This is a genomic window from Pseudomonas sp. MIL19 (assembly GCF_028680365.1).
Lineage (GTDB): Bacteria > Pseudomonadota > Gammaproteobacteria > Pseudomonadales > Pseudomonadaceae > Aquipseudomonas > Aquipseudomonas spirodelae.
In genome coordinates this window covers 1-57671 of record NZ_JAPPVG010000005.1, presented here as the reverse complement: position 1 = coordinate 57671, position 57671 = coordinate 1, and the positions used below count along the sequence as shown (strand labels likewise).

Genomic DNA, 57671 nt, shown 5'->3' with positions numbered 1-57671 from the left:
AAGCGCGACCTGCACAAAGTCATGATTCGTGACAACCAAGCCTTGCACACCCAAGGCCTGAGTACCGAGCAAAGCTATCTGGTTGCCCTGTTGCTCGGCTGTGCACGCTGCAACCAAATGCGCCAAAGTGCCATTGCACGTCTGGCTGAAGTGCTCGAACCCTGGAGTACGCTGGTCACCCTGCAGGCCGGTGACGAACACTCCAGCTTGTTTGCGGTCGCTCCACAACTGGACGGCCCGCCCCGCTACATCTCGCTGTTCCAGAAGAGCGAACTGCACAACGCCCTAGGGATCGACCCTAGCCACTTGGTGGACGCCATTAAGGAGCATTTGCTGCTGCCGGCGGAAAATCTGAACCATTCGCGCTTGACCGTTCCCGAGGGATTCAGCCACGACATGCTTCAGCACCTGGCAGCCGCCTGGGGCGACATCGCCGAGCGCACCTTTCAGCGCAGCCAGGGCCAGGGCGCATTGACCCTGTGCATCGGCATGAGTGCGTTGCACTTCTACCTCGCCGGTAAGCGCCCATTCAATGAAGTTCTGCAGCTACCCGTTCAAGCCAATACCGCCGTCTTCAAGGCCGAGACTGGGCCGCAAGACATCTGGTCAAATGCCTTCGATGCCCAGAAACACAACCACTGGGAAAACGGCCTACCCTTCGAAGAGATCCAATACAGCAAGCCTGGGAAAAGTATCGACATCCCGGAAAGCAACGCTGTTGAAAGCTACCCGACCTTCGACGTGTCCATTGTCAACATCAGCCCCGGCGGTTATTGCCTGTCATGGCCGAAGGATGTGCCCAACCAACTCCAGGCCGGCGAACTGCTCGGCGTGCAAAGCCTGCCGCAACAAGGCTGGAGCATTGCCGTGGTGCGCTGGATTCGCCAGGTGCGCGGCGGCGGCACACAAATGGGTATCGAGCTGATCGCTCCGCATGCCCAAGCCTGTGGCCTGCAGCTGGTACGCAAGGCCGAACAGAACAGCCAGTACTTGCGTGCACTTTTACTGCCAGAAATCAGTGCAATTTCACGCCCGGCAAGCTTGATTACCGCCCGCCTCCCCTTCCAGGAAGGCAACAAGGTCAGCATCAACCTGAACGGGAGCGAACACCGCGCGGTACTCAGCCGTCGACAAACCAGCACCGGCAGTTTCAATCAGTTTGAATACCGCGGCGTCGAGCAGGTCGGCAGCGAGCAAGGGAAGCCTGTCACAGCGCCGAAAGGTCGCACGCCAGGCGGGGAGGAAGACTTTGACTCACTCTGGAAGTCGCTGTAGATTGCCGACGCTCTCCCTTTTGTCGCCTTTTCGCGCCCGTTCGGCGCAGATTTGATACCCAACCATGGCCATTGAAAAAAAAACCATTCGGCTACTGATACTCGAAGACTCACAAAATGAGGCCGAGCGCCTCGTCAGCCTGTTCCGCAACGCAGGCCGGGCAACCCGGGTGCATCGCCTGAGTTCCAGCGATGACCTAAACGAGGTCCTGCAGCAAAGCTGGGACCTGCTGATTTGCGCACCGAGCAGCGAACAGCTGGCCCCTAGCGAGGCGATTGGCGCGATCCGCCGCCTGGCAAAAGACATTCCAGTCATCCAACTGCTCGCCGACAACGACTCCGACAGCATCACCGAGGCGCTGATGCTCGGCGCTCAAGACGCCCTGCCGCAAGGTGAAGACGAACGCCTGGTCTTGGTGGCTAAACGCGAACTGGCCAACCTGGAAGAGCGCCGCGCTCGCCGCGCCTCGGAAGTGGCCCTGCGCGAAGCGGAAAAACGCTGCCAGTTATTGCTCGAAAGCTCTGTCGACGCCATCACCTACGTGCACGAAGGCATGCACATCTATGCCAACCGCGCCTACCTTGACCTGTTCGCCTACGTAGATGCTGACGAACTGGAAGGCATGCCGATGATCGATCTGATCAGCAGCAGCGACCAGGCCAGTTTCAAGGACTTCTTGAAGAGCTATCACAGCGCCGAAGGCCATGCCGAACTGAAGTGCAGCGGCATGAAGGCCAACGGCCAGCGCTTTGCGGCGCAAATGAGCTTCTCCCCTGCCACCTATGATGGCGAGCCGTGCATTCAGGTGGTGATTCGCGCCGAAACCAGCAATGCCGAACTGGAAGAGAAACTGCGCGAAATCAGCAGCCAGGACCTGGTCACCGGCTTATTCAACCGCACCCACTTCCTTGAGCTAATGGACAACGCCGCCGAGCGTGCCGTGAATGCAGGTCAGCCATCGACCCTGGCGTATATCCGCGTTGATCATTACGCCAGCCTACTCGCCGACATCGGTTTGGCAGGTATCGACATCCTGCTTACCGACATGGCCAACCTGCTGCGTGCGCACTTCAATGCGGATGCGCAGCTGGCTCGCTTTGGCGATGATGTGTTTACCGTGCTGCAGCCTGGCGTCAGCCCGGAAAGCAACCGCGAGCACCTGAGCAGCTTGCTGAAAAAGGTCGAAGGCCACCTGTTCGAGGTGAGCGGTCGCACCGTACAAAGCACCCTGTCGGTGGGTATCGCCGGGCTCAACGAGACCACCACCAAGGCTCAAGAAGTGGTCAACCGCGCCCACCGTTGCGCCGATGAGCTAAGTGACGGCAACGCCATCAAACTGTTCAACCCTGCCGACGAGCTGGCGGCAGCCGCCAACCGCGGCAACATTGCAGCGATGATCCAACAGGCGCTGGAGAAAAACAGCTTCCGCCTACTGTTCCAGCCGATCATCAGCCTACGCGGCGATAGCTTTGAACACTATGAAGCGCTGTTACGCCTGATCAACCCTCAAGGCGAAGAGATCCCGCCGAAAGAGCTGTTTGACTCGGCGACAGATGCCGGGCTTGCGGAGAAGATTGATCGCTGGGTGATTCTTAACTCAATCAAACTGCTCGCTGACCATCGCAGCAAGGGCCACAACACGCGCCTGTTTGTCCATCTATCGAGCGCCAGCCTGCAGGATCAAACCCTGCTGCCGTGGCTCAGCGTTGCGCTGAAAGCCGCCCGCCTGCCGTCGGACTCACTGGTATTCCAGTTCAGCGAACCCGAAGCGATTGCCTACCTGAAACAGGCCAAGGCGATCACACAAGGCCTCAACGAGCTGCACTGCAAAACCGCGCTGACCCAGTTTGGCTGCTCGCTTAACCCCTTCAACACCCTCAAGCACCTGCATATCGACTTCGTCAAAGTCGACAGCTCGTTCTCTCAGGACCTGAGCAACGCGGAGAACCAGGAAGCACTGAAAACCTTGCTGGCCAGCCTACACGCCCAGGCAAAGCTGACCATTGTGCCTTTCGTCGAGACGGCCAGCGTGCTGGCCACGCTCTGGCAAGCCGGGGTCAACTACATCCAGGGCCACTACCTGCAGGGCCCGAGCCAGTCGATGGATTACGATTTCGCCGCCGACGACGAGTAGCCTCCGCAAAAACCAAAAAGCCGCCCTTGGGCGGCTTTTTCGTGAGCGGTTATTTACTCCAGGCCGTCGCGGTCGCGGAAGCCAAGCAAGTACAGAATGCCGTCCAAGCCCAAGGTCGAGATCGCTTGCTTGGCCGATTGCTTAACCAGCGGCTTGGCACGGAATGCCACGCCCAGCCCGGCGATCGCCAGCATGGGCAGGTCATTGGCACCGTCGCCCACGGCAATCGTCTGCTCCAGGCGCAACCCTTCCTTGGCTGCCAGCTGGCGCAGCAAATCGGCCTTGCGCTGCGCATCGACGATTGGCTCCACCGCCACGCCAGTGACCAGACCATCAACGATCTGCAGCTCATTGGCGAAGACGTAGTCGATACCAAGCTTGGCCTGTAGCTGCTTAGCGAAGTAGGTGAAACCACCGGACAGGATCGCGGTTTTGTAACCCAGACGGCGCAACTCGCTGAACAGGGTTTCCGCGCCCTCGGTTAGGCGCAGCGACGCGCCGATGTCGGCCAGCACGGTTTCCGGCAGGCCTTTTAGCAGCGCCAGGCGCTCGCGGAAGCTCGCGGCAAAGTCCAGCTCACCGCGCATTGCACGCTCGGTAATCTCGGACACCTGCTCACCGACGCCCGCCGCCTTGGCCAGCTCGTCGATCACCTCAGCTTCGATCAGCGTCGAGTCCATGTCGAACACCGCCAGACGGCGATTGCGGCGATACAACGAATCACGCTGGAAGGCGATATCAACATTTAACTCCTGCGCCACGCTCAGGAACTCGGCACGCAGGGTCGCTGGATCGGCCGGTTCGCCGCGCACCGAGAACTCGATGCAGCCTTTACCCTGCTCGGCAGGCATATTCAACGGCATCCGCCCGGAAAGGCGATCGATATGGTCGATATTCAGGTCATAGCGCGCGGTAATCGCGCTGACACGCTGCAGCTGTTCAGCCGTGACCTTACGCGTGAGCAAGGTGACAATGTGTCGGGCCTTGCCCTGGCCGCTGACCCACTGCTGGTAATCCGCCTCAGATACCGGGGTAAAACGCACCTGCTGGTCGAGTTTGTAAGCGGTGAACAGAATGTCCTTGAGTACCGACGAGGCGCGCTCGTTATCCGGTATCTCGACCAGGATGCCAAACGACAGCGTGTCATGGATCACCGCCTGGCCAATATCGAGGATATTCACCCCACCCTGGGCCAGTACGCCGGTGATGGCGGCGGTTAAACCGGGTCGGTCTTCACCGGTGATATTGATCAGGACGATTTCGCGCAAGGCTCGGTCTCCAGTAATGCGGAAGGGGCAGCGGCTTGCAGAACAGACCACAAGCAGCGCAAAGGCGCACATTCTACCCATTTACACCGATAAACAGCCACGCACGGTGCTTTGCCCACTGCCGAGGCGCCGCTATACTGCGCGCCACCTACAGTCGACATGAGCCGAGCTCTGTGAACCGGCCCGCCCCCGTAAAATCCGATAATTTCTTCCTGCTGCTGTTCCAGGCCCTGCGCCAAAAGCGCATCCCTCTGGCGCTGCGTATTGTCTGCCATAGCCTATTGCTGGTGGCCCTGGCCCTGGTGATTTATGGCTGGGTCATCGGCATGCAATTTAAATATGCCATGCAGCAGCAAGCTGAAGCCCTGGGCACCAGCCTGATTACCCAGACGGCCACGTCAGCCACCGAACTGCTGGTGTCCAACGACATCCTCAGCCTCAATGTGCTGCTGAATAATTTGGTGAAAAATCCGCTGGTGGCCCATGCCGCGATCTACAGCGTGGACAACCGAATCCTGGCCGAGGCCGGCTCACGTCCGACCCAGAGCATGCTCGGTGAAACCGAAGGGCTGTATTCCACGCCCATCACCTTTCAGGAAGTGATCGCCGGGCAATTGCGCATCAGCCTGGACATGCAGCAGTTCCAGCAACCAATGACCATCAGCCTGCAAAGCATGGGCATTCTTAGCCTGATTTTGCTGGCCCTGGCGCTGTCACTGAGCATGCGTTTGGGGCGGCACATCTCCACGCCGCTGCTACAACTGCGCGTCTGGCTGCGCGACCCGGATGACCCTGCCCCCGGCAGCGGCCGACAGGATGAAATCGGCGACCTGGCGCGTCAGCTGCAAGCTCGCCTGGTGCCGGAAAAACCTGCACAGCCAGAAGAGCAGCCACTCTACGACGACCAGCCGATAAGCGAAGACGCCGACGACTACCTCGATGAGTCGTTTGATGACGAACCCGATTTTGAAGTGCGCAACCTGCACGATGAACGCTTTGATGAGTTCGACGAAGCCATCGAATCAGCCCATGCCAGCACCGACGATGCTGTGGACGACCCGTTTTCCGAGCTGCGCGATAACGACGAGCACACACCTGCCGTACCACCAACGCCACAGCAACCGCTCCCCAGCGCGGTATTAGCGATCCAACTGGGTGCCCAGGAACAGCTGCGCCGCCTGCCCCGCGCGCGCCTGATGGAATTACTGCAACGCTACCGCGACTGCCTGGATCAGGCCGCCAAGCTCTATCAGGGCGAGCTGCACACCCTCAGCGATGGCAGCAGCCTGATGCTGTTCCACCAACTGGACTGCGGTGAAGATTATCTGACCCACGCCATCTGCTGCGGCGAGCTGATGCGCGCCCTCGGCCATGCCCTGCAAATTGAAGTGGCAGACAGCGGTATTACCCTGCAACTGCAACTTGGCCTGACCCTCGGCGAGCACCTTGGCAACCTTAGCCAGGGCGATCTGCTGCTGAGTGAAACAGCCCAAAGTGCGCTGGCGCTGTCACAGCACAGCCGCAACCTGTTGCTGGTTGAACGCAAGATTGCCGACGATGCGCTGATCAGTCAGCGGGCGCGTATTCGTGCCATCGCCAGCCCGCAAGGGGCGTGCTGCGTGGAGCGCCTGCTAGAACCTTACCCATCATTACTGGAGCGCCAACTGGCGCACATGCACGAAAGCAACTAGGCGCCGGACTGGCGCCTAGGTTGTATCGCTAGAAGCGGAACACTTCACTTTCCCCACGCATCGGCTCAACCACCGGAATACGCGGCGGCGCTGGTGGCTCAGGCTTTACCGGCACGGGCTTGCGCACCGGTGCCCGCGCCTTGGGTGCGGGTATGACCTGGGTTTCGACGGCCACGGCCAGTTGCTCGACTAACTGCTGCACCACCAGACTCTGCGCCCGCACCTGATCAACGATGCTGCCATTGTGGCCTTCTTCCAGGTGCACCAGACGCCCATCCAGCAACTTGCCGTCCGCCCCCGCCAGCCGCCATTGTGCTTCCAGCACGGCCGGCCGCTGCGGACCGGAGTCCAGGCGGGTGATCGACAAGCCCAGGCGTACCTGCGGCACGAACCCTGCCGTCGTCGGTGCCAACACCAAGCGCTGGCTGTCCAGGCGCGAAGCCAGCTGGCGCACCAACTGCTGATCAATATCAGACGCCAGGCTACCGGCCCAGCTCGCATTATCTGCGGCGGTTAGGCTGCCATCGGCCTGGCGCTGTAACAGCGCCTCACGCTGCAGATAATCGGCAATCTCTACCGGCCCAAGTAACACGGCAATGCCCTGCTCGGCAGCAGGTACGCGGATATCGCCACTGTCGAGCTGGTACAGCGGCGCTTGCTGGTAGCGCACACAACCGGCCAGGCTGAGCACGCCAGCCAGCAGCAAAACCCCAGGAAAACGCAGTGCAGTCATCTCATTCATCCAGCCGGTAAATCTGCCGGCGCGCATACAAAATTAGGTGCAGGCGGGTTGCTGAAGCCAACCCGCGTTGCGGCTGAGTATCATCCTTGAAAGCCACTCGCGACTCCAGCGCCGCACGGTGGAACGCTGGGTGTGCCGCCAACACTTAGCCCTGAACTTCAACCAACAAACTATCGACACGCTGGAAACCCCGCGGCAGCTTATTACCGCGCCGTCCGCGCTCGCCCTTGTAGTGCTCGAGGTCATCAGGCTTGAGCGACAACGTGCGCTTGCCTGCCTGAAGCACAAGAGTGCTGCCTGGTGGTAACACGGCCAGGTCACTGAGGTATTCCTCACGCGAAGCTACCCGTTCACCCGGAATGCCGATGATTTTGTTGCCCTTGCCCTTACCCAACTGAGGCAGATCAGCGACCTTGAACAACAGCAGGCGCCCTTCAGTGGTCACCGCCGCCAACCAGTCCTCTTCACGATTGCCCAGCGGTTTGGGCGGCACCACTCGCGCACCGGCAGGCAGGCTCAGCAGCGCCTTGCCGGCCTTGTTCTTGGCTTGCAGGTCTTCGCCCTTAACCACAAAACCGTAACCGGCATCGGAGGCAATCACAAACAGCGCATTGTCCTCAGGCAACAGCACACACTCAAAGGTCGCACCCGGCGGAGGGGTTAGCCGCCCGGTCAGCGGCTCGCCCTGCCCGCGGGCGGACGGCAGTGAATGTGCAGCCAGCGAGTAGCTGCGCCCGGTGGAGTCGATAAACACCGCAAACTGATTGGAGCGGCCCGGCGCGGCGGTCTTGAAGCCATCGCCGGCTTTATAGGAGAGGCCAGTCGCATCGATATCGTGGCCCTTGCCGCAGCGCACCCAGCCTTTCTCCGAGATCACCACGGTGACCGGCTCGGTCGGCATCAGCTCGGTTTCGCTCAGCGCTTTGGCTTCAGCGCGGGCAACGATCGGCGAACGACGGTCATCGCCGTACTTTTCGGCATCTTCAAGAATTTCCTTGCGCACCAGTTTCTTCAGCTTGGCTTCGCTGCCGAGCAAGGCTTGCAGCTTGTCGCGTTCCTTGGCCAGTTCGTCCTGCTCACCACGGATCTTCATTTCCTCAAGCCGCGCGAGCTGACGCAGACGGGTATCGAGGATGTAGTCGGCCTGAATATCGTCGAGGCCGAAGCGTGCCATCAGCACCGGCTTGGGCTGATCTTCGGTACGGATGATATGGATCACTTCATCCAGATTGAGGAAAGCCGTCAGCAAGCCTTCCAACAGGTGCAAGCGTCGCTCAACCTTATCCAAGCGGAACTGCAGGCGGCGGCGTACGGTATTCACCCGGAACACCAACCACTCCGTCAGCAGCGTGCGCAGGTTTTTCACCGACGGTTTGCCGTCCAGGCCAATCACGTTGGTGTTGACCCGGTAGCTGGACTCCAGCTCGGTGGTGGCGAACAAATGCTGCATCAGCTCGTCGGCATCCACCCGGTTGGAGCGCGGAATGATCACGATGCGGCACGGGTGTTCATGGTCCGACTCATCGCGCAGGTCGGCAACCATCGGTAGTTTCTTCGCCTGCATCTGCGCGGCAATCTGCTCCAGCACCTTGGCCCCGGAGACTTGATGCGGCAACGAGGTGACGACGATATCGCCATCCTCGACGCGGTACACGGCGCGCATGCGCACCGAGCCCTTACCTGTTTCGTAGATTTTCAGCAGATCCGCACGCGGCGTGATGATCTCAGCTTCGGTCGGGTAATCCGGGCCAAGCACATGCTCGCAGAGTTGCTCAACCGTGGCATTCGGCTCGTCCAGCAAGCGAATGCAGGCCGTCGCGACTTCGCGCAAGTTATGCGGCGGCACGTCGGTGGCCATGCCCACGGCGATGCCGGTGGTGCCGTTGAGCAGCAGGTTGGGTAAGCGCGCCGGCAGCGTCGCCGGCTCGTTCATGGTGCCGTCGAAGTTTGGCACCCAGTCGACAGTGCCCTGGCCCAGCTCGGTGAGCAGCACTTCGGCGTAACGCGACAAACGCGCCTCGGTGTAACGCATGGCGGCGAAGGATTTGGGGTCATCCGGCGCACCCCAGTTACCCTGCCCGTCGACCAGGGTGTAGCGGTAGCTGAACGGCTGCGCCATCAGCACCATGGCTTCGTAGCAGGCACTGTCGCCGTGCGGGTGGAACTTACCGAGCACGTCACCGACGGTACGCGCCGACTTCTTGTGCTTGGAGTCGGCGTCCAGGCCCAGCTCGCTCATGGCGTAGATAATGCGGCGCTGCACCGGTTTCAAACCGTCACCAATATGCGGCAGCGCACGGTCCATGATCACGTACATGGAGTAATTGAGGTAAGCCTGCTCGGTAAAATCGGCAAGGGAACGGCGTTCAACACCGTCCAGGCTCAAATCGAGGGAGTCGCTCATGCGTGCCTCATTGCAAAGTAGGTTGCTGCAAAATGGGTTGTTGCGAAGTTGGCTGGCGCAGCAGCAAGGTGCCGCCGCGCTGGGTAAATTCGAGTTGTTTCAGGGCACTCATGCCCAGTAATACGTCATCGCCGCCCATCCCGGGGGCAATCAAGGCGTCGACATCGGTCAATACGATATCGCCCAGCTGCAAGCGCTGCAGCCGCGTACGGTGCGCCGTGGCGCGACCGTTGGCGGTGCTGATAATAATCGCCGCACCGGCCTGCAAACCCAGACGCTGCGCCACCTCGATCGGCACCGCGACCTGCGTCGCACCGGTGTCGAGAAGAAAGGTCACCTCTTCGCCATTGATCGTGCCGCCGGCCATGTAGTGGCCTTGGCGACTGCTGGCCAGGCGTACTTCCACATAGCCACTGCCGTGCAGCGACTCTGGTGTGCGATTGGGGTTGCGCTGCGCCTCTTCCCAATCGCCGAAGAACTTGGTCGCCAGCAGCAACGCCGCGCCCCAAGCCAGCACCAGCATCACCCGCCCGGCGCGTTTACCGGCAGGTTGGCTGCTCAAGGCTTACCACTCCAACCGCCTTGCGGCGCGGCAAACCTCCAGATAATCGGCCGCGACTCACCATCGGCGCGACTGAAACGGCCATTGTCGACGCCGATCCAGGCCCCGTCCTGATCCACCCACAAGGCTTCGGCCATGCCATAGGCCGGCGGATAGCGCCGCTCGGGCATCAGCGCCTCAGCGGCAAACGACCAGCAGCGCTCGACCTCAGCATTGCTCAGGTTACGCCGGCAAATACGGTGCGCCTGACGCTCAAGGGTGAAGAGTTTTTCGTTGTGGAAGGCCAGGCCAGAGAAGTCCCGGGGCTGCTCTTCAGCCCCCAGTTGTGCGGGCGAGGGCTCAGTACCCGCCTCGCTGAACAACACGCAGCCGCCGGTGCAACGCCAGATGGAGCGCTGCTTGTGCACCACCAGCAAACCTCGCCGACGTTGCTCGGCCGCCAGGTACAGGCGCTCACCGGCAGGATCAACGGCAATACCTTCCAGCAGCGCGTTGGAATGCAGCAACATGCCGCTCGCCCGCGCCTGACGCACCAACCCTTGAGGCAGGTTCAGCCAGTTGGGCTCGCCGATGACGGGCAGCTGCAGCACCGCGGCATGGGCCTCACTGACCAGGTAACGGTTACCGGCGGCATCGCAGCTTATGCCCTCGAAATCCAGCTCGCCACCACGCACCAGGCCAGCGACCCAGCTGCGCATGCGCAAGCCCCAGGGCAGACGCACATCCGGCGCCGGCGGCGCGACAAAGGTCTCAGCGGTGGCTTGCCACTGCGTCTGGTCAGACTGCAGGCGATACAGCTGCTGATCATCACGATCAGACACCGCCCACAGCGCACCTTCGCACCAGGCCAGCCCGGACAGGTTGCCGCCGCTGACGCCACTGACCGGTTGTTCGTTGAGCAGTTTCAGCTCTTCCAGCGCCGCCGCATTCACCAGCAAAGGTGCGCCAAGCAATAGGCAGACAGCCAACAACCGCTGCATCAGAGCAACACCTCGGCCAGGTTGCCCTTGGACTCCAACCAGGATTTGCGGTCGCCAGCGCGTTTCTTCGCCAGCAGCATGTCCATCACTTCCTGGGTGCCGGGGTAATCCTCCAGCGTCAACTGCACCAGGCGCCGGGTGTTGGGGTCCATGGTGGTTTCGCGCAGCTGCGGCGGGTTCATCTCACCCAGGCCTTTAAAGCGCGTGACCTGCGGCTTGCCACGGCGCTTCTCGGCTACCAGGCGGTCGAGAATGCCGTCGCGCTCGGCTTCATCCAGGGCGTAGAAAATCTCTTTACCCAAATCGATGCGGTACAGCGGCGGCATGGCCACATAAACGTGACCCGCATCTACCAACGGGCGGAAATGCTGAACGAACAAGGCGCAGAGCAAGGTGGCGATGTGCAGGCCGTCGGAGTCGGCGTCGGCGAGGATGCAGATCTTGCCGTAGCGCAGCTGCGAGAGGTCGCTGGAGCCTGGATCGAGGCCAACCGCCACGGCAATGTTATGCACCTCCTGGCTGGCCAGCACTTCACTGCCGTCGACTTCCCAGGTGTTCAGAATTTTCCCGCGCAGCGGCAGAATCGCCTGGAATTCTTTATCACGCGCCTGCTTGGCCGAGCCGCCGGCGGAATCACCTTCGACCAGAAACAGTTCGGAGCGCATCGGGTCTTGCCCTGCGCAATCGGCCAGCTTGCCGGGCAACGCCGGCCCTTGGGTGATGCGCTTGCGCTCAACCTTCTTGCCGGCCTTGAGGCGGCGGTTGGCGTTGCTGATCGCCAGCTCGGCGAGCTGCTGCCCGAGTTCAGGGTGGGCGTTAAGCCACAGGCTAAAGGCATCCTTCACCACGCCAGAGACAAAAGCTGCTGCCTCACGGGACGACAGGCGCTCTTTGGTCTGCCCAGAGAATTGCGCATCCTGCATCTTCATCGACAGCACAAAGGCGATGCGCTCCCAGATATCTTCCGGCGCCAGCTTGACCCCGCGCGGCAGCAGGCTACGGAACTCGCAGAACTCGCGCATGGCATCCAGCAACCCCTGACGCAGCCCATTCACATGGGTGCCGCCCTGGGCGGTGGGGATCAGGTTGACGTAGCTTTCCTGCACCGCGTCGCCGCCTTCCGGCAGCCACAGCAGCGCCCAGTCCACCGCTTCCTTGTTACCGGCCAGGCTGCCGCAGAAAGGTTCATTGGGCAGCCGTTCAAACTCGCTGACCGCATCGACCAGGTAAGAACGCAGGCCGTCTTCATACAACCACTCGACTTTCTCGCCGCTGGCTTTGTCTTCAAAGCTGACGGCCAGCCCCGGACAAAGCACGGCCTTGGCCTTAAGTACATGCTTGAGGCGGCTGACCGAGAACTTGAACGCATCGAAATACTTGGGGTCGGGCCAGAAGTGCACGCTGGTACCGGTGTTGCGCTTGCCCACCGTGCCGACTACGGCCAGGTCGCTGGCCTTGTAGCCGTCGGCGAAGCTCATTTGGTACTCATTGCCGTCGCGTTTGACCGTAACCAGCACGCGGGTCGACAGCGCGTTGACCACGGAGATGCCCACGCCATGCAGGCCACCGGAGAACTGGTAGTTCTTGTTGCTGAACTTGCCGCCGGCATGCAGCTTGGTCAGGATCAGTTCGACCCCAGGTACGCCCTCTTCCGGGTGAATATCCACCGGCATGCCGCGACCGTCGTCGAGCACTTCCAGGGAGTTGTCCTCATGCAGGATCACCTGGATCGATTTAGCGTGCCCGGCCAGCGCTTCGTCGACGCTGTTATCGATGACTTCCTGGGCCAGGTGGTTGGGCCGGCTGGTGTCGGTGTACATGCCCGGGCGTTTGCGCACCGGGTCGAGGCCGGAAAGGACTTCGATGGCATCGGCGTTGTAAGAGCTAGAACCTTGCTGGGCCATGGGGTCTCGTGTTCGTCAATTGAGAGCGGAAAAGTCGATATCCTGCCACAAATGGCGAGGAATACCGGCGAAAGCGAAAAGCATCGGCAGGCGTTCGGCAAAACCCTGAAAGCCATGATTGCCACCGGCCTGGATACGCAGCGCGCTGCCCCGGTAATACGCCTGGGCATCACGGTAATCGAGGGTTTCATCGGCGGTTTGCAACCACACCTGATAACGCGCGGGATCTTCCAGCGTGGCGACGTCCAACTCAGCCAGCGCCGCCACATGGTCGGTGGTTAGCTCCCAGGTTTCATCGTTGTAATAGTTCTTCTGCGGGCCCAGATAGCCCTCGAAACGCAGGTGCGGGCGCACGGCGGGGTTGATCAACAGCGCCGGCAGCCCATGTCGCTCAGCCAGATGGGTCGCATAGTAGCCGCCCAGCGAGCTGCCAACCAGCACGGGCCGACCAAGCTCGCTAATCAACGCCTCAAGTTGAGCAATCGCCTGGCGCGGATGATGGTGCAACGCAGGCACACGCAGCTGCGCGGCCAAACCCAGCTGCTGCATGGCGCGCTGCAACAGACTGGCCTTGAGCGACGCTGGCGAGCTGTTAAGCCCGTGAAGATAAAGTAAGGATGGGGTCATGGGCGGGAGGCTAACCGTTAGCGGCGGCCGGCTGCAACCGCTGCACCACCGCGCCAGGTAACGCCTCAATAGCCTTTGATGGCGTAATCGATTTCGAAGGTGATACCGGTGACCCGCGACACGCCCGTTTCCAAGCGGCCATCGTCAAACAAGCGCAGCCAGCGATAGCCGGGTGCACTTTTATCGACCTGAAATTCCTCGCTACCGGGGACGAACTGCACACAGGTAGACGGTGACGCCAGCAAGCGGATCGGCCCGCGCAGCTGATCGAACTCTTGATGGATATGCCCCCAAAGCACTGCACGCACATTGCTGAAACGCTCCAGCACGGCAAACAGGGCATCGCGATTGCGCACCCCGATCGGCTCCATCCATTTGCAGCCGATGGACACCGGGTGATGGTGCAGGCAGATCAGGTGGTGGCGATCCGGCGCTTCGCTCAGCGCACGCGCCAACAGCGCCAGTTGTCGATCATCGAGATAGCCCGGCACGGCCCCTGGAATAGAGGAATCAAGTAGCGTTACCCGCCAGTTACCCAGGTCAATCACCGGGTCGAGCAGGTCCGTGCCGACACAGGTGGCCTGCATCGCGGGCACTTCATCATGGTTACCGGGAAACCAGCGCGCCGGCGCGGGAATGGCCGCGGTCATGTCACGAAAGCGTTGATAGGACGCAACACTGCCATCCTGCGAAAGGTCGCCGCTGGCTAGCACCAGGTCGATTTGCGGCTGCTCTTGCAGCACGCGCTCAATCACCCGCTGCAAGCTGTTCTGGGTATCCATACCCAATAGTTTGCCTGCTGCATCGGCAAATAGATGGCTGTCGGATAACTGCACCAGCAGTACCGAGCGATCAACAGCAGTGCTTTTAGTCAGTGCGTCCGGCAAGACCTTCTCCTTGGGCGGCATGCATGAATTATGCTGGCAGCCCGGCCGACGGTAAACCCGCTAAAGGGGAATAGGTCACAGAACGCCCGCTGTAAATCCGGCATGTGCAGCAAAGGCTAGCGCAGTCCAGGCGCATACAGCCGCAGCAGGCGTCCGCCAATCGCGCGCGCACTAGCGAACTGGCGCCAACTCATGGCCGCAAGCCAGGCAATGGCTGAGCCATTCGCCGAGAAACAGATTGAGCTGAGTCTTTTCATCCGGCTGATGCATCGCCGCATTCGGGTACGGGTAGCGGCCATGAAACCGGCGCGCGCTTTGTGCACCCACAACTTCCGCCATGCGCGCATCGTGATACACGCGCACCTCCAACTGCGGCAATGGCAACCAGGCCAGGCCGAGCTCTTGGCGCACGGAGAGGGTCGAGGTGTAAGGGCATGTCTCCAGCACGTCCAGCGCCAGCACACCGAGTTGCTGCTCGCCTTGGCTTAGCGCGACCCGCCGCGCTTCACCGCTCTCACGCATCGCCGGCAACAGCTGCATCAGGCGCGCATAGTTGGCCTCACAAGCGGCTTGCAGCTCGACCAGGTCGACCCGATAGCGCTCGCGCAGCAGGTTCATGACCACAGGCCCCTGACTTCAACCCGGTTTAGCGCCAGCCACTGCAGGGCAATGATGCTCGCAGCATTGTCGATACGCCCGTCTTTGACTGCATCCAGGGCATCTTCCAGCGGCCAGACATGCACCCGAATGTCCTCGCCCTCTTCTGCCAAACCATGTACGCCGCCCGCACCGGCACTGTCGCAACGGCCGACGAACAAATGCACACGCTCATCCGAGCCACCGGGCGAGGGGTAATACTGCGTGATGGGCCATAGAGCGCTCAGCGGCAGATTGGCTTCTTCCAGCGCCTCTCGGCGCGCCACCTCTTCTGGCACCTCATCCTTATCAATCAGCCCAGCCACCAGCTCCAGCAGCCAGGGGTTGGTGCTTTTATCCAGCGCGCCGATGCGAAACTGCTCGATCAGCACCACGCAGTCGCGCTGCGGGTCGTAGGGCAGCACACACACCGCATCGTGACGTACGAACAATTCGCGACTCAGCTCAGGGCCCATATCACCGGCAAACTGGCGATGGCGCAAACGCAGCCGATCGAGCTTATAGAACCCGCTGAAGCAGGCCGCGCGATCGATTACTTGAACATCATCTTGAGCATTCATTGCGCACTCCAAAAACGTGACAGACGCGACCGGCAACAGCATTGCCGGCCCGCGTATTCAGCACAGCTTACACGCTGTTTCTAGACGCCTGGCAAGCCTCCATTGCACTTGCCCGGCAAACAGCGGCGCAGCGCTGCCGCACGGCGGCCGCTGCCAAGGCCTGCCTCTCAGCTGATCGCCGCCAGGCGCTTACGGCTCAACCCACCCAGTAGCAGCTGCAGCCCCGCGGCCAACAAAAACGCCGGCAGGGTGGCACCAATTTCCGGTAAATAATGACTGAGCAGGTGATACACCGCCGCGCCACTGCCCCACGCCAGCAAGGTATCACCACGCCAGGCACACACGGGAGCCAGCTCGGCGCGGCGACGGCGCAGAATAAAGTGATCAACCAACACCACGCCAAACAGCGGCGCAAACACCGAGCCGATCAACAACAGGAAGTTCTGATACTCGGCCAGCGGTGCCAACCAGGCAATTAAGGTGCACAGCACGCCAATAGCCAGGGCCAACGCCTCAACCCGCAGCGGCAGCACGATACCGGCGGACACCGCCGCAGAGTGGATATCCGCGAAGGCGTTTTCCGACTCATCGAGCAAAATCAGCAACAGCGGGATGCCCAAGCCAGCACCCGCCAGCGCCAGTAGCAAGGCGTTGGCCTCAGCTCCGGTAGCAAAGGCCAAGGTGTAGGCCACGCCCAGGCTCATCAGCCAGACATTGCCGAGGAAGAAGCCCAACGCCGTACCACCAAACACCCGCACCGCACTCTTGCCGAAGCGCGAGTAGTCGGCAATCAGCGGCAGCCAGGACAGCGGCATGGCAATCGCAATATCAAAGCCCAGCGCAAAGGGCATCGAGCCATCGCCGCCACGCGCCCAGATACGGGCCAGATCGGCCTTGTCAAACAGGTTCCAGGTCAGCCACAGGCAAGCGCCCAGCAGCAACCAGATGCCCCACTTGCGCAAAATCTTGCGCACAAAGGTCAGCGGCCCGGTAACGGCTAGCAGGGTCGCCAGTGCGCCGAAGAACAAGGTCCATAGCAGTGGGTTACTCCAGGCGCTACCCGCACCGAATGCGCGTTCGGCCAAAACGCCAGCAGCATCGCGCATCACGATGATCTCGAACGCGCCCCAGCCAACCAGCTGCAGCACATTGAGCAGGGCCGGCAGCAACGCGCCCTGGCTGCCCAGGCTGAGCTTTAACGCCGCCATGCTGGAACGGCCGGTGTCGCTGCCGATCACCGCCACAGCACCCAGCAACAGCACGCCGACGGCCGTGCCGCAGACAATCGCCAGTAGCGCGCCGCTCATGCCCAGCCCCGGCGCCAGCAAGGCCCCCAGCTGCAAGACCATCAAGCCGATCCCCAGGGAGAACCACAGCGAGAACATGTCCCGCGCGCCCAGCACGCGCTGATTACTGCCCACACTCTGGTGCGGCGAGTAGGTGTTGGTCGTCATCACGATAAAAACCACCTCAGAAAAATAAAAACCACCCAGGGCGCAAACCCTGGGTGGTACTTCGGTCAAACCGACGCTGTATCTCAGACCTTGTGGTACAGCTCGCTGCCCTGCGACTTGAACTCAGCGGCCTTGGCCTGCATGCCCAGTTCTGCCTCGTCCAGCTCCAGCGCAGCGATACGCTGCTCTTCGGCGTAGACCCGCACTTCCTGAGTGATCTTCATCGAGCAGAACTTCGGCCCACACATGGAGCAGAAATGCGCGACCTTGGCCGAGTCCTTCGGCAGGGTTTCGTCGTGATACGAGCGCGCCGTGTCCGGGTCGAGGCCGAGGTTGAACTGGTCTTCCCAGCGGAATTCGAAGCGCGCCTTGGACAAGGCGTTGTCGCGAATCTGCGCGCCCGGATGGCCCTTGGCCAAGTCGGCGGCATGCGCGGCAATCTTGTAGGTGATGATGCCGGTCTTCACGTCATCCTTGTTCGGCAGGCCCAGGTGCTCCTTGGGCGTGACGTAGCAGAGCATGGCGCAGCCGAACCAGCCGATCATGGCCGCACCGATGCCGCTGGTGATGTGGTCGTAGCCTGGTGCGATATCGGTAGTCAGCGGGCCGAGGGTGTAGAACGGCGCCTCGTCACAGCATTCGAGCTGCTTGTCCATGTTCTCCTTGATCAGCTGCATCGGCACGTGACCGGGGCCTTCGATCATGCACTGCACGTCGTGTTTCCAGGCAATCTTGGTCAACTCACCCAGAGTCTCCAGCTCACCAAACTGCGCTTCGTCGTTGGCGTCGGCAATCGAACCCGGACGCAGGCCATCGCCCAGCGAGAAGCTGACGTCGTAGGCCTTCATGATTTCGCAGATATCTTCGAAATGGGTGTAGAGAAAGTTCTCTTTGTGGTGCGCCAGGCACCACTTGGCCATGATCGAACCGCCACGCGAGACGATGCCAGTGACGCGCTTGGCGGTCATCGGCACGTAGCGCAGCAATACGCCGGCGTGGATGGTGAAGTAGTCCACGCCCTGCTCGGCCTGCTCGATCAGGGTGTCGCGGAACAGCTCCCAGGTTAGCTCTTCGGCCGCGCCGCCGACTTTTTCCAGGGCCTGATAGATCGGTACGGTGCCGATTGGCACGGGCGAGTTGCGGATGATCCACTCGCGGGTTTCGTGAATGTGCTTGCCGGTGGACAGGTCCATCACCGTGTCCGAGCCCCAGCGGATGCCCCAGGTCAGCTTGGCCACTTCTTCCTCAATCGAGGAGCCCAGCGCCGAGTTGCCGATATTTCCGTTGATCTTCACCAGGAAGTTACGGCCGATGATCATCGGCTCCAGCTCGGTGTGGTTGATGTTGGCCGGGATGATCGCGCGACCGCGGGCGATCTCTTCACGCACAAATTCGGGGGTGATGATCTTCGGCACACTGGCGCCAAAGCTATGACCGGGATGCTGCTGATCAAGCAGACCGGCGGCGCGGGCGACTTCCAACTTCATGTTCTCGCGGATGGCGACGTATTCCATCTCGGCGGTGATGATGCCTTTGCGCGCGTAGTGCATCTGGCTGACGTTGGCCCCGGCCTTGGCGCGGCGCGGATTATTCACATGGGCAAAACGTAGCTTGGTCAGCTCGGCGTCGGCCAGGCGCTGCTGGCCGAAGTTGGAACTCAGCCCAGGCAGACGCTCGGTGTCGCCACGCGCCTCAATCCACGGCGAGCGCACATCGCCCAGGCCTTTGCGCACATCGATGATCACCTTGGGATCGGTGTAAGGACCGGAGGTGTCGTAGACCATCACCGGCGCGTTGACCTCGCCGCCGAAGTCGGTGGGCGTCACGTCCAGGCTGATCTCACGCATCGGCACTTGAATGTCCGGGCGCGAGCCTTGCACATAAATTTTTCGCGAACGCGGAAAGGGTTGGATCGACTGCTGGTCGACCTGGGCTGACTCACTCAGCATCGGGTTCAGATTTTGTTGTTGTGTGCTCATCGGCGGCTCTCCAGGGCTGAATGTCGGAGCGAACCTGGACGGATGAGCGGCGAAAGGTGCACCTGGGGCGGTGCCAGAGGCTCGCCAGAGAAAAGGCGGGCACATCTTGTTCCCTACGCAGGCTTTAACCTGATCAGGTTCAACGGGATCCGGCAGTAGCCAATCTCAGCCCCTCAATTAGGGCACCCCGACAAGAACCCGGCCAGTCTAATCAACCCCAGACAATAAAACCAACCCGCGAGTCAAAAAATATGACCAGCGCGTCGGCTTGTGACGAGGCGACGTGCGCAGCTGCATTGTTGCATCCAGGCAACATAGCTTGTTGCAAACTACACTACGGCTGCCACCACGCCCCTTGACCCCTTGGGCACGGCCCCTTAGCCTTGCCGATTACCGCCAAAACCAGGATCACCCTCATGCTGCGCAGACTTTCTCTGGCTCTTGCTGTGGCCGCCGCGCCGACCGCAATGGCCTGGGCTGAACAAGCCCCGCTGTCCACCAAAACTGACCTGGTCACGGTGTATCAAGAGGCCGCCGCCAATAACGCCGATTTGGCTGCCGCCCGCGCCGACTATAAAGCGCGCAGCGAAGTGGTGCCCCAGGCCCGTGCAGGCCTGCTGCCAAACCTCTCGGCCGGTGCCAACTTGAGCGACACACGCACCCAGGTCGACTCGCCAGCCAATACCAGCTCGCGCAGCGGTATGGTCTACCAGGCCAACCTCAGCCAGCCGCTGTTCCGTGCCGATCGCTGGTTCCAGTTGCAGGCCGCTCAAGCCGCCGATGAGCAAGCCGCTCTGGAGCTCTCAGCCACCGAGCAGAGCCTGATTCTGCAAAGCGCCGAAAGCTACTTTGCCGTGCTGCGCGCCCAGGACAACCTGGCCTCGACCAAGGCCGAAGAAGCCGCATTCAAACGCCAGCTGGACCAGGCCAATGAGCGCTTCGATGTTGGCCTGTCGGATAAAACCGACGTGCTGGAAGCCCAGGCTGGTTTCGACACCGCGCGCGCCAACCGCATCATCGCCCTGCGTCAGGTTGAAGACGCCTTCCAGGCCCTGATCACCCTGACCAACCGTGATTTCAATGCCCTCGAAGGCATTGAGCACAGCCTGCCAATCCTCGCCCCGACGCCGAATGACGCCAAAGCTTGGGTCGACACTGCAGCCGCGCAGAACCTCAACCTGCAAGCCAGCAACTACGCGGTTGAAGCCGCTGAAGAAACCCTGCGCCAGCGTAAATCCGGCCACGCGCCAACTCTGGATGCGGTCGCCAGCTACCAGAAAGGCGATAACGACAGCCTCGGCTTCAGCAACAACGCCGCCTCCGCCAACCGCTTCAGCGGTGATGTCGAGCAGCGTTCAATCGGCCTGCAACTGAATATCCCGCTGTACAGCGGCGGCCTGACCAGCTCCCAGGTGCGCGAGTCCTACCAGCGCCTGAATCAGAGCGAGCAATTGCGTGAAAGCCTGCGCCGCCAGGTGGTGCAGAACACCCGCAACCTGCACCGTGCGGTCAACACCGACGTGGAAACCGTGCAGGCGCGCAAGCAGTCGATCATTTCCAACCAAAGCGCCCTGGAAGCCACCGAAATCGGCTATCAGGTGGGTACGCGTAATATCGTTGACGTACTCGATGCTCAACGTCAGCTGTACAGCTCGGTACGCAACTACAACAACGCGCGCTATGACTACATCCTCAATAACCTGCGCCTGAAGCAAGCCGCTGGCACCCTTAGCCCAGATGATCTGGCTGCGCTGGAGCAGTACCTGAAATCCGACTACAACCCGGACAAAGACTTCCTCCCGCCCGACCTGGCCAAAGCCGCCGAAGCCCAACTGCGTGGCAACCCGCAGTACTGAGTGAGCCGGACAAAAAAGCCCGCTGAAATCAGCGGGCTTTTTATTGGCTGCGAGTAGCGCTGCAGATTACTTACTAAGTAACCGCTCCAGCCCCGCCAGCAAGCGCGCCAATGCGCCCTGATTAGCCTGCATCACGCCCTGCCCGGCCATGCACATCGCCTGCGCAGCCTCAGGCTCGCGCCACAACTGCGCCACGCGCTGTGCCAGCGCAGCAGCATCTGCCACCTCGCTCAGCGCACCGGCAGCACGCAACTGCGCCGCAATCTCCAGGAAGTTGAACAGATGCGGACCGCTCAGCACCGGCTTGCCCAAGGCGGCAGGTTCGAGCAGGTTATGCCCGCCATTGGCCACCAAGCTGCCGCCGACAAAGGCGATGTCCGCCAGGGCATAGAGAAACAACAGCTCACCCATGGTGTCGCCGAGCAGCACCTGATCAGTGGCCTGCAGCGGCTCTGCGCTAGCGCGGCGCCGCGTGCTAAAACCTTGGCGCTGGCACAGCTCGAACACCGCATTGAAACGCTCGGGATGGCGCGGCACCAGGATCAGCAATGCATCAGGCCGCTGCTTGAGTAGCTCACGATGGGCAGCCAGGACAATCTCATCCTCACCGGCGTGGGTGCTTGCGGCGATCCATACCGGGCGCGACCCGGCATGCCATTGCTCGCGCAGCAGCGCGGCACGCTTGAGCAAATCAGGGTCAATGGTTAAATCAAACTTGATCGACCCGGTCACCGCGACGCAGGCCGCGCGCGCGCCAAGGCTTTTGAAGCGTTCGGCTTCTACTGCCGTCTGCACGGCAATAAAATCCAACTCGGCGAGCATCGGCGCAGTCAGCTTGGCAAAGCGCGCATAACCCCGCGCCGAACGCTCAGACAATCGCGCATTGGCCACCGCCACCGGGATGCCGCGCTTGGCGCACTGGTGAATATGATTGGGCCATAGCTCGGTTTCCATAATCACCGCGAGTTTCGGCTGCGCGCGATCGAGAAAGCGCGCCGCCGCCCAAGGCAGGTCGTACGGCAGGTAGCAATGCTGCACACGTCCGGCGTATTCGGCCGTGCCGAACATGGCCTGGATGCGCTCCGAACCGGTAGGCGTCATACAGGTCATGGTGATCGACTTATCGGGGTAACGCGCCAGCAGTTCGCGCACAAGTGGCGCGGCAGCAATGCTTTCACCCACCGACACGGCATGCAGCCAAATACCACCCGGTTTGAGCGCCGGAAGGCCGAGGGCAAAACGCTCACCGATGCGCTGGGCATAGGCCGGCGCTCGCCAAGTGCGCCAGGCCAGTCGCCCGGCCACAATCGGCAGGCCGAGATGAAACAGCAGGGTGTAGAGGCTTCTATTCATGGCGCGCAGCTTATGCACTTTGGCAAACATCGTCGAGTCACGCGCAAGCACGCCTCAACCAATCGCCTGCAAATTCTCGGCGAAACATTCCGCCAACCACAATGCCGCCGGGCCGAGCGCCTCATCACGCCGACAAACCAGCTCAACCACCAAGGGCGGCGGAGTCCAATCACTGTTCAGTTCAACCAGCTGGCCTTGATAGGTTGGGTACTGCAGCACATGGCGCGGCAACCAGGCCCAGCCCAAATTGCGCATCAGCAGCTCGGCCATGGCGTAAAAACTGTCGGTGCGCCATACCGACGGACTGAGCTGCTCGCCGCCGGGATAGTGGCTGTCCTGCGGGGCCATCAACAGCTGCCGATGACGGGCCAGCTCGCGCCGATCAACATGTTTGAAATGCGCCAATGCATGCCCGGCGCCGCACACCGTCACCATCTCGATGGTACCCAGACGCTGACGTTCCAGTGCATCGGGCATCTGCTCATGGTGGAACAGCAGGCCGAGGTCGGCGCGATGTTCCAGTAGCTTACGCGCCACATCGCCCTGGGCGCCGCTGGCCAGCTGCACCTCCAATAGCGGGAACTGCTGAGCCAGCGCCTCCAGGCTGTCGAGTACCGGCTGATAGGGCATGGCTTCATCTTGAGCCAGGCGCAGGCACACTTCCTCACCACGTACGAGCCCCAGCGCACGGCCCTCAAGGCGCTGACACTGACACAACACCTCGCGCGCCTCTGCCAGCAGGGCCGCGCCGGCCTCGGTCAGGCGCGGCTGGCGGCCGCTGCTACGTTCGAACAGGCACACGCCAAGGTCGGCCTCCAACAAGGCAATCGCATGGCTCACCGCTGATTGCGCGCGCTGCATCTGCCGACCCACGGCAGAGAACGATTGACCATCGGCGACGCTGACAAACAGGCGAATCTGCTCCAGGCTCCACTGCACAACCTATCTCCTATTCAGATAGGTAATCACTTTATCCCATCTGGTGTAGGCCTAGAATGGCGCGCAGATCACACAGGAGTCCACAGCATGGGCGGCTACCTCTACCTCGCCATTGCCATCACGGCTGAAGTCATTGCCACTACCTCGATGAAAGCCCTGGATGGTTTCAATAAACCCTTACCGCTGCTGCTGGTCGTGGTCGGTTACGGCCTATCGTTCTGGATGCTCAGCCTGGTGGTAAAAACCATCCCGGTGGGCGTCGCCTATGCGGTCTGGGCCGGCCTGGGCATTGTGCTGGTGAGCATCGCGGCGGTGTTTCTCTACCAACAACGACTGGACCTGCCGGCCATGCTCGGCATGGGGCTGATCGTTGCCGGTGTGGTGGTGATTCAGTTGTTCTCGCAAAGCGTCGTCCATTGACCCAGGCGCGGGCGGGTTATACTGCGCACCTGTTTTCCCGGTGAGACGCATGCATGTCCCAAGCATTAAGCACTGATGTTTTGATCGTTGGCGGCGGTGTTGCTGGCCTTTGGCTGAATGCGCGCCTGCGCCGCCAGGGCTTTGCCACCGTGCTGGTGGAAAATGCCAGTCTCGGCGGCGGACAGAGTGTGAAATCTCAAGGCATCATCCACGGCGGCGCCAAATACGCGCTGCACGGCGCACTCACCGGCGCCTCCGAAGCCATCGCCGACATGCCACGGCGCTGGCGTGAGGCCCTGGCCGGCAACGGCGAACTGGACCTCACCGGCGTACGCCTGCTTTCCGATGCCCACTACCTGTGGTCGCCCGGCAGCCTGGCCGGCAACATCACCAGCTTCTTCGCCAGCAAGGCCGTGCGCGGCCGGGTCGATCAGGTCAAGGGCGAGCAACTGCCACCGGCCCTGCAGCACCCGAAATTCAAGGGCAAGGTCTACCGCCTGGCCGAGTTGGTGCTGGATGTACCCAGCCTGATCAGCCGCCTGAGCGAACTGGCTGGTGATGGCCTGCTGGCTGCCGAGCGCATTGAACCCCTGCAGGAAAATGGCGAGCTGATCGGCCTAAGCGTCGACGGCCGCGAGATTCGCGCACAGCGCATCATCCTCAGCGCCGGCCGCGGCAACGCCGAGCTACTGAGCAGCCTGGGCCTGAGCCAGCCCGCGCAACAACTGCGCCCGCTGCATATGGTGCTGGTCAAAGGGCCAACCCTAAAACCACTGTACGCCCACTGTCTGGGTGGCGGACCGAAGCCGCGCGTGACGGTCACCACGCATCCGGGTGCCGACGGCCAGTGGGTTTGGTACCTGGGGGGCGATCTGGCCGAAGCCGATGGTGTCGCTCGCGATGAGGTCAGCCAGATCAAAGCAGCGCAGAAAGAACTCAGCGACTTGCTGCCCTGGGTCGACTTGTCCAGCGCCCAGTGGGCTACGCTGCGGGTGGAACGTGCCGAGCCGTCACAGTCCGGCCTGGTTCGCCCTGATAACGCCTTCGTGCATGAGCAAAACAAGCTGCTGGTCGGTTGGCCAACTAAACTGGCCCTGGCGCCAGACTTTGCTGATCGCGTACTGGCCGCACTAAGCCGTGACGGTATTCAGCCGACGCCGCACGCACCACTGCCCGAGCTGCCACGCCCGGCCATTGCCGCACCTGCCTGGGAGGAACTGTTCTGATGCATCCACTGCACAGCCTGCACAACTTGTACCGCCCGCTGGGCGCCACCGAGCTGCTGGTTTCGCCGCTGGGGTTGGGCACAGTCAAGCTGGGCCGCGACCAGGGCGTGAAGTACCCCAACGGCTTTACCATTCCCGATGACGCCGCCGCCCGCGAGCTGCTGGCCCAGGCCCATGATCTGGGCATCAATCTGATCGACACTGCGCCGGCCTACGGCACCAGCGAAACCCGCCTTGGTCCGCTACTCCGTGGCCAGCGCCAGCAATGGGTCATCGTCAGCAAGGTCGGTGAAGAGTTCGACAACGGCCAGTCGCACTTCGACTTCAGCCCGGCGCACACGCGTTTTTCCGTAGAGCGCAGCCTCAATCGACTAGAAACTGATTTTATCGACTTGGTATTGGTGCACTCAGACGGCAACGACGTGGCGATTCTGCGTGACAGCGGCGTGTACGAAACCCTGGCCGAACTTAAGCGCGAGGGTAAAATTCGCGGCTTCGGCCTTTCCGGCAAAACAGTTGAGGGCGGCCTGCTGGCACTGGAAACGGGCGATTGCGCCATGGTCACCTACAACCTCAATGAGCAGGCCGAGTTGGCCGTGCTGGATTACGCCGAACTGCACGGCAAAGGCATCCTGATCAAGAAGGCCCTGGCCAGCGGCCACGCCTGCCTGGCGGGCGAAGACCCGGTGCGTGCCAGCTTCGAACTGATTTTCGGCCACCCCGCCGCCACCAGCGCGATCATCGGCACCATCAACCCGCACCACCTGGCGCATAACGTCGCCACCGCGGCGGCTGTAATTCAGGATATTGCCTGAGCGCGCGCAACCCACTATCTGTGCCAAGCTCTCAGGCCTTAGCCGCCGCGAGGAGTTGCCATGCCGCGCACCCTGATCCGCAAAGACCCCAGCACCTTTAAAACCCTGCAACTGTTGGTCGAAGCCAGCCCAGAAGGCCTGAGCTACCAGAGCCTGGGCATGCCGCTGAATTTTGCGCAGATGCTGGAGAAGCGCAAGCCGGTAACAGTCACCGACTGCCAGCGCTTTACCGTGGAACTGGCGAACCTGGGCGTTTCAGTACGCCTGACCCTCAACTGGCAAGGTCGTGATTACTGGGTACTGGTGCGCCAACGTCGCGCCGACCGTGGCGATGTGGTGCTCAAGCTGATCTCAGGCTACGTACCGACCCATGAACTTAATCTGCCCTTGCTCACCGTGATTCAGGAAGTGGCAGAAGAGTGCCTGCTGGAAACGCCTGAAGGCTGGCTAGGCGGGCGTTTTGGCGACACCTGGCTGCCAACCCCTTACCAAAAGAGCCTGCACTATCGGGACAGCACGCACTTCAACCTCAGCGCGCTATCGGGTGCGGCGCGACCGGTGCAATGCGGCAACCTCAAACTGCTCGAACGCCCCCGCGCCTATGTGCACCTGCCAACCGCCTCGCTGCAGCTGGTGTACGACCTGCGCCTGGATCTGCCCAAGGAAACTCACCAGCTCAGCCTGCTGCATGTCGATGAACACCTGGAAGATGGCCAGCTGATCGCTCGCCTCAACCGCGCCCGTCCCGACCTGTTTCTGATCCCGTTGAACCAAGGCCGACCAACGGCCGAGCTACTGATCCTGAAGCAGGGCCAACTAGTGCCCGCCAGCACCCGCGGCCTGTGGTTAGCAGAAAGCTTCGCGCCTCAAGACGGTTGGCTGGTACGCGAGAAGCGCATCCGCTGGAAAGATTGGCTGGCCCAGCAAAACGGGACGCCACAAAAAAGCCCCGCCTAGGCAGGGCTTCATCGGCAGCAGACGCTTACTTGCTGCGGATTTTTTCGACAATCGCGGTGGTCGAGCTGTTTTCCACCAGCCCCAGCACCCGCACTTCACCACCGTAGGCCGTGACAATGTCGGCGCCCACCACCTGTTCAATACCATAATCACCGCCCTTGACCAGCACATCTGGCTGGACCGCACGCAATAGGTTTTCCGGTGTGTCTTCGCTGAAGCTCACCACCCAATCAACGGCGCCAAGACCCGCCAAAACAGCCATGCGTCGGTCTACAGCATTAATCGGCCGACCTGGACCCTTTAAGCGGCTGACTGAAGCATCATCGTTAACCGCCAGCACCAGGCGATCACCTTGGGCGCGCGCTTGTTCCAGATAGGTCACATGGCCGGCATGCAGGATGTCAAAGCAGCCGTTGGTGAAGACGATCTTCTCGCCATGGGCGCGGGCGTCTTCAATGGCCAACAGCAATTGATCCAGGCTCAACACGCCGCGCTCGGAACCGGCCTCACGCTGAATCGCACGGCGCAGCTCCGGCGCACTAATCGCAGCAGTACCTAACTTGCCCACCACAATACCAGCGGCCAGGTTGGCCAACGCCACGGCATGCGGCAACTCCTCGCCGGCAGCCAGACTGGCGGCCAGGGTGGAAATCACCGTATCGCCGGCACCGGTGACATCGAAGACTTCCCGCGCACGCGCCGGCAGATGAAGGGCCGGATGCTGCGGGCGCAGCAGGGTCATACCATGCTCGCCACGGGTGACCAACAAAGCCCCCAAATCCAGCTCGGTCATCAATGCCGCGCCCTTGGCCACCAACTCGGCCTCATCATGACACTGGCCGACGATGGCCTCGAACTCGCTGAGGTTCGGGGTAATCAGGCTGGCGCCGCGATAGATGGAGAAGTCCTTACCTTTAGGGTCGGCCAGCACGGCAATGCCTTTGCTACGCGCCAGCTGCACCAAGGCCTGATGGTTCTGCAGCGCGCCCTTGCCATAATCGGAAAGGATCAACACCTTGATACCGTCCAGCTGTGCCTCGACGCTGGCGGCCAACGCGGCGCTGTCGGTGCGAAACGGCTCTTCGAAGTCCATGCGCAGCAACTGCTGATGACGGCTCATCACGCGCAGCTTGACGATGGTGGGCTGATCTTTGATGCACTGAAACAGGGTTTTCACACCGACCGCGTGCAAGCTGTTACTCAGGCTATCCGCGGCCTCATCCTTACCGGTCACACCGATCAAGACTGCCGGCGCACCCAGGGCCGCGATGTTCAACGCTACGTTGGCGGCACCACCTGGACGATCCTCAATCTGCTCAACCTTTACCACCGGCACTGGCGCTTCCGGCGAGATCCGTGAAGTGCCGCCATGCCAATAACGATCGAGCATGACATCGCCGACCACCAGAACGGCGGCCTGGTCGAAACGCGGCATGGACAATTTCATAAAAACTCCAGAAGCGGCTGATGCAAATCGCCGCAGATCATAACATTTGCAGGTCAAAACGCCGGCTAGCCGCCGAGCGTACGCACCCAAAATAATTCATGGCGGCGCACGGCCTTGCGGAAGAACTCATCGTCACCGGTTGCCGGCCAACGGCGCCCCACCAGTACACGTTGAATCAGCCGGCGGATACGCCGTTTGAGCGGTAATGCGCCTTGCAAGTCATGCTGCATGGCTAAGGCCATGGCCTTATCCAACTGCTGCGCAGCATTCAGAGCCGGGCTCCACAAACCATCTGCCGGCAGCGCTTCAATGGCCGGCGGCAAAGCAATGCCGAAGCCCGCCGGGCCCATGGGCCAGCGGTCGTTGTCATGCAAGTGGTTGGCGTACAGCAGTAGCGTTTTCGGCTTCCAGGCACTCAGTTCAATCGCCTCCAGCAGTGCCTGGGTGCTGGCCACATGGTCGCTGTGTGGGTCCAGCTGCGGATGCGGTGTGACCACCACCTCTGGCCGAAAGTGCTCAAAGCTCGCCGCTAAATCGGCCAATAGGTTGCGCCAGCTAGGCACGCCGTCTGCATCGCCGGGCAACTGGATAGCGTTGCCGGCACGCACGCTACGGATATCACTCTCGCCGGACTCACGCGAACCAACGCCCAGCTCAGGCTGCGCCTGCATGGCAGGTAATTGCAGGCAGTAATAACCCAGCTGTACACATTGGCTTTGCGGCACGCCGCCCCACAGCGGAACTGCCAGGCTATCCCAAGCACGCAAGCGCCCTTTGAGGCGGGCTGCACCGGCCTGATCAAGGCCCAGCGCTTCATAGGGCTTAGCCTCAATCTCGCCCTGGGTCAGGGTCACAATGCTGACATCCACGACCCGACTATAGAGCCCGAACGCCGCCAACTCCGCATCATCAGCATGCGGGGCTATGACCATCAGCCGTTGCGCGGCGTAATTCGGGTTGCTCAGGGCATACAGAGTGACCACTGGCTCAATACTGCAGAAGCGGCCTCGCACCTGCAGCTTGCCGCTGTTCAACAGCTCGTTTTGACCTGACAGGTTCAGGTAGCGGCGGCCATTCACACCGCGCTCAAAGTCCTGCCGATCCGCCCCCACCAGCACAAAAGGGTCCAGCCAGCGGCCCAGCCAGCTGGTCTTGAGCTGCACTTGGAGAATCAGGGTATCGGCCGCAACAATATCTGCATCCAACCGCAGGCAGCCTGCCTCGATGCGCCCTGCAAACGCGGGCACTCCGTCAGCAAAGTTGTAGCTGTAGTCATCACTCGGGGCATAAAACAGGTGATCAGCAAACCACGCCTCATGCGCCACCCAGCCCAGTAACAGGAGCAATGGCAACCACCACCAGGCGACTACAACGGCCATCACCAGCAGTACGACCAAAGCTAGCAGCAGGGCGATGCGCTTTTGCCGGCGATGCCGCTTGAGCAGGGTTTGCTTGCGTGCAGACATAATCAGACCTGATAGACCGGCACACGGTTGCACCAGCGATCTTTATATTCGCGATCAGCACGACCAAAGGAATAGCGCAACGGTTTACCCAGGGCTCGCGCTTCGGCCCAGGCCGTTTGGGTATTGATAAAACTGAGCACGCTGCCTGGGCTGAACTCGCGGTTTTGCGGGTCAACGCCGCCGTTGATGTACTCCAGGCTGACCCATTGCGGGGCCTCGACACGGTAGAGTATCTGGATAGCCACCGGCTGATCATTCAGGTAGATCAGCGAACCGGTCATAAACTCGCGCATCAGCCCGAACACCTCGGCGAGATGGGCCATGCCTGTCGCCTCAAAACCCCAGCGACGCTGAAAGAGATCGGCGTAAACCAGTGCCTGCTCGACGGCGGACAACTCCAGCATAGGCCGCACAAAGCCACCAGCCTCCTCCAGCAAACGCTGCTCGCGGCGCTGGTTGTAGCGGAATTTCTTGCTGTATTCCTCAGGCTCGCGAGCCAGCGCCAAACCTTCCGGCTGCTCACGAATGCCGAGCGCCTGCTCGGCATTCAAAGGCGACAGGTAGCGCACTTTATGACGCAGAGGTACGCGCACGTCACTGGCCAACGGCAGGATAATTTCAGCGTTACCCAAGTCAAACAGCCCGCGTTTACCGTGCTGCTTAAGTACATCCTTGGACAACGCCAGATGACGCCCCCAGACGGGCAAGGCCGCACGTATCTCGCCCTGCTCAAACCAGCCCAAATAGCTCACCGGCAAGCCGGCAAGGCCCGCCAGACGCTCAATGACCTGCGGATGGGTGGCCACACTGCCGCCAAAGCGCTGCCAGGCCTCGGCATAAGTGACGGCATCGATAGGCGTCCAGCCGCGCTCACGCCAGGCGCGTAAATGACTGAGCATCAGGCGTCGTGCTCCAACGACACAGCACCACCGCCCTCAACAAAATCTTTTTCATGCAGACGCGCGTAGTAACCGTTCTGCGCCAGCAACTCGGCATGCGTGCCACGCTCGACGATACGCCCCTGATCCATCACCAAAATCAGATCAGCCTTCTCGATAGTGGACAGCCGGTGGGCGATCACCAGAGTCGTACGACCCTTCATCACCTCATCCAGCGCGGCCTGGATATGTCGCTCCGACTCGGTGTCGAGAGCAGAAGTGGCCTCATCGAGAATCAATAGCGGCGCGTTTTTCAACAATGCCCGGGCAATTGCCAGACGCTGGCGCTGACCGCCCGACAACAGCACGCCGTTTTCACCGACGAGGGTGTCATAGCCTTGCGGCATCTTCTCAATAAACTCGGCGGCATAAGCGGCCTCTGCCGCCTTACGCACGTCTTCCAGCGGCGCACCCTGTAAATCGCCATAGGCGATGTTATTGGCCACCGTGTCGTTAAACAGGGTTACGTGTTGGGTAACCAAGGCGATATGACGACGCAGGTTTAACAACTTGTAGTCTTCAACATCCAGGCCATCGAGCAAAATCTGCCCTTGATCATGGTGATAAAAGCGCGGAATAAGGTTCGCCAGTGTCGACTTACCACTGCCCGAGCGCCCCACGAGAGCGACCATTTGCCCGGGCTCAGCGACAAAACTGATGTCATTCAGAACGGGCTTATCGCTGCCCTCATACTGAAAACTCAGGTTGCTCACCTCCAACCGCCCGTTTACCCGCTCACGCTCCTGAGTGCCGTGATCCACTTCGGGGGCTTCATCCAACTGCTCGAAAATACTCTCCGCGCCAGCCACGCCCTTTTGAATGGTTGAGCTCACCTCAGACAGCTGACGAATCGGTTTCGGCAGCAGGCCTGCCAGAGTGATGTAAGCAACCAGGTCGCCAGCACTGGCATCGCCGCGCATAAACAGCACCAGAAACATCAGCACTGCCATAGCGCTGTAAATCACCAACTGCAGCATCGGTGTATAAACCGCGGATGTCTTAGTCATGCGCAGCTGTTTTTCCGTATTACTGCTACTCGCACCGAGAAACCGCTGTTGCTCGTAGGCTTCACCGCCAAAACTGCGCACAACCCGATACCCTTGAATGGTTTCCGAGGCCACATGGGTGACATCCCCCATAGCCACTTGAATTTTCTTGCTTTGCTTGCGGAATTTTTTGCTCGCGCTACTTACCATGAGACCGATCACCGGCAGGATGGCGACCATTACCAAGGTCAACATCCAGTTCATCCACAGCAACGTGGCGAACAGGAAAACCACCGTCATGCCTTCGCGGATGACCACTTTGATCGCATCCGTAGCAGCCCCGGTGACCATGGTCACGTTAAAAGTAATCCGTGAAATCACATGCCCGGAATTGTGGCTATCAAAATAACGATTGGGCAGCGTTAGTAAATTATTGAACAGCGCCACACGTAGGTCATGCACCAGTCCCAGCGAGACCTTAGCTAGAAAGTAGTTTCCCAAGAAAGAGCCGACACCTTGCCAAAAGGCAATCAACACAATAAGCAGAGGCACAGCCTGCACCAATTGCAAATCCCTAAGGTAGGGCACGCTAGGGAACAGGCTCGCATCCGGATTGGAAAGGCCATCAACAAAGTATTTGAGGATGTAACCGAGCATCGGCTGAGTCGAGGCAAAGATCAAAAAGCCCACAATACTCAGCGCAAAAAAACCAAGGTAAGGACGGATATAAGTGAGCAAGCGCAGATAGATTTTCAGGCTCGATGAAGCGCCCTGACTTGCAGCTTTTCCACTCATAAACACGCCCATAATCGGTAAAAACGGGATATTAACATAGCCCGCCCAACCTGCGATTAGGCCCACTGGGAACCGTGTATGCGGTAAAAGCGCATAAGTGGCCTACTCGCCCAGCAAAGCAGTTATCGCCATGCTGTCAAAGACGGCTTGGAAGAAAGTCGAACCAGCCAAGAAAAGGCCTGACTTGATCCTGTAGAATCGCGACTCACTGCCGAACTGGACTTAAGCATAGATGCACACACAGATCGACTCACGGACACAGCAAGCACACGCCCTCATTTGCAATTGGTTACTGCCTGCAGGCTTTGTCGTTCTGCTCATCGGACTGGCCGCCCTGCCTGAGCGCAGCCTTTATCACAAGGCTTTCTACGCGCTTATAGCCGCGCCCACATTAATTGCCCTAGCATTGCGCCCCCGCATCTGCGTAGCGCTCTTGCGAGAGCCTGTGATCATCGCTTTATTAATGTTCTCGACCTGGGCCTTGATCAGCATTAGCTGGTCAGACACCGAGCGGTCCTTCGGCACGCTATTCAAGCGCCCGCTCTATATTTTTATGCTGTTTGCCGCCTGTGCGCTGATAGCGCTGCAAGCCCATACAAGACTCGCCCAAAGCACACTACTCGCGGCTGTATTGATGCTGCCGCTAACCGCCTACAGCCTGATGATATTCATGACCAACGCAACTCCGGGCGAACGGCTGATTGGCTTCGGCGCCCTAGACAACCCCCTGCTGAGTTCGCATGTGTTCGGCTTTTTTTGCGCGTTCTGGCTGGCACTAAGCATGACCCTAAGCCCTCGCCAAAGTTGGCTCGCACTAATTGCCGCAACCTTAATGGGAATGGCGCTGCTAGCCACAGGCTCACGCACGCCACTTGTGGCAACCGCACTGACCTGTGCCTGGTTGATAGTCGCGTGCTGGAGTAAACGCTCAGTTGGGCTGCTGCTCTTCGGCGCACTGGGGGCACTGGCTCTAATCGTGCTTTACCCCGAAGTTTTGTCTAGTCGTGGCCTGTCTTATCGGCCCGAACTGTGGGCCAAAACCCTCAGCATGGTTATTCAACAGCCTTGGCAGGGATTCGGCTTTGGTGCGCACCTGACGATATTTATCGCTGATCTCAAAATGAGCTTTAGTGAGCCCCACAACTTTGCACTGGGGGTACTGTATTACACCGGTATTATCGGCCTGGTCCTTTGGCTCGCTATGCACGGACTGGCCCTCTTCCAGTGCTGGAAGCACCGAAGCAACTACTTGTTCATCGTTTGTGGGGCGCTGCTGGTTTACGGCATAGGTGCCGGCCTAACGGAAGGGGGCGGCATCCTGTCAAGGCCCAAAGAACACTGGCTGGTAACCTGGATTCCCTTGGCACTGATTGCAGCTCTGACTATTCGCACTCGGCAAGCACAAGGAGCCCTGCGCTAATGCAAACGCTTTCCCAGCCTGAGCTGACTGCACTCTCAGCCAACGCAAGCGTGCTTGAAGTCGACGGCCTTGGGCCAAAAGTGCTGAAGTTAGCAGACGGTAGTTTTCTCAAACTGTTCCGTAAACGCTCTGTATTTTCCCGCGAAACCCTCAAGCCTTACGCCAAACGCTTTGCAGAGAACGCTGCTCGCCTACAAAAGCTGGGGTTTAGCAGCCCGAAAATCATCCAGGTGTATAGGTTGGTTGACCCAGTCAATAAAACTGCTGTGCATTACTGGCCGCTCCCCGGAGAAACCTTACGCCACATACTGAGCAACAGCTGTAGTGAGCGACGCCAGGAGCTTGTAGAGCTGTTTGGGGAGCTGCTTGCCAAACTGCATGGCAGCGGCGTCTACTTCCGCTCGGTGCACCTGGGCAACGTACTGGTACAACCTGACGGACAGCTGGGTTTGATTGACCTCGCCGACATGCGCATAAGCCACTTTGCACTGAGCCTGCATAAGCGTCAGCGCAACCTGAAGCACATGCGCCGCTATGTCGACGACCAGAAGTGGTTGTTCGAAGAACACCGTGACGCACTAAAAGCAGGCTATAGCCGCATCGCCAAGCAGCAGGCACTCAAGCTGTTTACGTAATTTGTAGAAACCTACAGCGCTTTAGCCTTCTGCGCCGAACGCTGCCGAGCATACTGCAGAAAGCTATCGAGCTGATCACTGCACAACAGTGGGCTGATGCTACGCACCTCCTGCTCTGGCCACTCCCACCAAGCAGCCTCAAGCAGCGCTGCGCAGAGCTCTGGAGCAAAACGCCAGCGAATATGCCGCGCTGGATTGCCAGCGACAATGGAGTAGGGCGCCACATCCCGACTCACCACTGCGCCGGCAGCAACCACGGCACCATGCCCCACAGTAACCCCTGACAGAATCACGCTATTGGTGCACAGCCATACATCACTGCCGATCACCACATCACCCCGGCTCACGGCATAGCCTTGGATATGCTGAGCCTCTTCAACCATCGCGGGAAACGGATAGGTTGTGAGCCAATCACTGCGATGATGGCCGCCCAGAAAAATCTCCACATGCTCGGCAATAGATGTGTAACTACCGATCTTTAACGTGGCCCCTTCCTGCCAATCATGCACGATAGGTATGCCGTAAGTCCCCAGACCGACTTGGTAGTGCGGATAGCGCTGAAGAAACTTCGCAGGGCCACGCTGCAATTTAGGCAGCATCCGCAGTTGTTTTTTGGCCCGCTTGGCCAAAAAACGCGCCCACACTCCCATAACCAATCAGCCCTTCTCCAAGGGAGAAAAGTACAGGCGCATGAGGCCACGCCATGTTTTCTTCGACCACTGTTTAAACGGGATCTGCGCCAATAACTCGCGCGCCAACTGACGATCACGGTTGGAGCATTTAAGAAACATGGAGCTGAGAAAACGCGTACGGACAAACTCATACTGCGGATGATCGCTGTACAACGCATAAATACGCAGGATGCTGCTGATCATAAAACGGTGGTTTTTGTACGAATTAGTAGCATGCTTACGGTAACGCGCCAACACTTCGCCCAGGCAGTCGATGTAGTAGCCGGCATGGGTGATTTTCAGCTCAATGGCCAGATCCTCCAGACGAATCTCAGGATCGAAGCCGCCTACTTTCTCCAATGCCTCCTTGCGGATCATCAAGGTTGTGGCGGGCGCATAAGGTTTACGCTCCATAAACACATCATCGAAGTCCATCCGCCGAAACGGCACATCGCGGCGCTGGCGAGACTCGGGAAATAGTGTGCCCTGAGAATCAATCAACTCGATATTGCCGGCGCAGATTCCCACTTCGGGCTTATCCGCCATGTAAGCCACCTGTTTGGCCAGACGCTCGGGGAGCATCACATCATCCGAGCCGAACGGCACAATCAACTCACCTTTGGCGCGAGCGATTGCTGAGTTCAACGTGCGGGTTAGCCCTTGGTTCTGCTGCACCTGAAAATCGAAGCCATGCTCGGCCTGCAAGCGCCGGATACGCTCAACGCTGTCATCGGTAGAACCATCATCCACTACCAAAAGTTCAACATGCGGATAAGTTTGCCCCAACACACTGAGAATACACTCTTCGATATAGGGAGCGTGGTTGTAGGAGGCAATAATGACGCTAACAAGCTGGGAACTCTGACTCATTGGGAGGCACTCGCCTGATTCAGCGACTCGTCGATGAGCTGCCGATACTGCTGACGGAAGGTTTCGATATCGTGATTGGCACACAAATAGGCATAGGCCTGCTCACCCTTGGCCTGCAACTGCTCATCACTCAACTGTAAATAGCTGTTGAGCGCCTGACTCAGCGCGTCGACGTCAGTCGGCGGCACAGCGATACCACCCGCCCCCTCGATCAGCGGCAGCATCGCCGGCACATTCGAGGCAATCACCGGCAAGTGCCCGCTCATGCCTTCCAGCAACGCCAAGCCCAGGCCTTCAGCCAGCGACGGCATGGTCCAGATATCAAAAGCACGAACATACTGCAGCGCATTTTCACGAAAACCGAGCAGATGAACCCGCCCACCGAGACCAAGCCGCTCAACCTCAGCCAGCAGCCGCGACTCTTCACGCCCCTTACCGATAATGGCTAATTGTGCCTGCGGGTAAAGATCTTTGAGTTTGGCAAACGCTTGGAGCAGGTAGGTATGTCCTTTAACCGGCACCAGACGCCCAAGTGCGCCCACCAAGCGCGCATTGGGGTCAAGCCCCAACAGGCGGCGAGCGTCTTCGCGCGAATGCTGCAAAGCGGCGGCCTGCTCAATATCAATGGCGTTAGTGATGGCCACCGTATTGTGCTCGGTAAAGCCGCACGCACAGTCCAGCAAGTATTGCTTAACCGCCGGCGACACACCCACGAAACGCCAGGCCGTATCGATCAGGCGCCTGGCTTGTCGGCGCCGGTAAAAACGGTCGTACTCACCAAACCCGTGAGAGATGCCGATACACAGTGGAATCTTTAACCAACGGTTGAGCTGCAGCATCATATTGACTGGCTTAAAGCGGTTACAGATCACCACATCGAACTGCTCGGCGCGACAAAACTGATAGAGCTGCCACATGGCCCGCAACCGCAGTCCTTTGAGCTGCTTATCGGCGAACTCAAAATACACTGAGCGCGCGGCTCGACTAACGGGCTCGCCCGGCTGCGGCTTACCACGCAAGAATGCCGCGACCACTTCATAGCGCTCACCCGGCAAGGCTTTCACGATCTGCTCGGCCAAATCGGCGAAGTCATGCGCCTTAACGTTGTAGTCCGGCTGTAGCTGTAAAACCTTGATACGCCTAGGCATTATTGTTCACGCTCGAAGCCCTGCGGGCTGATTGACCAAGACGGGCTCAGAGCAAAACTAGTCGATGCTTGCAATTGCTCCGGCGGCAACTGATCCCAGCCGTGGCGCTTCCACACGATAAAGTGGAAATAAGGAAATTCGCGCGAACCATCCTGATCGTTGGTCAATTTTCCCTTATTCCAATACCACTTTTGCGGAAAGTTACGACTACCGTCATGCCAATCGATACGCGCATAAGGGGTGCTGTAGGCCTCAACAAACTCACTGCGCCGATACCAGGGGTTGAACAACGTCCCGAGTATTTTCTGCAAAAAATCTGGCAGATTCTTGTTACGCAAGAATAGTCGGGTAAAGGCGCCCTCATCTAAAGCCTGATGCTGCGGGTCACAGAACCGCTGCCTCCAGCTCGGCATGCGCTTGAACGCATCACGCATACGCGGGGTATTCCGGATCAGACACAAATGCCCCGATACACGCCGCGCGTGGGTTGAATAAAGATCATGCGACTGCAAGCGCTCAGCGGTGAAATAGGCACGCAAGTCACCATAAACCAAATCAATATCGCCAAAGCCCCAAAAGTCGTAGCCCTGTAGATCCGCTTCATGAATCAAACCAAATGCCGGGCGGATATCGCAGAGCTTATAAGCCTGTGTGGGACGAAAATCGATATCAAGCCGACTTGACACATGCTGGCAGTAGTCCGCGAAACTCATCGAGACCACACGGACATTCTCCGGACAGTTATCCAGCGGCGCACAGTCGCTATAAAACAACCATTCGACACTCGGGTTAAGCCGACAGCTCTGCAGAAAGAACGGCATCCAAAACGGCCATTTACCAAAATAGGGCATCACGAGACAGATGCTTGGTGACGTACTCATACAGTTCCTTCGCAACAAGTCCAAATAACCATCATCGATAACCTTGCGGATTCTTACTTTGCCAGCGCCAGGTATCGGCCATCATGCTGGCCAAACTACGCTCAGCTTTCCATCCCAGCTCACGCTCAGCCTTACTCGGCTCGGCCCAATTGGCAGCGATATCGCCAGGACGACGCGGCCCGATGATGTAATGCACTGAACGCCCACATGCCTGCTCAAAAGCACTAATCACCTGCAGCACTGAATAACCTTTACCGGCACCTAGGTTCCACACCGAACAGCCCTTGTGGCGGCTAATAAACTGCAATGACCGCACGTGCCCCTGTGCCAGATCAACTACATGGATATAGTCGCGGATACAGGTTCCGTCCGGGGTGGGGTAGTCATTGCCATGCACTTGCAAGCAATCCAGCTTTCCGACAGCCACCTGGCTCAGATAAGGCAGTAGGTTATTCGGAACACCCAAAGGGTCTTCGCCGATCAAACCACTTGGATGCGCCCCAACCGGATTGAAGTAACGCAAGATAGCAATCGACCAACGCGTATCGGCACGCTGCACATCATGCAGCAGATGCTCCACCATCAGCTTGCTACGCCCATAAGGACTGGTTGGCTCTGCTACAGGACAGCTCTCATCTACTGGCACCTGAGCCGGATCGCCATAAACAGTTGCCGATGAGCTGAACACCAGCTGAAATACCCCCGCATCAGCCATTGCTTGGCACAAGTTAAGGGTGCCAGCCACATTGCAAGCGTAATAGTCCAGCGGCTGCCGCACACTTTCACCGACAGCCTTAAGCCCGGCAAAGTGCACCACGGCATCCACTTGCTGCTGAGCGAAGAGCCGATCAAGCAATGCTCTATCACGAATATCGCCCTGAACAAACTGTAGTGACCGCCCGGCTATTGCCTGAATACGCCGCAGGGCCTCCAACGAGCCATTGCACAGATTATCCAACACCACCACATCGTGACCGGCTTGCAACAACTCCAGTACGGTATGTGAGCCGATATAACCAGCCCCGCCTGTTACCAGTAATCTCATCGCACGCTCACTCGTCATCACGCACTGGCCCCCAAGGACAGAGGCATATCACGCTCAAAACGGCTCACCCATCTGGAAAGGTCGCATGGCAGCCAGCCCCCAGAAAACCTCACTCACAGCACGGTCAGAAAACCGCTCCTGCAAGCGCGCGAACATAAGCGACTCGGTGCGCTCTCGCTGGGTCGCGGATATAACCGAGAATTGCTCCAGCATGGCCGCCAACGCAGCGGCATCAGCGAACCCAAACAACCCGCCGGCATCCCCCACCACTTCAGGCCCACCACCGCAATCACTGGCGATAACAGGTACACCGGCAGCCATAGCTTCCAACAACACCATGCCGAAAGGCTCGTGATCCGAGGATAAAGCAAAGAGGTCAAACGCCTTGAAGTAACGCCGGCCATTCGCCACCTGCCCGACAAAACGCACGGCATCACTCACACCCAACTCCACAGCCAGGGTCTTGAGCTGCGTTTCCAGTCGACCACTGCCCATGATCACCAATAGACTGCCCTTGGGCAGTTGTGGCAATGCTTGGGCAAATCCACGGATCAACGTAGCCTGATCCTTATCTGGATGCAGACGCCCGACATTGCCGACAACCCAAGCATCCTGAGGCAAGCCGAGGTGCTCGCGGGCGTCGTGACGGGAGACCTGAGCAGCCTGTACGGCGGCAATGTCGATACGGTTGTACAGGGTCTGGATACGCTCAGCCGGCCAGCTCGGTAAGCAGGCACGCATGTCATCACGCACCGCATCGGATACACCAAGCAACGCCAAGCGCTTCTTGAAGGCATTAGCGAACAGCCGACGTGATAAGCGCTGATAATCGCCAAACGCATGGTGTACGCCGATCACCGGCAAATCGCTACCCAGCAAGGCGATATAAATCGGCTTGAAGCGATGAGCGATACACAGCTTGAATTCGTGCGCAGCGACGATGCGCTTGAGATCACGAATCGCCTTGAGCTTGAGGCCGCGCACTTCGCGACTGGAGTAGTCGAGGAAAATCACCTCGTCAGAAGCCGAGCCCTGCTCGACCTCTGCACTTGGTTTGCCGGTCAGGTAAACCGTACAAACCTTATAACGGGTGCCGATAAACAACGCGGCGTACTGCCGCGCACAGTCGAGGAAGGGACCGTCGTAGCCGTGGCAGAACTGCAACACCCACGGCTGCCCGGTCACTGCGTCCTCAGACGTTGTCATACCAATCCTTGCCATCCTTGACCACCAGAATATCTTCCATGATCAGGTACTGCAGGTCGGAGCCGTAGAACATGTTCAGCGCGTCGGTTGGCGAGCAGATCATCGGCTCACCGCGGCGATTGAGCGAGGTGTTCAGCGACACGCCGTTGCCGGTAAGTTTTTCCAGTTCGAGCATCATGTCGTAGTAGCGCGGGTTGTATTCGCGCTTGAGCACCTGGGCACGCGAGGTGCCGTCTTCGTGGACCACTTCGCCGACGCGGGTCTTCCACTCGTCGTTGACTTCGAAGGTGAAGGTCATGAACGGGCTCGGGTGGTCGACCTTGAGCATCTGCGGGCCGACGGTGTCGAGCATCGACGGGCAGAACGGCCTCCAGCGCTCGCGGAACTTGATCTGTTCGTTGATGCGATCAGCCACGCCCGGCACGCTCGGGCAACCGATGATCGAACGACCGCCGAGGGCCCGTGGACCGAACTCCATGCGGCCCTGGAACCAGGCCACCGGGTTAGCGTCGACCATGATCTTGGCGATGCGCTGCGGCATGTTGTCGATGCGTTTGAACACCGGCTTGCTCGGGTGACGAGCACAGGCGGCGATCACGTCTTCGTTGGAGTAGGACGGGCCGAGATAGACATGCTCCATCTTCTCCACCGGCACGCCGCGCTGGTGCGAGATGTAGGCGGCAGCACCCACTGCAGTACCGGCGTCGCCGGACGCCGGCTGCACGAACAGCTCCTTCACGTCATCGCGGGCAATGATTTTCTGGTTGAGCTTAACGTTCAGCGCACAGCCACCGGCGAAAGCGATCTTGCCGGTTTCGCGGATGATGTCGCCGAGATAGTGCTCCATCATTTGCAGCGCCAGCTTCTCGAACAATGCCTGCATGCTGGCGGCGTAATGGATGTAGGGGTCGTCGGCGATGTCGCCTTCGCGCTTAGGCCCCAGCCACTCGATCAGCTTCTTGGAGAAATAGAAGCCTTTGCCGTTTTCTTTATAACGGCGCAGGCCGATGACGTTGGCGTACTCGGTGTTGATCACCAACTCGCCGTTTTCGAACTTGGCCAAGCGTGAGAAGTCGTACTTGCTGGCATCGCCGTAGGGGGCCATGCCCATCACTTTGAACTCGCCGTCGAGCATTTCAAAGCCAAGGAACTCAGTAATCGCGCCATATAGGCCGCCCAACGAATCCGGATCGAAGAATTCTTTGATCTTGTGAATCTTGCCGTTCTCGCCGTAGCCAAAGAAGGTGGTGGCGTACTCACCCTTACCGTCTATGCCAAGAATCGCGGTCTTCTCGGTAAAACCCGAGCAGTGGTAGGCACTGGCGGCATGGGCCAGGTGGTGCTCGACCGGCTCGATCTTGATTTTCTTCAGGTCAAAGCCGAGCTGCTGCAGGCACCACTGAATGTGCTTGTAGTAGCGCTTGTAGCGGCGGTTGCCCATCAGGATCGCATCAAGCGCGCGGTCCGGTGCATACCAGTAGCGCTTGGCATACTGCCAGCGAGCCTTCTCGAAGATGCTGATCGGGGCAAACGGAATCGCCACCACATCAACATCAGACGGCTTGATCCCAGCCTGCTCCAGGCAGAACTTGGCCGATTCATAGGGCATGCGGTTCTTCGCGTGCTTGTCGCGCACGAAGCGCTCTTCTTCGACGGCGGCGATCAGCTTGCCGTCGATATACAGGGCGGCGGAAGGGTCATGGCTGAGGGCGCCGGACAGGCCGAGAATGGTCAGTGCCACTGGTTTTGCCTCTTTTAGTCTGCTGAGCCGACGCCGGGCGTCAGCGGTATACGTTGGTTGAGCAACTGGTGCAGCGCCGAGTCGGCAGGCCAGTTGCGCAGAAAACGAGCACGGTCGCGGGCATAAGCCCTGGCGAAACGGCGTGCACTGCGGTGCTGCTGCATGGCGTCGAGGTCGATCAGCGACCAACGAGCCAAGTCTTCATCCCAAAACAGATTGTGCCCTTTGAAATCACCGTGACTGATGCGCTCGCGCAACAAGGCGGCGAACAAACGATCCAGCGCCAACAGCTCAGTTTCCGGAGGCGATCTGTCGAGGTAGTTGTCAAAGCGCGCGATTATATCCTGCCCGCCGCAGTATTCGGTAATCAGGTAGGCGCGCCCGCGCAACCAGCACCAGCGCTGCTCCAGTACGGCCAGTGGCCGCGGGGTGGCAATGCCCAACAAGTGGAGGCGGTTACCCTCGACCCAGCTGTGCCAGGCGCGACTAGGCCGCCAAAAGCGCTTGAGCCAATGGGCGACGCTCTTCACGTTGTAGCGTTTGACCACCAAGGGCCGCCCATTCAGCTCGACCCGCGCCACCGTCGCGGCACCACCGGTCTTGTAGATATGACCTTGTTCGGTGAGCTGATCCAGATTCGCCAGCAACGGCTGCAAGTCGGCCTCATCTTCACGGCGTACCACGCGCAGGCCAAAGGCGCCCACTTTAGCGGCGAACAGGCTGCAATCTCGGGCGACTTTGCGCAGGTAATCGCGCAGACGCCACTTACGGACCTTGGCCACCTCGTTGAGCAGTGCCTCCAGTGGCAAGGCATGCTCGCCGTTAGCCAGCAGGTAATGCACCAGCAACTCTTCGATAAAGGGCGTCAGCTCGGCGGGCAACTGGGCGAAGAATACGCCGAGGTTTTCCAGCACCTTGCTGCGTGACAACGGCTGCCCGGCCACCTCAACCTGCACGCCGCCGCCATCGATAACGAACAATTGGCCGTCGTGCCGCAATAGATTGTCCAGGTGCAGGTCAGCTTGCCAGAGCCCCTTGGCGTGCATATGCGCAATACACCCCAAAGCTTCAGCCAATACAGCCTGCTGATCACTACTGAGCAACGCCTGGTTTTCCACCGCACGCCAGGCATCCCATAAGCTCTCGGCACCGTCCAAATACTCAAACAACAGCCAACCGCCCTCGCCTTCGCGCAAGCCATCGGCCACTAGTGGCGGCGTAGGCAACCCCTGCTCAGCCAGCAGGCGCGCGCCATCACGCTCACGCTGAAAATGCCGAGCGGCCTTGTCGCCAACCAACAACTTGGCCAGCACCGGGCGACCGCGCCACTCAGCCAGGCCGACATAGCGCTGCCCTGGCAGGACACGCAGCAGCCGCTGTAGAGTCAACGCTGCCGAGCCCGCCGCATCGGCCAGCTGCAGAGTCAGCGGCAGAGACGGCGAACGCCCGGCCTGACTGAGACTCGCCAAACTCATCAACGCGCCTCCTTATTACGCCGACGAGCCCCAAGTTGTGCGCTCCAGGCCTCGAGATCAACACGCTCATCTAGATAAGCTGCCAGCAGCACGGCCACCTCTGCGTCACTCCAGACACTGGCGCGGCGCAGCAGTGGCTCCAGATCCTTAACCCGATCACGCCGCCCGAACAGCAGCGGTCGGGTCTTTTCCAGATCGATCAGCTGCGCATCAAAGCCAGCCGCCGTTTCGCGCAGAAAAATATGCTTGGGGTAAAAGCAGCCATGCATTTGCCCAGCGCCGTGCAGCTGCCTGGCCAGCGTGCCGCACGCCTGCAAAATAGCGCCACGCTGCGGTTCGCTGTGTGCGCGCCACTCCGCCAGCAAGCTATCCAGGTCGCTCCAGCCATCCAACGCGCGCGTCAGCAAAATTGCCCGTTGCTCGCCCGCGACTCGCCGCTGGGCAAAAAACGCCGCCTGCAACGCCGGGATAGCCAGGCGCTGATAGCGCTGAATATTGCGAAACTCACGGGCAAAAGTCGGCTCGCCGAACGGATGCAGCACACTGCGGGTCAGGTGGTTGCTCTGCCGCTTGAGGTAGAAGGCCGCCTCACCGAGGTCCAGGCGATAGACACTGCTCCAGCCACCGCGCTCGGTATTGGGCTCGTCGACCGCTTCAAGCTTTAACGCCCACAGCGCATCAAAACTGGCCAGGCCGTGCTGCTCAAGCAGCGCGCGATCCTGTGCCGCAATAAAATCCGTCATTCACGCCCCTCAAAGAAACCCACAACCCGACGTACGCGGCGTTTATCGGCAGTGCTCAAACGACTGCGACCTCGATATTGCAGATAAAAACGTAGGCGCTGAGTACGTGACAATTTGTACTTGGCCACCTTATCCAGGCAGGCCAGGTCCTTGATGATGCGATAGCGTAATAGCGGCCCCCACCAGAATGTACCCGTGGGGCAATCGATCAAAAATAACTCCGCCCGATCATTAACCAGTAAGTTGCGCCATTTGAGATCGTTATGGGTGAAGTGATGCTCATGCAAGGTCCGCGTGGCGCGGGCCAGTTGAAGGCTGACGGTATTAACCCAATGGCGATCCTGCAGGCGTGGATCGTCGTTATTGGCAAGCAAGCTCAGGTCTTCGGTATTGCTGATCTCGCGGGTAATCAACGCCCCCCGGACAAAACGTCCGAACTGACGCTCTAGCCCGAACGCGACAATCGGCGCCGTAGCCACGCCCCACTTGGCGAAGTATTTCAGGTTCTGCCATTCCGCCTTGACCCGTGGCCGCCCGATGTAGCGGCGCAGGCCCTTGCCGCCGCCCCAGTAGCGCTTGACGTAATAGCGCACGCCCGCGCGCTCGATGCGGATGACCTCGGACAACGGGTCTTTGGTCAGCCGCTCCCCCTGCAGAGCGAACACCGCCTGAAGGCTGCCAAAATCCTCTGCTAACTCCTGATACTGGGCATCCAGCGTCCACCCAGCCATCAGAGCGCATCCCCGTAACGCTGCTTGCGCGCATACAGCGCGTCCGCCTTACGCTCCAGCCACACCAGTAGCGGGCGTTCGGCGCTGAGTGTTTGGCGCAGCGGCTGCTGCCCGTTTAGCACCGCAAAGTAGCGGCGCAAAAAGCGCAGCTTGTCGCGCCGGGTCAGGCCGATATCCAGCACGGAGAAATACAGCGCGGCCAGGTCTTTGTTGCGCCAGCGCATGGGCAACTGGCTGCGAACCTGAGCGCGATGCAGATCGATCACCGACAGGCGGAAATCATCCGCCGTGACCGGCTTATCGGTATGCAGCAGGAAGTGGCAGATATAACAGTCGCGATGATTGACCCCGGCACGGTGCATGCTGCCAACCATGCTCGCCACTTCATTGATCAACGCCCACTTGAGCCGTGGCTCGGGCGGTTGTTGCGCCCAGTTCAGGCTGAGCTGCTCAAGGTCGGTAGTCGGCGCCAACTCTTCGGTGACGATAAACGAATGCTGCGCCGCCGGATTACGGCCGCGCTCGCCATAGGCCACAGCGGTCATGGTGGCTACGCCGACTTCAGTCAGGCGCTGGATGGCCTCCCACTCCTGGCGCGCACCGAGTACCGGCAGCTTGGCAGTGAGCAGGTTCTTGATGATCTCGCCCCAGCCAATGCCACGGTGGATCTTCACAAAGTAGCCACGCCCAGCCACTTCGGTACGCAGCGTGCGACGCCCTTCCAACTCGCGGTACACCTGACCTTGCAGGGCCTCAACGGCAGCGAAGGCATCGCGACCGGCCCACAGGCTTTTAAAGGGTTCAGCCAAGTGCAACTTCATGGACGCGCCGCCAGGATGATGTCGGCCGCATGTTGCGGCATGGAATACAGGTCCGCGTGGTCGGCGTAAGCCAGACCATTGCGCGACCAGAGGGCACGACGCGAGTCGTCGGCCAGCATGTCGGCGAGCAGCTGATTAAGCCGCGCCTGCTCAAACGGCCCGCTCAACACTCGCCCAGCATCCGCCTCGGCAATGTAATGGGCATAGCCGCAAACGTCGGTGACCAGCACGGGCAAGCCGGAGACCAAGGCCTCCAGCAGCACGGTGCCGGTGTTCTCGTTGTACGCCGGGTGAATCAGCAGATCGGCGCCGAGCAGAAAGCGCGGGATATCGCTACGCCCCTTGAGGATTTGCACCTGATCGGACACCCCCAGCGCCTTGGCCTGCAACTGGAAGGCGCGCGGATCGTCCTGACCGATGGCAATCAACCGGGTGCGTTTTTTCAGCTCACGCGGCAAGGCAGCCAGCGCTTTGAGGCTGCGATCCAGCCCTTTGGTCTTGAAGCCGGAGCCGATCTGCACCAGCAGCAGGTCGTCATCCGCCAGGTTGAATTCGGCGCGGAACGCAGCACGAATCTCGGCAGCATTGGCCGGCGCACGGCGGTCTTGGGCAATACCTGGCGGCAGCAGGTGAAAGCGCTGCAGCGGGGTGTGGTAATGCTTGATAAACAGCGGCTGCTGCACTTCCGAGATCATCAGAATCTCGGTCTTCGACTCGGGAGCAAACACTGCCCGCTCGTAATCGGCGAAGTGTTTGTAGCGGCCCCACAACTTGTAAAGCGGGTTGCGCAGGGTCTGCGCCTTGTCTTCATAACAGCCATCGGCGGCGTAATAGACATCCAGGCCGGGCATTTTGTTGAAGCCGATCACCCGATCTACCGGGCGCTTAGCCAGGTCGGCCTCAACCCACGCGGTGAGCTTTTCATTACGTTTGTGGTTGAACAGCGCCTTGACCGGCACCACGACCACCTCGAAACCCGCAGGGACCTCACCTTCCCAGATTGGCGTGTAGACGCGGATCGCATGGCCGCGCGCCTGGCACTCCAGGGCAATGCGCATAAAGTCGCGCTGCAAGCCGCCGAACGGAAAGTACTTGTAAAGGATAAATGCGAGCTGCATCAGACAACGCCCTCGGCCAGCAACAGGTCCTGTAAATGCGTAGCAACACGCTCAGCATCCAGGCCCTCGAAACAGGGTTTATGTCGATCGCCCGAACCGGCGTTCGGCCCCGTGGCGCACAGGTGCACCTGGCCACGGCCATAGGCCCCTACTCGCCCGGGCAGTGTTGGGCCGTATAGAGAAATACTTGGCACATCCAGCGCCGCGGCCAAGTGGCCCAGACCGGTGTCCACCGCCACACAGGCACTGGCGCCGGCAATCACCTTGGCCACACCTGCCAGGTTAAGTTTGGGCAGTACTGCAGCGCTTTCAATACCGGCAGCAATTCGCTCGGCGCGGGCTTTCTCGCTGGAGTTACCCCAAGGCAGACGGATAGCCCACCCCTGGGCACTCATCTGCTCAGCCAGCTGGCGCCAGTCAGCTTCCGGCCAGTGTTTGCTTGGCCAGGTGGTGCCGTGCAGAAACAGCAAGTAAGGCTGCGGCGCTGCATCGGCTAGCAGCGCGCGGTTGAGGCCGTAGTCGCCGATATCTGCAGGCAGCGCATAGCCCAACGCCTGGGCAAACAGCTGACGGGTACGCTCAAGCGCATGCTGCTCACGCGGTACGGCATAGCGGCGATCATAGAAGCGGCTGGCCAGCGGCTCGCGCGCGGAGTCGCGGTCTAAGCCAGCCACCGGCGCGTTGACGTAGCGGGTCAGCCAGGCACTCTTCAGCAGGCCCTGGGCGTCAATCACCAGGTCGTACCGAGTTTCCCCGAGGCGCTGCTTAAAACGCTGCCACTCACCATTCCTGAGCGTCTGCCAGAGGTGCTTGCGCCAGCGGCGAATCGCCACCGGAATCACCTGCGCGACGGCCGGATGCCAAGCGGGGATTTCGGCAAAGCCTTCTTCCACCACCCAGTCGAACTGAATACCGGGAATCGCCCGCGCGGCATCGGTGAGCGCCGGCAGGGTGTGTACCACATCGCCCAGCGAGGAGGTTTTGATCAACAGTACCCGCAAACTATTCAACCTCAACCGGATCACTGACCAGGCGATCCAACGCCTCGATCACCGGGCGCGGCTTAAGCTGGCCCAGGCAGTTGTAATGGCCGAAACGGCAGGTACGCTCGAAGCAGGGGCTGCACTCCAGGCCCAGGCGGACGATTTCCACCTGCTCAGCCAGCGGCGGGGTAAAGCCCGGCGAGGTTGAACCGTAGACCGCCACCAGCGGGCGATTCAACGCCGCCGCCACATGCATCAGGCCGGAGTCGTTGGACACCACGGCGCCCGCACACGACATCAAGTCGATCGCCTCGGCCAGACTGGTCTCGCCGGCCAGGTTGCTGGCTTCTTCACGCAGGCCAGGAATCAGCCGGCTACGGATATCTTCACCGACCGCATGATCATTCTTCGAGCCGAATATCCACACCTGCCAACCGGCGCGAATCTTCAGCTCGGCAACTTTGGCGTAGTGCTCGCTCGGCCAGCGTTTGGCTTCACCGAACTCGGCACCGGGACACAGCGCCAGCACCGGCCGATCCAGGCTTAAACCGAACTTAGCGAGCGCGGCATCGCGGCTCTGTGCATTGATCTCTAGTGCCGGGCGCGGATACGGCTTCGGCAGCTCGGCACCTGGCTCGAAAGCCAGCGCCATAAACCGCTCGATCATCAGCGGGTAGCGTTCTTTGTCCAGAATGCGAATGTCATTGAGCAGGCCGTAACGCAGCTCGCCTTTCCAGCCGGTGCGTTTGGGGGTACCGGCGAAGAATGGCACCAACGCGGACTTGAGCGAATTGGGCAGCAGAATCGCCTGATCGTACTGGCCCGCCAGGGACTTGCCGATCTTGCGCCGCGTCGCCAACTCCAGCACGCCATGGCCGAGCGGAAAGCTCAGGGCCTGACGCACTTCGGGCATGCGCTCGAGAATCGGCCGACTCCACTCGGGGGCCAGCACATCGATTTCACAGCCAGGGTGGCGCTGCCGCAGACACTGAAACAATGTCTGCGCCATCACCATGTCACCCACCCAGCTGGGGCCTACGATCAGTATTTTCATGCCACTTCCAGAAACGACCAAGGAGGCTTTCGCCTCCCGGACAGACTCAACACTCGGCTATCAGCCTAGCCTGCACGCCCGACGGGTATCGCAATGCTCAACCCATCCGACGCAGCAGGCCGCTTACTTAACTAGGGTACGCCACTCGGCATGGGCATCGGTTTTACCGGTGACCAGGTCGAAATAGGCAGTTTGCAATTTCTCGGTGATCGGTCCGCGACGACCTGCACCGATCTGCCGACCATCGACTTCGCGAATCGGCGTCACTTCGGCAGCCGTGCCAGTGAAGAAGGCCTCGTCGGCGATATACACCTCATCGCGGGTGATGCGTTTCTCGACCACGTCAATACCGTGCTCGGCCGCCAGGGTCAGGATGGTGTTACGGGTAATACCGTTCAGGCACGAGGTCACTTCCGGGGTGTAGATCACGCCGTTCTTGACCAGGAAGATGTTTTCGCCCGAGCCTTCGGCCACATAGCCTTCCGGGTCCAGCAACATGGCTTCATCGGCACCACCGGAGACCGCTTCCTGCAGCGCCAGCATGGAGTTGATGTAGTTGCCGTTGGCCTTGGCGCGGGTCATCGAGATATTCACGTGGTGACGGGTAAAGGAGCTGGTGCGCACCTTGATCCCCACCTGCAGGGCTTCATCGCCCATGTAGGCGCCCCAGCTCCAGGCCGCGACGATCACCTGGGTTTTCAAGCCGCTGGCACGCAGGCCCATGGCTTCAGATCCGTAGAACACCATCGGGCGGATATAGGCGCTTTCGAGGTTGTTCTCACGCACCGCGGCCCGGGTGGCTTCGTTGATTTCGTCTTTGCTGTACGGAATCTTCATGCCCATGATGTGGGCCGAGTCGAACAGGCGGTCGGTGTGTGCCTGCAGACGGAAGATCGCCGTGCCCTGCGGCGTGTTGTAGGCGCGCACGCCCTCGAACACGCCCATGCCGTAGTGCAGGGTATGGGTCAGCACGTGAGTGGTCGCGTTGCGCCACGGCACCAGTTCGCCGTCATACCAGATCACGCCATCACGATCAGCCATCGACATAGTTGCCTGCTCCTCAAACTCGATTGGTACAACGTTGGCCGGCCACCCTGGGCGCCCGACATCCTTATATTCAGCTCAAACCCAGCGCTCGCCAGATGCGCATCACCGTGTGCCGCTCCTCGGCAAACTGCTCACCGCTGACCACCCCAGGTTGCTTTTGCAGGGCCTGGCGATGTGCCGCTGAGCGGTAAGCCTTGTAAATATCCTGCAGCAAACGGGCATCTTCCCCCGGCAACAAGCCGGCCCGCTCCAACCCTTCCAGAATGCGAATATTATCGGTGAACTCAAGCAATTCCGGGTACTGGCGCGACCAGGCCAGGGCCGCGTATTGCACCATAAATTCAATATCGACGATACCTCCGGCGTCCTGCTTGAGGTCGAACGGGGCCGTAGCCTCGAAGGCATTCGCCGCGGTGCCGGCGGCGGTGGCCTTGCTGCCGAGGTTGTCACGCATCTTCGCGCGCATCTCGCTGACTTCAGTGCGCAGCGTCTCCAGGTCGCGCTCACGCCCCAGCACTGCGGCGCGCACCGCCTCAAACGCCTTGCCGACGCGCGCACAACCGACCAACACCCGCGCCCGCACCAGCGCCTGATGCTCCCAGGTCCAGGCCTCGCCTTGCTGATAACGCTCGAACGCGCCCAGCGAGCTGACCAGCAAGCCGGACGCACCGGAAGGCCGCAAACGCATGTCCACCTCATACAGCTGACCGGAGTTGGTCTGCGTGGTCAGCAGATGAATAATGCGCTGACCGAGGCGATTGAAGAATTGCGCACCGTCGATGGACTTTTCACCATCGGTTTCCGCGTGCGGATCGCCATCATGGATAAACACCAAGTCGAGGTCCGAACCGTGGCCCAGCTCGATACCGCCGACCTTGCCGTAGCCGACGATGACGAAATCCGGATTACAGAGACTGCCATCAGCACGACGCGGCACACCGTAGCGGCTCACGGTGTGGTGCCAGGCCAGAGCGAGTACCTGATCGAGAATCGTCTCGGCCAGCCAGGTCAGGTAATCGCTGACTTTCATTAATGGCAGGCTGCCGGCAATTTCCGAGGCCGCGACGCGCAAACGATGCGCCAGCTTGAAATGGCGCAGCGCCTCCATTTGCTGCTCCAGGTCCTCCTCGGGAATCCGCATCAAGCGCTCGCGCAGCTCGGCAGCCAGCTCGGGGGCCAGCGGCGGATTAAATAGCCGCCCTTCGTTGAGCAGCTCATCGAGCAACAGCGGGAAGCGGGTGATCTGCTCGGCGATCCACGGGCTGGCCGCACACAGGGTCAGCAACCGCTGCAAGGCATTGGGGTTCTCGGTGAGCAGCACCAAGTAAGCCGAGCGCCGCGCCACGGCTTCAATCAGCGGCAACACACGCTCCAACACCAGATCCGGGTTAGCGTGCTCGACGGTTTGCGCCAGCAAGCGTGGAATAAAGGCATCCAGGCGCTCACGACCCAGGCGCTGCATGGCACGCACCTGATTACTGTTGCGCAGCCCCAGCAGTCGCCGCCAGGCCGCTTGCGGCTCGGCAAAGCCGGCCTCAGCCAATTGCCGACACGCTGATTCTTCGTCCTGCATATCGTCCCACAGCGGCAGCCATTCGCAGCCCACCGCCGCCTCGGCCGGCTCGCCGCCCTCCTCTTCATCAGGGTCGGCAATCACCTGGCGGAAGTGCCAGTCGACCCGGCCACGCCAGTACATCAACTGTTCGTGGAACGCCTGCCAGCTGTCGAAGCCCATGATAAAAGCCACGCGCGCGCGGTCTTGATCGTTGTCCGGCAGCATCTGCGTCTGCCGGTCGTCGATGGCCTGCAGGGCATGCTCGGCATAGCGCAGGAAGGCATAGCCATCACGCAGTTCATCGGTCACCGCCGCCGGTAAGTAGCCTTGGTCGCGCAGGGTATTCAGCACCGCGAACAGAGAGCGCTGCTGCAGGCTCAGGTCGCGCCCGCCATGGATCAGCTGGAAGGCCTGGGCGATAAACTCCACCTCGCGGATACCACCAGAACCCAGCTTGATGTTCTCAGCCATGCCCTTGCGCCGCACTTCCTGCTGGATCAGCTGCTTCATCGCGCGCAGCGCTTCAATCGCCGAAAAGTCCAGGTAACGCCGGTAAACGAAGGGCCGCAACATCTCCAGCAACTGCGCGCCGGCAGCCTGATCGCCGCCGACCACCCGCGCCTTGATCATCGCGTAGCGCTCCCAGTCACGGCCCTGGTCTTGGTAGTACTGCTCCAAGGCATTAAAACTGAACACCAGCGAACCGGAGGAGCCATAGGGGCGCAAACGCATGTCGGTGCGAAACACGAAACCATCGACGGTGATCACGTCCAGCGCCTTGATCAGCTTCTGGCCGAGACGGATAAAGAACTCCTGATTATCCAGCGGACGCTTCACGCCTTCGGTCTCGCCACCTTCGGGATACCCGAAGATCAGGTCGATATCCGACGACAAATTGAGTTCATGGGCCCCGAGCTTGCCCATCCCCAGAATCACCATCTGTTGCGCCTGCCCCGTATGCCGACCGATGGGCGTGCCAAATTGCACACAATGGCCCGCATAGAGCCACTGATAAGCCAGATCGATACAGGCATCGGCTAAATCGGAGAGGTCGCGACAGGTTTCAATCAGATCAGCCTGGCGACTGATATCACGCCAAATAAGGCGCACCTGCTGACGGTTGCGAAAACGCCGCAAGCGCCGCGCCAGCTCATCTTCATCGGCGCACTCAACCAATGCCTGCGCCAGTTGACTGCGCAGCTCGCCCACACCGAGGCTGCGCTCCAGCTCACCACTGGCGGCCAGATCGAGCAGCATCTGCGGATCACGCTCGCCTTGCAGCACCACGAAATCGCTAGCCGCCACCACGCGCTGCAAGGCCGCGCGGCGCGCACTCGGCCAGCCCGCATAAGCCGCCGAAGCAGCATGGGAGAGCCCGGCAAACGCCTGCCGCAGAGACTGCTCGGCACGTGTTGCAAGAGGGGCTAGGGCAGCGGGTAAAGAGGCCAGCGCGGGCAGGCTCATGGTCTATCCTTTTTAACGATCTGCCAGCGCGCCGAACCTCGACGGGAAACCCCACTCAAAGAGCCTGCAGCGGCACTAGCAGAAAATAATTGTAGTTTTACTACCAAAGATTGTATCCAAAAGGCTGAAATCGGCGCCGGAATGTAGTAAAACTACACACAGCCGGTCCTACCCCCGGTCAATCCAAGAATTCACGCGGCCACTCACGAAGTCGTCCGCGAAACCTGGCCTCCGATTCTGGAAGCCTTTCCGCCCTGGAGCAAGCCATGCAAGACCTCGATCCCGTCGAAACCCAGGAATGGCTGGACGCCTTGGAATCGGTTCTCGACAAAGAAGGCGAAGACCGTGCCCATTACCTGATGACCCGTATGGGTGAACTCGCGACCCGCAGCGGTTCGCAGTTGCCTTACGCGATCACCACGCCGTACCGCAACACCATCCCGCTGACCCACGAAGCACGCATGCCTGGCGACCTGTTTATGGAACGCCGCATTCGCTCGTTGGTGCGCTGGAACGCCTTGGCGATGGTGATGCGCACCAACCTGAAAGATTCCGATCTGGGTGGTCACATTTCCAGCTTCGCCTCCTCCGCGACGCTGTATGACATCGGTTTCAACTACTTCTTCCAGGCTCCGACCGAGGAGCATGGCGGCGACCTGATCTTCTTCCAGGGCCACGCCTCGCCCGGTGTTTACGCCCGTGCCTTTATGGAAGGTCGCATCACTGAAGACCAGATGAACAACTTCCGTCAGGAAGTCGATGGTCAAGGCCTGTCGTCCTACCCGCACCCGTGGCTGATGCCAGACTTCTGGCAGTTCCCGACTGTCTCCATGGGCCTCGGTCCAATCCAGGCAATCTACCAGGCACGCTTTATGAAGTACCTGGAAGCGCGCGGCTTTATCCCAGCCGGCAAGCAGAAAGTCTGGTGCTTTATGGGTGACGGCGAGTGCGACGAGCCGGAATCCCTCGGTGCGATCTCCCTGGCTGGCCGCGAGAAGCTGGACAACCTGATCTTCGTCATCAACTGCAACCTGCAGCGCCTCGACGGCCCAGTACGCGGCAACGGCAAGATCATCCAGGAACTCGAAGGCGTGTTCCGTGGCGGTGGATGGAACGTTAACAAGGTGGTTTGGGGCCGTTTCTGGGACCCACTGCTGGCCAAAGACGTCGACGGCATCCTGCAGCGCCGTATGGACGAAGTCATCGACGGCGAATACCAGAACTACAAGGCCAAGGACGGCGCGTTCGTCCGTGAGCACTTCTTCAACTCGCCAGAACTCAAAGCGATGGTGGCGGATCTGTCCGACGACGAGATCTGGAAGCTCAACCGTGGCGGCCACGACCCGTACAAGGTCTATGCGGCCTACCACCAGGCGGTCAACCACAAAGACCAGCCAACCGTCATCCTGGCCAAGACCGTCAAGGGTTATGGCACCGGTGCCGGCGAAGCGAAGAACACCGCGCACAACACCAAAAAAGTCGACGTCGACAGCCTTAAGCAGTTCCGCGACCGCTTCGACATTCCGGTTAAAGATGACGAGCTGGAAAACCTGCCGTTTATCAAACCAGAAGCCGGCAGCGCCGAAGCGCGCTACCTGAGCGAGCGCCGCGAAGCACTGGGCGGTTTCGTGCCACAGCGCCGCGCCAAGAGCTTCAGCATCCCGACGCCGCCACTGGAAACCCTCAAGGCCATCCTCGACGGCTCGGGCGACCGTGAAATCTCCACCACCATGGCCTTCGTGCGGATCCTCGCGCAGCTGGTCAAGGACAAGGACATCGGCTCGCGCATCGTCCCGATCATCCCGGACGAAGCCCGTACCTTCGGTATGGAAGGCATGTTCCGCCAACTGGGCATCTACTCCTCGGTCGGCCAGCTGTATGAGCCAGTCGATAAAGACCAGGTGATGTTCTACCGCGAGGACAAGAAGGGCCAGATTCTCGAAGAAGGCATCAACGAAGCCGGCGCCATGAGCTCGTTTATTGCGGCGGGTACCTCGTACTCCAGCCACAACCAGCCGATGCTGCCGTTCTACATCTTCTACTCGATGTTCGGTTTCCAGCGTATTGGTGACCTGGCCTGGGCCGCTGGCGACAGCCGCACCCGTGGCTTCCTGATCGGCGGCACCGCCGGCCGTACCACGCTGAACGGCGAAGGCCTGCAGCACGAAGACGGTCACAGCCACATGCTGGCGGCGACCATCCCTAACTGCCGCACCTATGATCCAACCTACGGCTATGAGCTGGCGGTGATCATCCAGGACGGCATGAAGAAGATGACCGAAGAGCAACAGGACGTCTTCTACTACATCACCGTGATGAACGAGTCCTACCAGCAGCCAGCCATTCCGCTGGGTGTTGAGGAAGGCATCATCAAGGGCATGTACCTGCTCGAAGAAGACAAGAAGGAAGCGGCGCACCACGTGCAACTGCTCGGTTCCGGCACCATCCTGCGTGAAGTGCGCGAAGCGGCGAAGATCCTGCGTGACGAGTTCAACGTCGCGGCAGACGTGTGGAGCGTCACCAGTTTCAACGAACTGCGCCGTGATGGCCTGGCCGTAGAACGCAGCAACCGTCTGCACCCGGGCCAGAAGCCTAAGCAGACCTACGTGGAAGAATGCCTGGGCGGCCGTAAAGGCCCAGTGATTGCCTCGACCGACTACATGAAGCTGTTCGCCGAGCAGATTCGCCAGTGGGTACCGAGCAAGGAATTCAAAGTCCTGGGCACCGACGGCTTCGGCCGCAGCGACAGCCGCAAGAAGCTGCGCCACTTCTTTGAAGTGGACCGCAACTGGGTTGTCCTAGCTGCCCTGGAAGCCCTCGCCGACCGTGGCGATATCGAACCTAAAGTGGTGGCCGAGGCCATCGCCAAGTTCGGCATCAACCCGGAAAAACTCAACCCACTGGACTGCTAAGGAGCGAAACGATGAGTGAATTGATTCGCGTACCCGACATCGGTGGTGGTGAGGGTGAAGTAATTGAACTGATGGTCAAGGTCGGTGATCGCATCGAGGCTGATCAGAGCCTGCTGACCCTGGAGTCGGACAAGGCCAGTATGGAAATCCCCGCGCCGAAAGCCGGCGTGGTGAAAAGCCTGAAAGTGAAGCTCGGCGACACCCTGAAAGAAGGCGACGAGCTGCTCGAACTGGACGTTGAAGGCGATGCCGAAGCAGCGCCTGCGGCTCCAGCTGCAGCACCTGCTGCCGAAGCGCCGAAAGTCGCCGAAGCCGCTGCGCCAGCACCTGCTGCGGCCTCACCAGCAGCCAGCAGCGTACAAGACGTGCATGTGCCGGATATCGGCTCGGACAGCAAGGCCAAGGTCATCGAAGTGCTGGTCAAGGTTGGCGATACGGTCGAAGCCGACCAGTCGCTGATCACTCTGGAGTCGGACAAGGCGAGCATGGAAATCCCCTCGCCGACTGCCGGCGTGGTGGAAAGTATTGAGGTGCAACTGGATGCCGATGTTGGCACTGGCGACCTGATCCTCAAGCTCAAGGTTGCCGGGGCTGACGCCCCAGCAGCACCCGCTGAAAAACCAAGCCAGAGCCCAGCGCCCGCCGCTTCAAGCACCAGCGAAACCCACAAGGTACCTGCTGGCGCCAACCCGGCCATTGCCGCTGAAGTCAGCGCCATTGCCTCGCTCTCCGCCGCGGCCGCCAATGTGGCCGCCATGCCCAAGCGCGATGGCGCCAAGGTGCATGCGGGGCCGGCCGTACGCTTGCTCGCTCGCGAGTTTGGTGTCGAGCTGGCAGTCGTACCGGGCAGCGGGCCGAAAGGCCGCGTGCTCAAAGAGGACGTGCAGGCTTACGTCAAAGCGATGATGCAGAAGGCCAAAGAAGCCCCAGCCGCCGGAGCAACCGGTGGTGCCGGCATCCCACCGATCCCGGTGGTGGACTTCAGCAAGTTTGGTGAAATCGAAGAAGTGGCGATGACCCGCCTGATGCAGGTCGGCGCCAACAACCTGCATCGCAGCTGGCTCAACGTGCCTCACGTGACTCAGTTCGATTCGGCCGATATCACCGAGCTGGAAGCCTTCCGCGTTGCGCAAAAAGTCGTGGCGGAAAAGGCAGGGGTCAAACTCACCGTACTGCCGCTACTGCTGAAAGCCTGCGCCTTCCTGCTCAAGGAGCTGCCGGACTTCAACAGCTCGCTGGCACCAAGCGGCAAGGCGATCATCCGCAAGAAGTACGTGCACATTGGCTTTGCCGTGGACACCCCAGATGGTCTGCTGGTCCCAGTGATCAAGAACGTCGATCAGAAGAGCTTGCTGCAACTGGCTGCCGAAGCCGCCGCTCTGGCGGAAAAAGCCCGCACCAAGAAGCTCTCCGCTGACGACATGCAGGGCGCGTGCTTCACCATTTCCAGCCTCGGCCACATTGGCGGCACCGGCTTTACCCCGATCGTCAACGCGCCGGAAGTGGCGATTCTTGGCGTGAGCAAGGCGACCATCCAGCCAGTCTGGGACGGCAAAGCCTTCCAGCCCAAGCTGATGCTGCCGCTGTCACTGTCCTACGACCACCGGGTGATCAACGGTGCCGCGGCGGCGCGCTTCACCAAGCGTCTGGGTGATGTGCTTGCGGACATCCGCACCATGCTGCTGTAACGCTTCAACTTTCGAGCCGCCACGCTCGTAACCTCGACCCCGCCTTCTTGGCGGGGTTTTTTTTGGCTATGTCCCAATAGCGTGTTGCACAGTTCGCCCAACCGCTTCCTGGATGCAGTGAGTCGGCTCAATACGCTGCTG

The 57671-nt window shown here is 60.2% G+C and carries 46 protein-coding genes and 1 riboswitch (1 of these 47 running past the window's edge); of the genes, 12 read left to right on the top strand and 34 right to left on the bottom strand.

Translation table 11 applies throughout. The features are described from left to right. Both N1078_RS05590 and N1078_RS05585 read left to right on the top strand, forming a co-directional pair. Positions 1–1275, top strand: partial view of a molecular chaperone gene (locus N1078_RS05590; RefSeq protein ID WP_274087218.1) — the 3' portion only. It extends 531 nt beyond the left edge of the window; 1275 of the gene's 1806 nt are visible here — the last part of the coding sequence; its start codon lies off the left edge, out of view; it ends in the stop codon at positions 1273–1275. Between the two features lie 64 nt (positions 1276–1339). Further along, on the top strand, positions 1340–3409 hold the full coding sequence (locus N1078_RS05585) for an EAL domain-containing response regulator (RefSeq protein ID WP_274087217.1): 2070 nt from the start codon (positions 1340–1342) through the stop codon (positions 3407–3409). Between the two features lie 53 nt (positions 3410–3462). On the opposite strand, the gene serB is transcribed toward N1078_RS05585, so the two are convergent. Next, on the bottom strand, positions 3463–4677 hold the full coding sequence (gene serB, locus N1078_RS05580; RefSeq protein WP_274087216.1) for a phosphoserine phosphatase SerB: 1215 nt from the start codon (positions 4675–4677) through the stop codon (positions 3463–3465). A gap of 173 nt (positions 4678–4850) precedes the next feature. Between serB and N1078_RS05575 the strand changes: the two genes are divergently transcribed. Then, positions 4851–6368: an AhpA/YtjB family protein gene (locus tag N1078_RS05575; RefSeq protein ID WP_274087215.1), complete on the top strand. Its 1518-nt coding sequence runs from the start codon at positions 4851–4853 to the stop codon at positions 6366–6368. Positions 6369–6396: 28 nt separating this feature from the next. Here the strand turns inward: N1078_RS05575 and N1078_RS05570 are convergent, their stop codons facing one another. The 11 genes from N1078_RS05570 to thiC all read right to left on the bottom strand — a co-directional run bounded on the left by N1078_RS05570 (position 6397) and on the right by thiC (position 19094). Beyond that, a complete protein-coding gene (locus tag N1078_RS05570) occupies positions 6397–7101 on the bottom strand; it encodes a PqiC family protein (protein WP_274087214.1) in 705 nt (234 codons plus the stop codon). A 154-nt stretch (positions 7102–7255) separates the two neighbouring features. Beyond that, the gene (gene parC, locus N1078_RS05565) at positions 7256–9514 is read right to left on the bottom strand and encodes a DNA topoisomerase IV subunit A (RefSeq protein WP_274087213.1); all 2259 of its coding nucleotides are present in this window, start codon (positions 9512–9514) and stop codon (positions 7256–7258) included. Between the two features lie 7 nt (positions 9515–9521). After that, a complete protein-coding gene (locus N1078_RS05560) occupies positions 9522–10076 on the bottom strand; it encodes a retropepsin-like aspartic protease family protein (RefSeq protein ID WP_274087212.1) in 555 nt (184 codons plus the stop codon). Beyond that, positions 10073–11056, bottom strand: coding sequence for an esterase-like activity of phytase family protein (locus N1078_RS05555; protein WP_443218088.1), 984 nt, complete (start codon positions 11054–11056; stop codon positions 10073–10075). The genes N1078_RS05560 and N1078_RS05555 overlap by 4 nt, the downstream gene beginning before the upstream one ends. Continuing rightward, positions 11056–12960, bottom strand: a complete 1905-nt coding sequence (gene parE, locus N1078_RS05550; RefSeq protein ID WP_274087211.1) for a DNA topoisomerase IV subunit B — start codon at positions 12958–12960, stop codon at positions 11056–11058. The genes N1078_RS05555 and parE overlap by 1 nt, the downstream gene beginning before the upstream one ends. Before the next feature lie 15 nt (positions 12961–12975). After that, a complete protein-coding gene (locus tag N1078_RS05545) occupies positions 12976–13587 on the bottom strand; it encodes a YqiA/YcfP family alpha/beta fold hydrolase (RefSeq protein WP_274087210.1) in 612 nt (203 codons plus the stop codon). Positions 13588–13652: 65 nt separating this feature from the next. Then, positions 13653–14495: a 3',5'-cyclic-AMP phosphodiesterase gene (gene cpdA, locus N1078_RS05540; RefSeq protein ID WP_443218087.1), complete on the bottom strand. Its 843-nt coding sequence runs from the start codon at positions 14493–14495 to the stop codon at positions 13653–13655. A 150-nt stretch (positions 14496–14645) separates the two neighbouring features. Further along, positions 14646–15098: a DUF1249 domain-containing protein gene (locus N1078_RS05535; RefSeq protein ID WP_274087208.1), complete on the bottom strand. Its 453-nt coding sequence runs from the start codon at positions 15096–15098 to the stop codon at positions 14646–14648. Further along, the gene (locus tag N1078_RS05530; protein ID WP_274087207.1) at positions 15089–15691 is read right to left on the bottom strand and encodes an NUDIX domain-containing protein; all 603 of its coding nucleotides are present in this window, start codon (positions 15689–15691) and stop codon (positions 15089–15091) included. The genes N1078_RS05535 and N1078_RS05530 overlap by 10 nt, the downstream gene beginning before the upstream one ends. A 167-nt stretch (positions 15692–15858) precedes the next feature. Beyond that, the gene (cytX, locus tag N1078_RS05525; RefSeq protein WP_443218092.1) at positions 15859–17145 is read right to left on the bottom strand and encodes a putative hydroxymethylpyrimidine transporter CytX; all 1287 of its coding nucleotides are present in this window, start codon (positions 17143–17145) and stop codon (positions 15859–15861) included. Between the two features lie 83 nt (positions 17146–17228). Beyond that, positions 17229–19094 (bottom strand): phosphomethylpyrimidine synthase ThiC, encoded by a 1866-nt coding sequence (thiC, locus tag N1078_RS05520; protein ID WP_411912064.1) that lies wholly within the window; start codon positions 19092–19094, stop codon positions 17229–17231. A 123-nt stretch (positions 19095–19217) separates the two neighbouring features. Beyond that, positions 19218–19324, bottom strand: a riboswitch (TPP riboswitch). A gap of 216 nt (positions 19325–19540) precedes the next feature. Between thiC and N1078_RS05515 the strand changes: the two genes are divergently transcribed. Then, positions 19541–20980 carry a TolC family outer membrane protein gene (locus tag N1078_RS05515; protein WP_274087205.1) on the top strand — a complete coding sequence of 480 codons (1440 nt, stop codon included), beginning with the start codon at positions 19541–19543 and terminating at the stop codon, positions 20978–20980. Positions 20981–21046: 66 nt separating this feature from the next. On the opposite strand, the gene waaA is transcribed toward N1078_RS05515, so the two are convergent. Both waaA and N1078_RS05505 read right to left on the bottom strand, forming a co-directional pair. After that, a complete protein-coding gene (gene waaA, locus N1078_RS05510; protein WP_274087204.1) occupies positions 21047–22333 on the bottom strand; it encodes a lipid IV(A) 3-deoxy-D-manno-octulosonic acid transferase in 1287 nt (428 codons plus the stop codon). A gap of 54 nt (positions 22334–22387) precedes the next feature. Beyond that, a complete protein-coding gene (locus tag N1078_RS05505; RefSeq protein WP_274087203.1) occupies positions 22388–23272 on the bottom strand; it encodes a LysR family transcriptional regulator in 885 nt (294 codons plus the stop codon). An 87-nt stretch (positions 23273–23359) separates the two neighbouring features. Here N1078_RS05505 and N1078_RS05500 point away from each other — a divergent pair, with 87 nt between their 5' ends. The 4 genes from N1078_RS05500 to N1078_RS05485 are packed head-to-tail and all read left to right on the top strand — an operon-like array spanning position 23360 to position 26690. Then, positions 23360–23692: a DMT family transporter gene (locus N1078_RS05500; RefSeq protein WP_274087202.1), complete on the top strand. Its 333-nt coding sequence runs from the start codon at positions 23360–23362 to the stop codon at positions 23690–23692. Between the two features lie 53 nt (positions 23693–23745). After that, complete coding sequence (locus N1078_RS05495; protein ID WP_274087201.1) at positions 23746–24918, top strand: FAD-dependent oxidoreductase; 1173 nt, start codon at positions 23746–23748, stop codon at positions 24916–24918. Beyond that, the gene (locus N1078_RS05490; RefSeq protein WP_274087200.1) at positions 24918–25733 is read left to right on the top strand and encodes an aldo/keto reductase; all 816 of its coding nucleotides are present in this window, start codon (positions 24918–24920) and stop codon (positions 25731–25733) included. Before N1078_RS05495 ends, N1078_RS05490 begins: the two co-directional genes overlap by 1 nt. A gap of 60 nt (positions 25734–25793) precedes the next feature. Beyond that, the gene (locus N1078_RS05485; protein ID WP_274087199.1) at positions 25794–26690 is read left to right on the top strand and encodes a metal ABC transporter ATPase; all 897 of its coding nucleotides are present in this window, start codon (positions 25794–25796) and stop codon (positions 26688–26690) included. 25 nt (positions 26691–26715) lie between these two features. Here N1078_RS05485 and hldE read toward each other — a convergent pair whose 3' ends face one another. The 4 genes from hldE to msbA all read right to left on the bottom strand — a co-directional run bounded on the left by hldE (position 26716) and on the right by msbA (position 32322). Next, the gene (gene hldE, locus N1078_RS05480) at positions 26716–28137 is read right to left on the bottom strand and encodes a bifunctional D-glycero-beta-D-manno-heptose-7-phosphate kinase/D-glycero-beta-D-manno-heptose 1-phosphate adenylyltransferase HldE (protein WP_274087198.1); all 1422 of its coding nucleotides are present in this window, start codon (positions 28135–28137) and stop codon (positions 26716–26718) included. Between the two features lie 65 nt (positions 28138–28202). Then, positions 28203–29603 (bottom strand): PIG-L deacetylase family protein, encoded by a 1401-nt coding sequence (locus tag N1078_RS05475; protein WP_274087197.1) that lies wholly within the window; start codon positions 29601–29603, stop codon positions 28203–28205. A gap of 2 nt (positions 29604–29605) precedes the next feature. Next, on the bottom strand, positions 29606–30502 hold the full coding sequence (locus N1078_RS05470) for a GNAT family N-acetyltransferase (RefSeq protein WP_274087196.1): 897 nt from the start codon (positions 30500–30502) through the stop codon (positions 29606–29608). After that, the gene (gene msbA, locus N1078_RS05465) at positions 30502–32322 is read right to left on the bottom strand and encodes a lipid A export permease/ATP-binding protein MsbA (protein WP_274087195.1); all 1821 of its coding nucleotides are present in this window, start codon (positions 32320–32322) and stop codon (positions 30502–30504) included. The genes N1078_RS05470 and msbA overlap by 1 nt, the downstream gene beginning before the upstream one ends. A gap of 232 nt (positions 32323–32554) precedes the next feature. Between msbA and N1078_RS05460 the strand changes: the two genes are divergently transcribed. Both N1078_RS05460 and N1078_RS19530 read left to right on the top strand, forming a co-directional pair. Further along, positions 32555–33742: an O-antigen ligase family protein gene (locus N1078_RS05460; protein ID WP_322949340.1), complete on the top strand. Its 1188-nt coding sequence runs from the start codon at positions 32555–32557 to the stop codon at positions 33740–33742. After that, positions 33742–34377 (top strand): lipopolysaccharide kinase InaA family protein, encoded by a 636-nt coding sequence (locus N1078_RS19530; protein ID WP_322949339.1) that lies wholly within the window; start codon positions 33742–33744, stop codon positions 34375–34377. Before N1078_RS05460 ends, N1078_RS19530 begins: the two co-directional genes overlap by 1 nt. An 11-nt stretch (positions 34378–34388) precedes the next feature. Here N1078_RS19530 and N1078_RS05455 read toward each other — a convergent pair whose 3' ends face one another. From N1078_RS05455 to glnE, 16 genes are all read right to left on the bottom strand, one after another. Beyond that, positions 34389–35027: a CatB-related O-acetyltransferase gene (locus N1078_RS05455; RefSeq protein ID WP_274087194.1), complete on the bottom strand. Its 639-nt coding sequence runs from the start codon at positions 35025–35027 to the stop codon at positions 34389–34391. 6 nt (positions 35028–35033) lie between these two features. Beyond that, positions 35034–35918: a glycosyltransferase gene (locus N1078_RS05450; protein WP_274087193.1), complete on the bottom strand. Its 885-nt coding sequence runs from the start codon at positions 35916–35918 to the stop codon at positions 35034–35036. Continuing rightward, positions 35915–37066: a glycosyltransferase gene (locus N1078_RS05445; protein ID WP_274087192.1), complete on the bottom strand. Its 1152-nt coding sequence runs from the start codon at positions 37064–37066 to the stop codon at positions 35915–35917. Before N1078_RS05445 ends, N1078_RS05450 begins: the two co-directional genes overlap by 4 nt. Continuing rightward, on the bottom strand, positions 37066–37947 hold the full coding sequence (locus N1078_RS05440) for a DUF6625 family protein (RefSeq protein WP_337993310.1): 882 nt from the start codon (positions 37945–37947) through the stop codon (positions 37066–37068). Before N1078_RS05440 ends, N1078_RS05445 begins: the two co-directional genes overlap by 1 nt. A 31-nt stretch (positions 37948–37978) precedes the next feature. Next, positions 37979–38992 (bottom strand): UDP-glucose 4-epimerase GalE, encoded by a 1014-nt coding sequence (galE, locus tag N1078_RS05435; protein WP_274087190.1) that lies wholly within the window; start codon positions 38990–38992, stop codon positions 37979–37981. Between the two features lie 54 nt (positions 38993–39046). After that, the gene (locus N1078_RS05430) at positions 39047–40198 is read right to left on the bottom strand and encodes a glycosyltransferase (protein ID WP_274087189.1); all 1152 of its coding nucleotides are present in this window, start codon (positions 40196–40198) and stop codon (positions 39047–39049) included. Continuing rightward, entirely contained in the window at positions 40185–41939 is a 1755-nt protein-coding gene (locus N1078_RS05425) for a carbamoyltransferase family protein (protein WP_274087188.1), read from the bottom strand. Before N1078_RS05425 ends, N1078_RS05430 begins: the two co-directional genes overlap by 14 nt. 14 nt (positions 41940–41953) lie before the next feature. After that, the gene (locus N1078_RS05420; protein WP_274087187.1) at positions 41954–43414 is read right to left on the bottom strand and encodes a lipopolysaccharide kinase InaA family protein; all 1461 of its coding nucleotides are present in this window, start codon (positions 43412–43414) and stop codon (positions 41954–41956) included. Further along, complete coding sequence (locus N1078_RS05415; protein ID WP_274087186.1) at positions 43414–44157, bottom strand: lipopolysaccharide kinase InaA family protein; 744 nt, start codon at positions 44155–44157, stop codon at positions 43414–43416. Before N1078_RS05415 ends, N1078_RS05420 begins: the two co-directional genes overlap by 1 nt. Next, the gene (locus tag N1078_RS05410) at positions 44154–44888 is read right to left on the bottom strand and encodes a lipopolysaccharide kinase InaA family protein (RefSeq protein ID WP_274087185.1); all 735 of its coding nucleotides are present in this window, start codon (positions 44886–44888) and stop codon (positions 44154–44156) included. The genes N1078_RS05415 and N1078_RS05410 overlap by 4 nt, the downstream gene beginning before the upstream one ends. Then, on the bottom strand, positions 44888–45709 hold the full coding sequence (rfaP, locus tag N1078_RS05405; protein ID WP_274087184.1) for a lipopolysaccharide core heptose(I) kinase RfaP: 822 nt from the start codon (positions 45707–45709) through the stop codon (positions 44888–44890). The genes N1078_RS05410 and rfaP overlap by 1 nt, the downstream gene beginning before the upstream one ends. Continuing rightward, entirely contained in the window at positions 45706–46827 is a 1122-nt protein-coding gene (locus N1078_RS05400) for a glycosyltransferase family 4 protein (protein WP_274087183.1), read from the bottom strand. The genes rfaP and N1078_RS05400 overlap by 4 nt, the downstream gene beginning before the upstream one ends. Then, complete coding sequence (gene waaC, locus N1078_RS05395) at positions 46827–47828, bottom strand: lipopolysaccharide heptosyltransferase I (RefSeq protein WP_274087182.1); 1002 nt, start codon at positions 47826–47828, stop codon at positions 46827–46829. The genes N1078_RS05400 and waaC overlap by 1 nt, the downstream gene beginning before the upstream one ends. 1 nt (position 47829) lies before the next feature. Beyond that, entirely contained in the window at positions 47830–48864 is a 1035-nt protein-coding gene (waaF, locus tag N1078_RS05390; RefSeq protein ID WP_274087181.1) for a lipopolysaccharide heptosyltransferase II, read from the bottom strand. 123 nt (positions 48865–48987) lie between these two features. After that, complete coding sequence (gene ilvE, locus N1078_RS05385; protein WP_274087180.1) at positions 48988–49911, bottom strand: branched-chain-amino-acid transaminase; 924 nt, start codon at positions 49909–49911, stop codon at positions 48988–48990. Between the two features lie 70 nt (positions 49912–49981). After that, a complete protein-coding gene (gene glnE / locus N1078_RS05380; protein WP_274087179.1) occupies positions 49982–52930 on the bottom strand; it encodes a bifunctional [glutamate--ammonia ligase]-adenylyl-L-tyrosine phosphorylase/[glutamate--ammonia-ligase] adenylyltransferase in 2949 nt (982 codons plus the stop codon). Between the two features lie 266 nt (positions 52931–53196). Here glnE and aceE point away from each other — a divergent pair, with 266 nt between their 5' ends. Continuing rightward, positions 53197–55842, top strand: coding sequence for a pyruvate dehydrogenase (acetyl-transferring), homodimeric type (gene aceE, locus N1078_RS05375; RefSeq protein ID WP_274087178.1), 2646 nt, complete (start codon positions 53197–53199; stop codon positions 55840–55842). Positions 55843–55853: 11 nt separating this feature from the next. Then, positions 55854–57530, top strand: coding sequence for a dihydrolipoyllysine-residue acetyltransferase (gene aceF, locus N1078_RS05370; RefSeq protein ID WP_274087177.1), 1677 nt, complete (start codon positions 55854–55856; stop codon positions 57528–57530). Positions 57531–57671: the final 141 nt, after the last annotated feature.

Coding starts and splice junctions, on each gene's coding strand:
- aceF (WP_274087177.1), top strand. CDS start 55,854: ATGAGTGAATTGATTCGCGTACCCGACATCGGTGGTGGTGAGGGTGAA.
- N1078_RS05490 (WP_274087200.1), top strand. CDS start 24,918: ATGCATCCACTGCACAGCCTGCACAACTTGTACCGCCCGCTGGGCGCC.
- N1078_RS05400 (WP_274087183.1), bottom strand. CDS start 46,827: ATGCAGCTCGCATTTATCCTTTACAAGTACTTTCCGTTCGGCGGCTTG.
- ilvE (WP_274087180.1), bottom strand. CDS start 49,911: ATGTCGATGGCTGATCGTGATGGCGTGATCTGGTATGACGGCGAACTG.
- waaF (WP_274087181.1), bottom strand. CDS start 48,864: ATGAAAATACTGATCGTAGGCCCCAGCTGGGTGGGTGACATGGTGATG.
- parC (WP_274087213.1), bottom strand. CDS start 9,514: ATGAGCGACTCCCTCGATTTGAGCCTGGACGGTGTTGAACGCCGTTCC.
- N1078_RS05530 (WP_274087207.1), bottom strand. CDS start 15,691: ATGAATGCTCAAGATGATGTTCAAGTAATCGATCGCGCGGCCTGCTTC.
- cytX (WP_443218092.1), bottom strand. CDS start 17,145: ATGACGACCAACACCTACTCGCCGCACCAGAGTGTGGGCAGTAATCAG.
- N1078_RS05485 (WP_274087199.1), top strand. CDS start 25,794: ATGCCGCGCACCCTGATCCGCAAAGACCCCAGCACCTTTAAAACCCTG.
- N1078_RS19530 (WP_322949339.1), top strand. CDS start 33,742: ATGCAAACGCTTTCCCAGCCTGAGCTGACTGCACTCTCAGCCAACGCA.
- thiC (WP_411912064.1), bottom strand. CDS start 19,094: ATGCTGAGTGAGTCAGCCCAGGTCGACCAGCAGTCGATCCAACCCTTT.
- N1078_RS05445 (WP_274087192.1), bottom strand. CDS start 37,066: ATGCCTAGGCGTATCAAGGTTTTACAGCTACAGCCGGACTACAACGTT.
- N1078_RS05475 (WP_274087197.1), bottom strand. CDS start 29,603: ATGTCTGCACGCAAGCAAACCCTGCTCAAGCGGCATCGCCGGCAAAAG.
- N1078_RS05470 (WP_274087196.1), bottom strand. CDS start 30,502: ATGCTCAGTCATTTACGCGCCTGGCGTGAGCGCGGCTGGACGCCTATC.
- N1078_RS05555 (WP_443218088.1), bottom strand. CDS start 11,056: ATGCAGCGGTTGTTGGCTGTCTGCCTATTGCTTGGCGCACCTTTGCTG.
- N1078_RS05450 (WP_274087193.1), bottom strand. CDS start 35,918: ATGAGTCAGAGTTCCCAGCTTGTTAGCGTCATTATTGCCTCCTACAAC.
- N1078_RS05455 (WP_274087194.1), bottom strand. CDS start 35,027: ATGGGAGTGTGGGCGCGTTTTTTGGCCAAGCGGGCCAAAAAACAACTG.
- galE (WP_274087190.1), bottom strand. CDS start 38,992: ATGAGATTACTGGTAACAGGCGGGGCTGGTTATATCGGCTCACATACC.
- N1078_RS05545 (WP_274087210.1), bottom strand. CDS start 13,587: ATGACCCCATCCTTACTTTATCTTCACGGGCTTAACAGCTCGCCAGCG.
- N1078_RS05495 (WP_274087201.1), top strand. CDS start 23,746: ATGTCCCAAGCATTAAGCACTGATGTTTTGATCGTTGGCGGCGGTGTT.
- N1078_RS05440 (WP_337993310.1), bottom strand. CDS start 37,947: ATGAGTACGTCACCAAGCATCTGTCTCGTGATGCCCTATTTTGGTAAA.
- N1078_RS05420 (WP_274087187.1), bottom strand. CDS start 43,414: ATGAGTTTGGCGAGTCTCAGTCAGGCCGGGCGTTCGCCGTCTCTGCCG.
- N1078_RS05430 (WP_274087189.1), bottom strand. CDS start 40,198: ATGACAACGTCTGAGGACGCAGTGACCGGGCAGCCGTGGGTGTTGCAG.
- N1078_RS05460 (WP_322949340.1), top strand. CDS start 32,555: ATGCACACACAGATCGACTCACGGACACAGCAAGCACACGCCCTCATT.
- N1078_RS05500 (WP_274087202.1), top strand. CDS start 23,360: ATGGGCGGCTACCTCTACCTCGCCATTGCCATCACGGCTGAAGTCATT.
- glnE (WP_274087179.1), bottom strand. CDS start 52,930: ATGAGCCTGCCCGCGCTGGCCTCTTTACCCGCTGCCCTAGCCCCTCTT.
- hldE (WP_274087198.1), bottom strand. CDS start 28,137: ATGAAATTGTCCATGCCGCGTTTCGACCAGGCCGCCGTTCTGGTGGTC.
- parE (WP_274087211.1), bottom strand. CDS start 12,960: ATGGCCCAGCAAGGTTCTAGCTCTTACAACGCCGATGCCATCGAAGTC.
- N1078_RS05585 (WP_274087217.1), top strand. CDS start 1,340: ATGGCCATTGAAAAAAAAACCATTCGGCTACTGATACTCGAAGACTCA.
- N1078_RS05570 (WP_274087214.1), bottom strand. CDS start 7,101: ATGACTGCACTGCGTTTTCCTGGGGTTTTGCTGCTGGCTGGCGTGCTC.
- msbA (WP_274087195.1), bottom strand. CDS start 32,322: ATGAGTGGAAAAGCTGCAAGTCAGGGCGCTTCATCGAGCCTGAAAATC.
- cpdA (WP_443218087.1), bottom strand. CDS start 14,495: ATGCCGCCCAAGGAGAAGGTCTTGCCGGACGCACTGACTAAAAGCACT.
- N1078_RS05415 (WP_274087186.1), bottom strand. CDS start 44,157: ATGACGGATTTTATTGCGGCACAGGATCGCGCGCTGCTTGAGCAGCAC.
- aceE (WP_274087178.1), top strand. CDS start 53,197: ATGCAAGACCTCGATCCCGTCGAAACCCAGGAATGGCTGGACGCCTTG.
- rfaP (WP_274087184.1), bottom strand. CDS start 45,709: ATGAAGTTGCACTTGGCTGAACCCTTTAAAAGCCTGTGGGCCGGTCGC.
- N1078_RS05410 (WP_274087185.1), bottom strand. CDS start 44,888: ATGGCTGGGTGGACGCTGGATGCCCAGTATCAGGAGTTAGCAGAGGAT.
- N1078_RS05515 (WP_274087205.1), top strand. CDS start 19,541: ATGCTGCGCAGACTTTCTCTGGCTCTTGCTGTGGCCGCCGCGCCGACC.
- waaA (WP_274087204.1), bottom strand. CDS start 22,333: ATGAATAGAAGCCTCTACACCCTGCTGTTTCATCTCGGCCTGCCGATT.